The sequence below is a fragment of the Pseudothauera rhizosphaerae genome (genome assembly GCF_004801305.1).
GTDB lineage: Bacteria > Pseudomonadota > Gammaproteobacteria > Burkholderiales > Rhodocyclaceae > Pseudothauera > Pseudothauera rhizosphaerae.
Genome location: NZ_SSOD01000014.1, coordinates 55,524 through 111,529, shown reverse-complemented (window position 1 = coordinate 111,529; position 56,006 = coordinate 55,524). Strand labels below are relative to the sequence as shown.

Below are 56,006 nucleotides of genomic sequence, written 5' to 3'. Positions count from 1 at the left end.
CTCGCGGGAAGGCGCCAGCGTGGCGCCCAGTTCGGCGCGCAGGATCAGCACGTCGCGCCCGCGCACCGGCTGGTAATGCACATAGCGCCCGTACAGGCGCAGGAAGTCCTGGTCGGAGAGCACGGCGCGCGCGCCGCCGCCCACCTGCACCTCGAGCACGTAGCCGGCACGCGGATCGAGCAGATCGTCCACCGCGCGCCGCCGCCAGGTCCAGTTGGCGCTCAGGGTGTTGGCAGAGGTGGATTCGGCGCCGTCGGGATCGCGGCGCTCGTGCTGGTAGCGCAGCGCCACCTGGGTATCGATGTTGCCGCGGCTGGTGGCGCGCGCCACGCCCACCGCCTGCGTGGTCAGGCGCAGGCCCTGCAGGTCGCTGCGTTCGAGCGCCGCGCCGAAGCTGTCCCGGTAGCGCGCGCGCACCGGCGGCAGGAAGACATCGGCGTACAGCGACTGGCGGCGCTGCTCCAGGCGCAGGCCGCTGTAGAGCTCCCAGCCGCGCTTGAACAGATTCACGTCGGAGTAGCTCAGTTCGCCGCGGTAGCCGGTGTTGGTGGAATAGCCCGCGCCCAGCCCGGCCTTGCGTGGCAGCGCCTCGCTCACCTCCACGCGTACCGGTACGCTGTCGGCCAGCGCCGGATCGCGCTCGATGTCCACGATCACCGAACCGAACTGGGGCGCGTTCTGCAAGGTGCTCTGCAGATCGAGCAGGTGGTCGCGGTCGTAGCGGTCGCCCGGCTCCAGCGTGCTGTGGCGCTCCACCAGGTCCGCCGGCAGATGGTGCAGGCCGCTCACCGCCAGCGGCCCGAGGCGGAAAGGCGGGCCGGAATCCACCGTCACCGACAGGGCCACCGTGGCGCTTTCCGGGTCCACCTCTGCGCGCGAGGCGGCCAGGCGCGCCGCGGCATAGTCGCGCGCCGAGACATCGTCCAGCAGTCCGGTCTTGGCCTCGTCCCAGGCACCCTGGCGGAAAGGGGCGCCGGGCTGCAGCGCCCACGCGGCGCGCAGGGCCTCGCGGCGCGCCGGGCGCTCGCCCTCCTCGCCCGCCAGATCGCCTTCGAAATCCACGCGCACGCTGGCCACATGCGCCCGCTCGCCGGGTTCGACGACCAGCTTCCACGGCCCCGCGCCCGCGCGGCGTAGTTCGATGCGGGGGGAGAAATAGCCTTCGGTGGCGAGCAGATCGGCCACCTCGCGCCGGGTGCGGCGCGCCACCGCGCTGCGGTCGGCGGCGACTTCGGGCAGCACGGCATCCGCCTGCAAAATGCGCACGTGGCGCTGCAACAGCTCGCGCACGGCCTCCGGCGCTTCCAGTTCCGCCCGGGCAGCGGCCGCGGCCGACCACAGCAGGCCGGCGGCCGCCAGCGCCGCGACGGCGCAGCGGCACGCCGGGCGCGACTCAGGCCTCGCGGTGGTAGGCGACAACCCGCTCGACCTCGTTCAGCGAACCGAGGACCACCGGCACCCGCTGGTGCAGTTTCTGCGGCTGCAGGTCGAGGATGCGTTCGCGCCCGGTGGAGGCCGCGCCGCCGGCCTGCTCGATGATCATCGCCATCGGGTTGGCCTCGTACATCAGGCGCAGCTTGCCGCCCTTGCTGCGGCACTTTTCGTCCAGCGGATACATGAAGATGCCGCCGCGGATGAGGATGCGATGCACGTCGGCCACCATGGAGGCCACCCAGCGCATGTTGAAGTCGCGCCCGCGCGGCCCTTCCTTGCCCTGCCGCAGTTCGGCCACGTAGCGCTGCACGGGCGCTTCCCAGAAACGCTCATTGGAGGCGTTGATGGCGAACTCGCCGGTCTCCACCGGCACGGTCATGTAGGGATGGGTGTAGATGAAGCTGCCCATCTCCCGGTCCAGCGTGAAGCCGTGCACACCCTTGCCCACGGTGAGGACCAGCATCGTGGACGGTCCGTACAGGGCGTAGCCGGCCGCCACCTGCTCGCGCCCGGGCTGCAGGAAGCTCTGTTCGGTGGGGTCGGCGCCTTCGGTGGGCGAACGCAGCACCGAGAAGATCGTGCCCACGGAGATGTTCACGTCGATGTTGGACGAGCCGTCCAGCGGGTCGAACAGCAGCAGGTAGCCGCCTTTCGGGTAGTCGAAGGGGATCTGGTGCACCTCCTCGACCTCCTCCGAGGCCATCGCGGCCAGGTGGCCGCCCCATTCGTTGGCCTGCAGCAGGATCTCGTTGGCGATCACGTCGAGCTTCTTCTGCGCTTCGCCCTGCACGTTGTCGGTACCGGCCTCGCCCAGCACGCCCGCCAGCGCGCCCTTGGAGACGTTGACGGAAATGGCCTTCACGGCGCGGGCCACCACCTCGATCAGCAGGCGCAGATCGGCCGAAATGCGCCCGGCGCGCTGCTGTTCGATGAGAAACTGGGTCAAAGTGACGCGACGCATGCCTGGTTAACCTCTGGATCAATGTGCGAACGGGAGATTATCCCGTTTCCCGGCCGCATACGCACCACCGGCTCACACCTTGGTACTAATCCGGACGCCGACCGCGCCCGCCAGCGGGTATCATCGGCGCTCCCGTCACGCATCCCGCAAGCTGAACGTCATGCACGTCATGGTTCTCGGCGCCGGCGTCACCGGCATCACCACCGCCTGGTACCTGCGCAAGGCCGGCTTCGACGTCTCCGTGGTGGATCGCCAGCCGGCCGCTGGGCTGGAGACCAGCTATGCCAACGGCGGGCAGATCTCGGTCAGTCATCCCGAACCGTGGGCCAACCCGGCCGCCCCCCTGATCGCCCTGCGCTGGCTGGGACGCAGCGATGCGCCGCTGCGCTTCGTGCCGAGCCGCGATCCGGCCCAGTGGCGCTGGGCGCTCGCCTTCCTGTACGAATGCCTGCCGGCGCGCGCGCGCCGCAACACCGAAGCCATCGCTTCACTCGCCCTCTACAGCGCCACGCGCCTGCGCAGCCTGCGCGAGGAACTCGGCCTGGGCTACGAATTCCTCGGCCGCGGCATCCTGCATCTCTTCTTCGGCGAACAAGAGTTCCGCAAGGCCGCCGAGCGAGTGAAACTGCTCGCCGGCCACGGCATCCGCGCGCGGGTGGCGGGCCGCGAGGAAATGCTCGCCCTGGAACCCGCGCTGGCCGGCATGGCGGCGCGGCTGGCCGGCGGCCTCTACGCGCCGGACGACGAATCGGGCGACGCCTTCCGTTTCACCCAGGCGCTGGCGCAGAAATGCGCCGAGGCCGGCGTGCGCTTCTACTACGACACGCCCATCCGCCGCCTCGCCCACACCGGCGGGCTCGTGGAAGGCATCGAGGTGGAGGATGCGGCCGGGCGCAGCGGCCTGCTCAGCGCCGGCGCCTACGTGGTGTGCCTGGGCAGCTACGGCCCGGCGCTGGTGGCGCCGCTCGGCGAGCGCCTGCCGATCTATCCGGTCAAGGGCTATTCGATCACCGCGCCGGTGGCCGACCCGGCGCGCGCGCCCATGGTCAGCCTGACCGACGAATCGGCGCGCATCGTCTGTTCACGCCTGGGCAACCGCCTGCGGGTGGCCGGCACGGCCGAGCTGAACGGCTTCGACACCGCGCCGGACCCCGTGCGCGGCCAGGGCATCCTGCGCTGGCTGGAAGACCGCCTGCCCGGCGCGGTGGATCCGGCCAAGGCGCAATTGTGGGCCGGCCTGCGCCCGGCCACGCCCGGCAACGTGCCCGTCATCGGCAAGGGCGGCGGCGTGAATCTCTGGTACAACACCGGCCACGGCACCCTGGGCTGGACACTGGCCTGCGGATCGGCCGCCGCGCTCGCCGCGCTGATGAGCGGCGAGCGCCCGCCGGTACGCTTTCCCTTCCGGCCGGGCCGCTGAACTGGATGCCTACGCCGCCTCTTCCCGGCCGAGCGTGGCGCAGGCGCAGCCGCCGCCTTCCTGCTTGCTGCAGCCGCCCGTGGCCTCGCCGGGGAAGGTTTCGCTGTCCACGTCGAAACCCACCGTCTGCAGGTGGAAGGCGAGCGCCGCATCCATGCCGCTGGCGTGGTTCTCGAACCACGCCGGCAACTCCTCCACCAGGCGCCGGCCGAGAAAGGTGTCGCCGCGCGCGGCGCGCTCGCGCACGTCGCGCAGCACCATCATCACGCGGTCGTGCTCGGCCCGGTGGCAGCCGGGGAAGTTCACCGCCTCCATCCAGCGGTTTTCCTGCCCGAAGTGGCCTTCCGTGTGCTCGATGAAGGCGTCCAGCCGCGCGATGAAGTCCTCCGGCGCAGCAGCTTCCAGGGCGTTGTAGAGTTCGACGAACTCCCGGTGCGTGTCGTCCATGCGCGCCAGACCCAGCTCCAGCTTCTCGCTCCACTCCATTGCAGGCATCGTGATTCTCCGACTGCTCGTCAATATGTCCGATCCGGCCGCGGCCAGCGGCCGCACCCGGAAGAAAACGGCTTATAAGCCAAAAACCGCGCTGCCGGTCTGACCCGGATCAAACCCCAGGCACGCGCGCTGCAACGAAACGGTCACGCCCGTACCCTAGATTGCAGGGCTTGAACAACGGTCGGCCGGGCCATGCACATCCTGATGATCTCGGACGTGTTCTTCCCGCGTATCAACGGGGTGAGCACGTCCATCGAAAATTTTCGCCAGGCGCTCGCCGCCGCAGGCATCCGCAGCACGCTGATCGCACCGGCCTATCCCGGCGCCGCCGCCGACGACGACCCCGACATCCTGCGCATCCCCTCGCGCTACCTGCCGATGGACCCGGAGGACCGCCTGATGCGCCGCAGTGCGATCCGCGCGCTGCTGCCGGAACTGCGCCGGCGCGAGTTCACGCTGGTGCACATCCACACCCCCTTCGCCGCGCACTATGCCGGCCTCGATCTGGCGCGCGAACTGGGGCTGCCCTGCGTGGCCACCTACCATACCTTCTTCGAAGAGTATCTGTTCCACTACATCCCCTTCCTGCCGCAGGTCTGGCTACGCAGCGCCGCACGCCGCTTTTCATGCCGCCAGTGCAACGCGCTCGACGCGGTGATCGTGCCGTCCACGGCGATGGCCGACACGCTGCGCCGCTACGGCGTGACCCGCCCGCTGCACGTGCTGCCCACCGGCCTGCCGGAAAGCCGGTTCGCCGGCGGCGACGGCGGCTACTTCCGCAGCCGCTACGAGATCGCCGGGGAGCGCCCCCTGCTGCTCTTCGTCGGCCGGGTGGCCCACGAGAAGAACATCGGCTTCCTGCTCGGCGTCATCGACCGCGTGCGCCGCACCCATCCTTCGGCACTGCTGCTCGTCACCGGCGAAGGGCCGGCGCTGGCAGGCCTCGCCGCGACGGTGCAGGAACGCGGCTTGAACGAGCACGTGCGCTTTCTCGGCTACCTCGACCGCCACAGCGAACTGCACGACTGCTACCGCGCGGCCGACCTGTTCGTGTTCGCCTCGCGCACCGAAACCCAGGGGCTGGTGCTGCTGGAAGCGATGGCACTGGGCACGCCGGTGGTGGCGCTGGCGGAGATGGGCACGCGCGACATCCTCGGGCCACAGCGCGGCTGCCGCATCGCCCCGGACGACGAGGACGGCTTCGCCGAACTCGTCACCGGGCTACTCGACGAACCGGCGCGCCTGCAGGCCCTGGGCGTCGAGGCACGCCGCTATGCGCGGGAGTGGCAGGCCGACGAGATGGCGCGGCGGCTGGCGGCACTCTACCGTGGCTGGGCCCGCCCGGAAACGCGCCTACTTGATGACCTTCAGGTGGGCGCCACGTCCGCCGCCAGGGCGCCCTCCGCCGGGGCCCGTTGAATCGCCGTCGGGCGTACCGTCGGCAGCAGCGGGGGCTGTTCCCTCCTCCGCCGCCGGTTGCGGCGCTTCGGCATCGCCCGCCACCTCCGCAGCCTCGACCTCGAAGGCCATGCCCTGCCCGTTCTCGCGTGCATACACGGCCACGACGTTGCCGATCGGGATGGCGACCGAATGCACCACGCCGCCGAAGCGCGCCTGGAAGGTGATCACCTCGTTGCCGAGGACGAGATCGTGGGTGGCGTCGTAACCGACGTTGAGCACGATCTGCCCGTCACGTGCGCTGCCGGGCGGCACCAGCGTATTGGCATCGACCACGGCGGCCAGATAGGGCGTCAGCCCCTGGTCCACGCACCATTCGTGGATGGCGCGGATCAGGTAGGGCTTGGTGGAAACGGTGGTCATGGCGTGCAGCTCCGCCGTCAGCGGCGCATGACCTTTTCCGACGGCGTCAGCGCATCGATGAAGCCCTGGCGGCTGAAGATGCGCTCGGCGTACTTCATCAGCGGCGCGGCGGTCTTGGGCAGTTCGATGCCGTAGTGCTCCAGGCGCCACAGCAGCGGCGCGATCGCCACGTCCAGCATGGAGAATTCCTCACCCAGCATGAACTTCTGCTTGGAGAAGATGGGTGCCAGTTGCACCAGTTGGTCGCGCACGTGGGCGCGGCTCTTGTCGGCGCCCTTCTGGTTCTTCTCCAGCGCGTCGATGTGCGAGAACAGCTCCAGCTCGAAGGTGTGCAGCAACTGGCGGGCGCGGGCGCGCATGATCGGGTCGGGCGGCATCAACTGCGGATGCGGGAAGCGCTCGTCGATGTACTCGTTGATGATGTTGGGCTCGTACAGCACGAGGTCGCGATCCACCAGCACCGGCACGCGGTTGTATGGGTTGATGACGGCGATGTCCTCCGGCTTGTTGTAGAGGTCGACGTCGATCACCTCGAAGTCCATGCCCTTCTCGTAAAGCACGATCCGGCAACGGTGGCTGAACGGATCGGTGGTGCCGGAATAAAGGTTCATCATGATGCGTAAAGCTCCGGATACAAAAGCAAAGCGCACCACGCGGCGATTCGCGTGGTGCGTCTGGAAGGGCGGGGGCGAACTAGGCCTTGCGGCCGCTCACCCTTGCGCTCAATGAATGTCCTTCCAGTAGTTCTTCTTCAGCGCATAGCTCAGCACGAACAGGCCGGCCAGGAACAGCAGCACGAAGGCGCCGATGAGCTGGCGCTTCTCGGCCACCGGCTCGCCCATCCACACCAGGAAGGACACCAGATCGGCGACGGCCTTGTCGTAGTCCTCGGCGCTCAGTTTGCCCGGCTTGGCCAGCGACAGTTCGATGTGCTTGGTGCCGTCGGGGTTCTCGGACACCGCGGCCACCTGTTCGCCCTGCAGTTCCCACAGCACGTGCGGCATGCCCACGTTCTCGAACACCACGTTGTTCCAGCCGGTCGGACGGTTGTCGTCGCGGTAGAACTGGCGCAGATAGGTGTACAGCCAGTCGGCGCCGCTGCCGAACTCGGACGCGCGCTGGCGCGCGATCAGGGTCAGGTCCGGCGGCGTGGCGCCGAACCAGGCCTTGGACTCGGCCGGGCGCATGGCGACCTTCATCAGGTCGCCGATCTTTTCACCGGTAAACAAAAGATTGTCACGGATGAGCTGCTCGGACAGGCCGATGTTCTGCAACTGGTTGTAGCGCGTGAAGCTGGCGCTGTGGCAGTTCAAACAGTAGTTCACGAACAGCTTGGCGCCGTGCTGCAGCGCAGCCGGATCCTTGCTGACCGGGGCCTGGTCGAGATGCAGTTGCGCACCGGCGGCGAGGGCGAGCGCGGGGGCGAACAGCAGCGCCGCCGCAGCGCGCCTGATCAGATTGATTACACGCGTCTTCATTTGAAATTGACCCTTTCCGGTTCCGGTTTGCACTTGTCGATCTTGCTGTACCACGGCATCAGGAGGAAGAAGGCGAAGTACAGTACCGAGCAGATCTGCGCCACGGGTGCGCCCGGGATAACGCCGAAGAAGGCGTACTCGGGCGGCTTCACGCCGAGGAAGCCGAGCAGGGCGAAGGCGATGACGAAGATCGCGACCGCAATCTTGAACACCGGCCCCTTGTAGCGGATCGACTTCACCGGGCTGCGGTCCAGCCACGGCAGGAAGGCGATGATCACCACCGACGCGCCCATGGCCACCACGCCCCAGAACTTCGCATCCAGGCCGAACAGCGGATAGGTGACCGCGCGCAGGATGGAGTAGAAGGGGGTGAAGTACCACACTGGCGCGATGTGCGGCGGAGTCTTCAGCGGGTCGGCCGGGATGAAGTTGTTGTATTCCAGGAAGTAGCCGCCGGCTTCCGGCGCGAAGAACACCACCGCGCTGAAGAAGAACAGGAAGGCCACCACGCCGGCGATGTCCTTGACCGTGTAGTACGGGTGGAAGGGGATGCCGTCCAGCGGGATGCCGTTGGCGTCCTTCTTCTTCTTGATCTCGACGCCGTCCGGGTTGTTGGAGCCGACTTCGTGCAGCGCGATGATGTGCGCGGCGACGAGGCCGATCAGCACCAGCGGCACGGCGATGACGTGGAAGGAGAAGAAGCGGTTCAGCGTGGCGTCGGAGATGACGTAGTCGCCGCGGATGACCAGGGACAGGTCGGGACCGATCACCGGGATCGCGGAGAACAGGTTGATGATCACCTGCGCGCCCCAGTAGGACATCTGGCCCCAGGGCAGCAGGTAGCCCATGAAGGCTTCGGCCATCAGCGCCAGGAAGATCAGCGTGCCGAAGATCCAGATCAGTTCGCGCGGCTTGCGGTAGGAACCGTAGAGCAGGCCGCGGAACATGTGCAGATAGACGACGATGAAGAAGGCCGAGGCACCGGTGGAGTGCAGGTAGCGGATCAGCCAGCCGCCCGGCACTTCGCGCATGATGTACTCCACGCTGGCGAAGGCGACCGGGATGCCTGAGGCGTTCAGCGTGCCGTCCGGCTTGTAGTGCATCACCAGGAAGATGCCGGTGACGATCTGGATCACCAGCACCAGCAGCGCCAGCGAGCCGAAGAAGTACCAGAAGTTGAAGTTCTTGGGCGCGTAGTATTCCGACAGGTGCGCCTTCCAGGTGGACGTGAGCGGGAAGCGCTCGTCGATCCAGTTCAGCAAAGCCTGAGATTTGGTCGTCATCGCTTAGGCCTTTCCGTCGTCGCCGATGATGAGAAGGGTGTCCGCCAGGTACTGGTGGGGCGGCACTTCGAGGTTGTCCGGTGCAGGCATGCTGCTATAGACGCGACCGGCCAGATCGAACTTGGAGCCGTGGCAGGGGCACAGGAAGCCACCGGGCCAGTCGGCGCCCAGGCCGCTTTCGGCACCGGTCTTCAGGCGCTCCGACGGAGAACAGCCGAGGTGGGTACAGATGCCGACGGTCACCAGGTATTCCGGCTTGATGGAACGGTACTGGTTCTTGGCGTACTCCGGCTGCATCGGCCGGTCGGACGCCGGGTCGGACACCAGACCCTCGGTCTTTTCCAGCGACGCCAGCATCTCTTCGGTGCGGCGCAGGATCCACACCGGCTTGCCGCGCCACTCCACCGTCATCATCTCGCCCGGCGCGAGCTTGCTCACGTCGGCCTCGACCGGCGCACCCGCCGCCTTCGCGCGCTCGGACGGCGTCAGACTGGCGACAAACGGCACCGCCGTCGCCACAGCGGCCACACCGCCCGCGGCCGACGTCGCCAACAGCAGGTTGCGGCGGCCACTGTCCATCTTTTGATCAACGCTCATGACCTCTTCCCTGAAAGGAAACCAAAGACCCGGATTCAAAAAAACCGGGGAATTATAGCCAAAAGCCCGCAGCAGAAAAAGCGCATATGGCGGATTCCCGCGCAAATCAAGGCTTTGCGCGGCGGATTGCCGCACCCCGGACGGATGGCCGCAGGCAGAAATGCCGCGGCGCAACAGGGAGTTGCAGGAGGCTCAGAGCGCGCGGCGCTCGACCAGGGCCTGGGCGATGGTGCCGGAGTCGGTGTGCTCCAGCTCGCCGCCCACCGGCACGCCGCGCGACAGGCGGCTCACCCTGAGGCCGCGGGTGCGCAGCAGTTCGGCCACGGTGTGGGCGGTGGCCTCGCCCTCATTGGTGAAGTTGGTGGCCAGGATGACCTCGCCGACCTCGCCGTCGGTGGCGCGCGCAATTAGTCTGTCCAGCCCCAGTTCCCGCGGGCCGATGCCGTCCAGGGGCGACAACCGCCCCATCAGCACGTAGTAGAGGCCGTTGTAGGCGTGGGTCTGCTCCATCATCGCAAGGTCGGCGGGCATCTCCACCACGCACAGCAGGCTGCGGTCGCGCTGCGGGCTGGCGCAGCGCGCACAGACGTCGGTCTCGGAGAAGTTGTTGCAGCGCTCGCAGTGGCGCAGCACGTCCAGCGCATAGGCAAGCGCATGGGCCAGACGGGCGGCGCCGCGCTGATCGCGCTGCAGCAGATGGTAGGCCATGCGCTGGGCCGAACGCGGGCCCACGCCGGGCAGGCAGCGCAGGGCGTCGATCAGTTCGTCGAGGGTGGAGGGGGACATGGGAATATCTGCTGCGAATCAGGCCGCCGGAAGGTACATCGTAGGGTTCCTCCCCCTTCAAGGGGGAGGACAGGAGGGGGATGGGTTTCCGTCAGGATTGTCTGGCGTCCTTGCGAACCTGGGCCGAAACCCATCCCCCTCCCCGCCCCTCCCCCTTGAAGGGGGAGGGAGTGGTCAGCGCCCTGCGGGCGGCCGTTAGAACGGCAGCTTCATGCCCGGCGGCAGGTTGAGCCCGGCGGTGAAGCCGGCCATCTTCTCCTGGGTGGTCGTCTCGACCTTGCGCACCGCGTCGTTGAGCGCGGCGGCCACCAGGTCTTCGAGCATTTCCTTGTCGTCCATCACCGAGTCGTCGATGGTGACCCGGCGCACGTCGTGCTTGCAGGTCATCAGCACCTTGACCATGCCGGCGCCGGCCTGGCCCTCGACCTCGATGGAGCCGAGCTGGTCCTGCATCTTCTTCATGTTTTCCTGCATCTGCTGGGCCTGCTTCATCAGGCCAGCAATACCGCCTTTCATCATGGTGGGTTGCTCCGCAAGTGGGTATGTGGGGTAGGCTCAAAGCGGCCTGACGGAAGCTTCGAGCAGCGTGGCGTCGAAGCGTTCGATCAGCTCGCGCACGAAGGGGTCGGCTTCCAGCGCCGCCACCGCCTGGGCGTGGCGGGCTTCCTTCGCCGCCTGGTCGCGCTGGGCCGGGGTGGCGTCGGCGATCTCGCCGACCTCGATCTTCAGCCGCAGCGGACGGCCGAAATGGGCGCTCAACTGGTCCTGCAGGCGCTCCACGCCGCCCGCGTTCATGTCCAGCAGGTGGCGATGGGCGCTGGACAGGCGCAGGCGGACCTGGCCGTCCTGCTCGGCCAGCCACTCGCAGTGCTGGGCCAGTTCGCGCACCATGCCGCCCAGGCCGAGGGCGCGCAGCAGCGCGTGCCAGTCGTCGGTGCCGGACGGCATGCGGGTCTCGGCGGGCGCGCGCAGCGGGGTCGGTGGCGGGGGCTCGCTTGCCCGCGGTGCCGGAGCGCCCTCGAAGGCTTCCGGCGGCAGTTCTTCCCAGGGCGGCACGCTGGTATCCGCGGACGGCGCTGCGGTACTCGCAGCCGGCGTCTCCGCTGCCGCGGCCCACGCCGGTGCGGGCGCTTCGGCCACGGCCGGCGTGGGAGGCGCGGCGGCAGGTGTTTCACGCTCGGCGGCCGGCGGGGCAGCCGCCGGTTCCGGCGCGGACCGGGGCTGCGCTGCGGCCGGGCGGGCCGGTGCCGCTGGCAGGGCGCGCGCGCGCCCTGCCCCACCGCCGCCGGCCCCGCCCGCGCCGCCGAGCGGCGGCGGCGTTTCGGGACGGAAGGCGTGCAGGCGCAGCAGCGTCATGGTGAACCCGGCCTGCTCGTCGGGCGCCAGCGCCAGTTCGTCGCGCCCGTGGATGGCGATCTGGTAGGCCAGTTGCAGGTATTCGGCGTCGAAGCCGTCCGCGTAGGGCTGCAGGCGCGCTCGCTCGGTGTCGTCGACGATGGCCGCGGGGGCGAACTGCAGCACGGCGATGCGGTGCAGCAGGGAGGCCAGGGACTGCAGCGCGGCCTCGAACGACAGGCTGCGCGCGGCCATGCCGTCGGCCACCGCCAGCAGCGCGTCCACGTCGCCGGCCAGCAGCGCGTCGAACACCGCGTACAGGTGGTCGTCGCCCACCGTGCCCAGCATGTGGGTGACCTGCTCCTCCTCCACCTTGCCGGCGCCATGGGCGATGGCCTGGTCGAGCAGGGACAGGGCGTCGCGCATGGAACCGTGGGCGGCCTTGGCCAGGTGGCGCAGCGCCGGGGCCTCGAAGGGCACTCCCTCGGCCTGCAGGATGCGCGTCAGGTGGTCCACGATGTGGCCCGGCGGCATCTGCTTGAGGTTGAACTGCAGACAGCGCGAGAGCACCGTGACCGGAATCTTCTGCGGATCGGTGGTGGCGAGGATGAACTTGACGTGTTCGGGCGGCTCTTCCAGCGTCTTCAGCATGGCGTTGAAGGCGTGCCCGGTGAGCATGTGCACTTCGTCGATCATGTAGACCTTGTAGCGCCCCTGGGTGGGCGCATACACGGCCTTGTCCAGCAGCGCGGCCATGTCGTCCACGCCCCGGTTGGAGGCGGCGTCCATCTCCACGTAGTCGGGGAAGCGGTCGGCGTCGATGGCCAGACAGGCGGCGCACTGGCCGCAGGGCTCGGCGGTGACCCCGGTCTCGCAGTTGAGCGCCTTGGCGAGGATGCGGCTGATGGTGGTCTTGCCCACCCCGCGCGTGCCGGTGAACAGCCAGGCGTGGTGCAGGCGCCCGGTCGCCAGCGCGTGCGTGAGCGCCCGGACGACGTGCTCCTGGCCGACCAGCGTGCCGAAGGACTTCGGCCGCCACTTGCGCGCGAGAACCTGATAGCTCATGGCGGGCGATTCTAGCAGAGTGGGCTCCGCCGGCCGCGGCCGGATGGGGGCTATGGACGGGCACGAATCGATTGCCAGCCGCAATCGACGTCATACTGCCTATCAATTGGAGCTATCCGAAAACGGCGTCTATTCTTCGTGTGTCGGCCAGCGCCCATGCCGCCTGCAATTATGGCGACGGCGTGCGCTTTGCCCTTGGGCGCAACGCCGCGGGATCGTCTAGTCTGGATGGAACGGCGGGGCACAGAACCCGCCATGACAACGCGACAGAACAGGAGACCCTCGATGGAGCATACCCATTCCGGTTCCTCTTCTTCCCTCCGGGTGCGCCCGGACGGAGCGCAGCAGGCACGGCCGCGCAGCGCGCTGGAGGCCTTCGCCGGCCTGCTCGCCGAAGCCGGCATCGAGGTGGACGGCAAACGGCCCTGGGACATCCAGCTCCACAACCCGCAGACCGCCGAGCGCGTGCTGGCCGGCGGCAGCCTGGGCCTGGGCGAGAGCTATATGGACGGCTGGTGGGACTGCGAGCGGCTGGACGAATTCATCGCCCGCGTGCTGCGCGCCCGCCTGGACGAACGCGTGAGCGGCACCGCCATGCTGGTGCAGGGCCTGCGCGCCAAGCTGATGAACCTGCAGAGCCTCAAGCGCGCCTGGCACGTGGGCCAGGTGCACTACGACACCGGCAACACCTTCTTCGAGGCCATGCTCGACCCCCACATGGCCTACACCTGCGGCTACTGGAAGGACGCGTCCAGCCTGACCCAGGCGCAGGAAGCCAAGCTGGACCTGATCTGCCGCAAGCTCGACCTTCGCCCGGGCATGCGCCTGCTGGACATCGGCTGCGGCTGGGGCAGCCTGATGAAGTTCGCCGCCGAGCGCTACGGCGTGTCCTGCGTGGGGCTCACCATCTCGCGGGAGCAGGCCGAACACGGCGCCGCGCGCTGCGCCGGCCTGCCGGTGGAGTTCCGCCTGGAGGATTACCGGGAGTTCGGCGCCGACGGCCATCAGCGCTTCGACCGCATCGCCTCGGTGGGCATGTTCGAGCACGTGGGCCACAAGAACCACCGCCACTTCTTCAAGGTCGCGCGGCGCTGCCTGGCCGACGACGGGCTGTTCCTGCTGCACACCATCGGCAAGAACCTGCGCCGCACCCCCACCGACCCCTGGATAGACCGCTACATCTTCCCCAACGGCGACCTGCCCTCCCTGGGCCAGGTCGCCGAGGCCACGGAGAACCTCTTCATCACCGAGGACGTGCACAACTTCGGCGCCGACTACGACCGCACGCTGATGGCCTGGCACGCCAACTTCGAGGCCACGTGGCCCCACTTCGCCGCCAGCTACGGCGAACGCTTCCGCCGCATGTGGCGTTACTACCTGCTGGCCTGCGCCGGCACCTTCCGCGCGCGCACCACGCAACTGTGGCAGTTCGTGCTGTCGCCGCAGGGAGTCGTGGGCGGCTACCAGCGGTCTTCCTGACCATCGATTACAAATCTCTATTGAAGAATTCGGATCATTCAATTTGAGCTATACGCAGCCTTGATGGATCATTGACGCAACGGGACGCCTGCGGCGCCCATTGCAAGGACAAGGAGATCGATCATGGCCGCACGCATAGCTCGACTGCACCTCCAACCCCCCAACTCCGCCGGCTTCGCCCGTGCGATGGCCGGCTGGATGATCGCGCTGCTCGGCATCGCCCTCCTCGCCGTGCAAGCCGCAGGCGTCCTGCCCCGTATCGCCGGCACGCTGCACTACGCCATCGCCGGCGGCGCCATGGCGGCGCTGGCCACCGCGCTGGGCGCGCTGCCGGTGCTGGCCACGCGCCGCATCGGCCCCAGCGTGGAAAGCCTGCTGCTCGGCTTCGGCGCCGGCGTGATGCTCGCCGCCAGCGTGTTCTCCCTGCTGCTGCCCGGCTTCGAAGCCGCCCAGGCACTGGGCGCGAGCCGCAGCGACGCGGTCGTCACGGTGGCCATCGCCCTGGTCGGCGGCGCCCTCGCGCTCCTCGCGCTGGACCGGGCGCTCCCCCACGAGCACGTGCCGGACGGCGCGCGTTCGGCCAAGGCCGTGTGGCTGTTCGTGTTCGCCATCGCGGTGCACAACATCCCGGAAGGACTCGCCATCGGCGTGGCCGCCGGCCAGGCGAACGGCAACGCGGTGGCCACGGGCATCTCGCTGCAGAACGTGCCGGAAGGGCTGATCGTCGCCATCGCCCTCGCCGCCGCCGGCTACGGCCGCCTGTTCGCGGTCGCGGTGGCCACCGCCTCGGGCCTGGTGGAACCGGTGGCCGCGCTGGCCGGCTCGGCAGCGGTGGGCCAGTCCGCCGCCCTGCTGCCCTGGGGCCTGGGCGCGGCGGCCGGTGCCATGCTCTTCGTAGTCAGCCACGAGATCATCCCCGAATCCCACCGCCGCGGGCACGAGACCCTCGCCACCGGCGGACTGGTGGCCGGCTTCGTGGGCATGATGCTGATGGACAGCCTGCTCGTCTGAACCCCGCGCAAGGAGCAAGAAAGGCCCCCCACGCTTCACCGCTGCGCGGGTCGCTGCCCCCCCGAGGGGGCGCTTTTTGCCTTGGGGCGGCCCGGCGGCAAAAAAGGGCCGGTGTCAAGCCCTTCGTAAAATGCCTTGAAGGGAAAATCATATACGGGACAAGTGGTTAGCTCTACTTCTGGCCACTTTGCGGGGCTGCGGTATTGTCTTCCAGAACGAGGAACGCGCAGCCTTGGCTGTGCGTTCGAGGGATGGCTGCCAGCGGAACCAGCGTCGTCAACTTGGCTTCGGGACACGGCCTTGATCGCCTGGCGCAGACAGCCGTGCGGCGAGCAAGTCGGCCTGCTCGGCAAACTTCTTCGCATCGGCCTTCTGCAACTGGGCCAGGTTGTGCAACTTCCAGCGGATACCCGGCAGATGTTCGAGGTGCGCGATGCCCAGCAGCGACCACTCCGGCGTGCCAGTTGCCAGCGACAGCAGGAAGCGCCGCTCGTTATCGTCCAGGCCTTGCTGGATTTCGCGCACCATGCGTTCCCGCGCGGCGAGCAGCGCATCGAGCGGCACCGGCTCGGCCGTCATGCCCTGGAAGCTGTGCGCGTAGTCGTGCCGGATGTCTCGCAGCGGAGGGAACAGCACTTCATGGATAGGCCGGTTGCTGCTGGCCAGGTAGACCACGAAGGCACGCCGGATGCCGGGCGTGATGCCTTCGTGCGCAAAGAGCTGCATCACGTCGAACAGGTCGCGCGGATGCTGGCGGTCCAGCGCCGCCGCCAGCTTGCCGCCGTACACATCCTCCAGCGACACCACTGGAATCTCCAGATCAGCCAACAAGGTGTCGCGGGCGGACGGTGTGAGCGAAGCGCGACGCACCGGCTGCACCGTGCCGCGCATGACGAAATTGACTTCGACCTTGACCTGAATCGGGCCACGGCGCACCAGCAGCTTGGTCTCCCCTGCCGCTGCCGCCGCGTGCGTCTGGAAGCCGCGTTTCTTCAGCCGTTCGGCGGCCTGCCGGACAGCCGCGTTGATGCGCGCCAGCGCCTCGTCACGCGGCAGCGTGTGATCGGGAAAGACCAGATCGAGATAGACCGGGTTCATGGCTTGAGCACCAGCAGGCCATCGGCCGATCGGGATACCCAGGGGCGGTCGCTGCCCGTGGGCAACGTGGCCGGGTCGAGTTTGTCCACCCAAGGCAGCGAACCCTCGCGGCCGAGTTGCAGACACAGCCGCACGGTCTTGACGCTCGTGCAGTGCTGCAGCAGCTCGCGCAGCACGTCGGCGCGCAGGCTGTACGCACTTTCGATGAGTTCGCGGGCTTCCTGCAAGGACTGGCGCACGCCGACTTCGCTCAACAGCTCCAACAACGCACGCTCCGGCGCCGACACCTGCGGCGCCCCGCTGCGCTTCTCGAACGGGCCGACGTGCAGCAAGGCATCCGGCTGCTCGTCGAACAGGCGCTTGCGGCGGTACTCGGCCGGGAAGCGTTCGGTGAACCACTCCGGCAGACGGGCAGCCGTCCATCCATACAAGTGCAGTACCGGCTGATGCGACACGTACTGGCGCACGCCGTACCAGTCGAGCGCCGACTTGCCGCCAACGTGCAAGCCCTCGAATCTGCGCTGCAACAGCAGCAGGCTGGGATGCAGGGCCAGCGTGTCGTTTGGACGGGCGTACACCCCACGGGCCAGGCGCGTAAGCCAACCCGCCCGGACGTAATGAACGGCAAGATCGGCGGAGATGTCCAACCCCGCCAGGTCCTCCGAGGTCAGCGGCATTCCCGGTGCCAGTCGGGTGTAGAGCGAATTTAGCTTGCTTGAAGTAGTCGTAGCCATACTGCGATTTCTAAGACTTTTTCAAGGGCAAGCCAATTTGGTATGGTCTCTAGAGTCGTAGTTTGGGTACGATAATGACAACATATCCAAATGCTTACCCCTTCGGTATAGCCGCGCGGGAAGACAGCCGGTTGGCGTCTCTTCTGCCTCGCTTGAATCCCCGATCCCCCGCCATGAACGCTTCGAGCATGTGAAGGAGCCGAGGGAGCCGGGTCGAAGCACCGCGGGCTTGACCGAGCAGGGGTATTCACCGATTCGCCCTCACGCCGACTATCGAAAGCCGAAAAAAAACGCCGGATGCCCCTCAGGGCATCCGGCGTCTTCATGTCCGGGGTGGCGAGCCCGACCCCCGGCACTCACAGGGAACGGCTGTGGCTGCTGCCTTCCGGCCCTGACCAGGTTCACCGCGCTGCGATGCGGGGAGACCCGCCACGGCCGGCATTGTAGCAGCAGGCCGCCTATACTTGTCGCTTTCGTTCCCCCATGGAATCCGGATGAACGCCCGTGCCCAGCAGCTCCTGAACACCCGCTACGGCAGCGACGCCCTGCCCGCCCCGGCCGCTTGGTCGCCGGTCATCGACCACCTGCTCGGCCACCGCTCAGTGCGCCGCTACCTGCCCGACCCGGTCGGCGACGACCAGCTCACGGCCATCGTCGCCGCCGCGCAATCGGCCGCCACCTCGTCCAACCTGCAGGCCTGGAGCGTGGTGGCGGTGCGCAGTGCGGAGACCCGCGCGGCACTGGCCGAAGTCGCCGGCGGGCAGGCTCACGTGCGCGCGGCGCCGCTGCAACTAGTCTGGCTGGCCGACCTCGCCCGCCTCGCCCACGTGGCCGAAGGCGCCGGCCGCCCCCACGGCGCGCTGGATTACCTGGAGATGTTCGTCATCGGCGCGGTGGATGCCGCGCTGGCGGCGCAGAACGCGCTGGCCGCGGCCGAATCCCTGGGCCTGTCGGGCTGCTACATCGGCGGCCTGCGCAACCAGCCCGAGCGGGTGGCGGAACTCCTCGGCCTGCCGCCGCGCGTGTTCGCCGTGTTCGGCATGACCCTGGGCGTGGAAGACCCCGCCGCCCCGCCGGCCGCTGCCAAGCCGCGCCTGCCCCAGTCCGTGGTGCTGCACCGGGAGCGCTACCGGCCCGTGGCCGAGCAGCAGCCCGGCATCGAGGCCTACAACCAGGCCATGGCACGCTTCTACATCGAACAGAAAATGGACGTGCACGGCACCTGGGCGGTGCATTCGGCCAAGCGCATCGCCGGGCCGGAAGCCATGACCGGGCGCGGCCGCCTGGCCGAGGCCCTGCACGGGCTCGGCTTCCCGCTCAAGTAGGACGCCCCAGACTCCCTTCCCACCGGACACGGACACCGACCCGATGCGCACCCGCGACAACAGCCTGACCACCGACCAGAAAGCGCTGCAGATCAACCTGGACAAGTTCAAGTACGGCTCCATCGTGGAGATCGGCGCCGGCCAGGAGGTGGCGCGCCGCTTCTTCCACGTGGGTGCGGCCGCCGGCACCGTCGCCAAGACCATGTCGGCCTACGACATGGCGGTGAGCGACGCCATCTACGGCCAGGCCGACCGCTACGTGAGCCGCAACCGGCTGATGCAGATGCTGGAAAAGGAATTCGCCCAGGTGGTCGAGCGCCTGTCCCACCTGCGCCCGCGCAACACCACCTTCTTCGCCTACGCGGCCACCGTCACCGCGCGCAGCTACAGGCAGCAGAACGAATGCCACGGCTGGATCGGCATCCGCCTGCAACTGCATCCCGGCGCGGCGCCCAGCGACGTGATCCTGCACGTGCGCATGATGGACGCCACCAACGCGCAGCAGTCCGAGGCGCTCGGCATCCTCGGCGTGAACCTGATCCACGGCGCCTTCTTCCACCACGACCGCCCGGAATGGGTCATCGAGGGCCTGGCCGACGGCCTCGGCTCGGACCGCATCGAGGTGGACCTGATCCACTTCGCCGGCCCCTACTTCGAGGACGTGGAAAACCGGGTGATGAATCTGCACCTGATCCGCAGCTGGCTCACCCGCGCGGTGGTGTTCAACCCGGACGGCCAGGTGGTGGTGCCCGGCGAACTGTTCTACCGCAAGCCGGTGCTGGTGATGCGCGGCAGCTTCAAGCCGGTGACCTGCGTCAACGTGGACATGATGCACGCCGCGCAGCGCCGCTTCGCCGGACTGGAGGACGTGGAGCAGGACAAGCTGGTGGCGCTCGCCGAGATCACCATGAACACGCTGGTGAGCGGCGACAACGTGGACGGTGCGGACTTCCTCGCCCGCATCGACCTGCTCGCCTCCCAGGGCTACACGGTGATGATCTCCGACTACCTGCGCTTCTTCCGCCTGCGCGCCTACCTGCGGCGCTACACGCAGAAGCCCATCGGCATCGTGCTGTCCGTACGCGACTTCCAGTTCCTGTTCGACGAGAAATACTACGAGGGCCTGGAAGGCGGCATCCTGGAAGCCTTCGGCAAGCTCTTCCCGGACAACACCCACGTCTACGTCTACCCCTCGCGCCCGGCCACCGACGCGCCCCTGATCACGCTGGACAACGTTCAGGTGCCCGACCGGCAGCGCCACCTGCTCGCCTACCTGGTCGAGAACGACAAGCTCATCGCCGTGGACCCGGTGGACGACAGCCATCTGCACATCGACGGCGCTGCCGTGCTGGCCGACCTGCGCCGCGGCACGGGCGACTGGGAGCGCGAGGTGCCCGAGGCGGCCGCCCGCCTGATCGCCGAACGCCGGCTGCTGGGCTACGACAGCGAGTGATCGGAGGCGCGAGCGAGATCGCCGCCGTGGCGCGGTAGTTTCCTGCCCCCTTCCCCCCTCGTGGGGGAAGGGTCGGGGATGAGGGGGAGCGCCCGTCAGGGCGCATCGGCGGAAGGTGCTGCCACGGCCATGTCCCCCTCTCCCCCGGCCCCTCTCCCGCAAGGGGAGAGGGGAGGCGGGCCGGCCGCCAGCCTGCGCAGTTCCGGCAGGCAGGAGCCGCAGGCGGTGCCGCACTTGAGCCTGGCCTGCAACTGCGCCAGATCGGCGCCTGCTGTCAGCGCGTCCCGGATCTGCGCCTCGCTCACGCCGTGGCAGTTGCACACCGTCCGGCTCGCCGCAGCCAGCCCTTGCGGTGCCCCGGCGAGGGGGGCGAACAGCCAGGCACGCAAGCGTTCTGCCGGCTCCCCGGCGGCGATCGCCGCCACCAGCCAGTCGGCCGCGGCGGTCTCGCCCGCCAGGCGGATCGCCGCCAGCCGGCCCTCCTCCACCCACGCGCGCTTGGCGATGCCGCGGCGCCGGTCGGCGTAGGCCAGTGTGGCCTGCGGGGCGGCGCAGCCGAACAGGGCGTCGATGGGGTCGAGCAGGGCCTCGTCCGGCGCCGCGGCGTCCGCCACCCGCAGCACCAACACCGGCCGGCTACCGCCGGCCAGGGACTGGGCGGCGTAGGCGAAGCGCCCCAGGACGGGCTGCAATGCGGCCATGGGCGCGGCGGCATCCTCCACCGCCATGGCCCACACGGCGCGCCAGGGCAATTCCGCCGGTGCGATGCTCACCGCCGCCTGTTTGAGCGCCGGCTGTTTGGAGAGCGGATCGGTAGCCGGCGAAGTCAGCCCGTTGGCGCCCGGCCGGGCCAGGGTGGCCGCGCCCCAATGCATGGGTATCCATACTTGGCCGGGCGCCACCGTGGCATCGGCGGCCAGCGGCAGCACCACTTCGCCGCGCCGCCCGGCAACGCGCACCAGTTGCCCCGCGCGCAGGCCGCGGCGGGTGATGTCCACCGGGTTCAGGCCAGCCACCGCCTGGGGGGTGTGGCCCCACAGCCCGGCCACCTTGCCGGTGCGGCTCATGCCGTGCCAGTGGTCGCGCAGGCGGCCGCTGAGCAGCACGAAGGGGTGGCGTGCGTCGGTGGGTTCGGGCAGCAGGGCGTGGCGCCGAGGGAAGCCGGCCGGGTCAAAGCGGGCGCGGCCGTCCGGCGTGGGGAAGCGGCCGTCGGTGAAGAGGCGCGCGGTGCCGGTGGCAGCGCCCCGGGGGAAGGGCCACTGCTGCGGGCCTTGCGCGTCGAGCAGGGCGTGGGACAGGCCGCTCAGGTCGCAGTCGCGCCCGGCGGAGAGGGCCGCGTGTTCGGCGAACACCGCGGCTTCGTCGGCCCAGGCGAAGCCGTCCGCGGGCCGGCCCAGGCGCCGCGCCAGGCGGCGGGCGAAGTCGGCGGCGATGGCCCAGTCGGGGCGGGCCTCGCCCGGGGCGGGCACGGCGGCGCGCACGCGGCTGACGCGGCGTTCGGAGTTGGTCACGGTGCCGGACTTCTCGCCCCAGCTCGCGGCCGGCAGCAGCAGGTCGGCGAAGGGGGCGGTCTCGGTGCCGGCGAAGGCCTCCTGCAGCACGACGAACTCCGCCTTCTCCAGCGCCGCGCGCACGCGGGCCTGGTCGGGCAGGGAGTGGGCGGGGTTGGTGCAGGCGATCCACACCGCCTTCACCCTGCCGTCGGCCAGCGCGTCGAAGAGCTGCACGGCGGCCAGCCCCGGCGTTTCGGGCAATGCCGGCACACCCCACAGCCGCGCCAGTTCGGCCCGGTCGGCGGCGTCGGCCGGGTCGCGGTGGGCGGGCAGGATCGTGGCCATGGCACCGACTTCGCGACCGCCCATGGCGTTGGGCTGGCCGGTCAGGGAAAACGGCCCGGCGCCGGGGCGGCCGATCTGCCCGGTGGCGAGATGCAGGTGGATCAGCGCGGCGTTGCTGGCCGTGCCGTGGTGGGACTGGTTGAGGCCCATGCACCACAGGGACAGGGCCGCCCGCGCGCGGCCGAAGCGGTGCGCGGCCTCGACGATGCGCTCCGCCGGCAGGCCGCAGGCGGCGGCCACGTTGCCGGGGGAGCATTCGGCGAGTTGGGCGCGTAGCGCGTCGAAGCCGCTGGTGTGCTCGCGGATGAAGTCCCGGTCCACGAGGTCTTCCCACAGCAGCACGTGCAGCATGGCGTTGTAGAGCAGCACGTCGCTGCCGGGGGCGATCTGCAAATGCAGGTCGGCGAACTCGGCGGTTTCGGTGCGCCGGGGGTCCACCACGGTGATGGTCAGTTCCGGGTTGGCCCGCTTCGCGTCCTCGATGCGGCGGAACACGATGGGATGGGCCCAGGCCGGGTTGGCACCGGCGATGAGCAGGTGCGCGGCGACCGCGATGTCCTCGTAGCAGGCAGGCACGCTGTCCGCCCCCAGGGTGCCCTTGTAGCCGGCCACCGCGCTGGACATGCACAGGCGGGAGTTGGAATCGATGTTGTTGGTGCCCACCAGTGCGCGGGCGAGCTTGTTGAAGACGTGGTAGTCCTCGGTGAGCAACTGGCCGGAGACGTAGAAGGCCACTGCGTCCGGGCCGTGCTCGGCAATGATGGCGGCAAAGCGCTCGGCGGCGGCTTCCAGCGCGGTGTCCCAATCCACCTCGCGGCGCGGCTCGGTGCGGGTATTGCGCAGTTCCGGGAACAGGGCCCGCCCGCCGGGGGCAGCGGCCAGATGCAGGGTGGAACCCTTGGTGCACAGGCGGCCGAAGTTGGCCGGATGCACCGGGTCGCCGCGCACCGCGGTGATGCGGCGGCCATCGTGCTCGGCAATCACGCCGCAGCCGGTGCCGCAGTAGCAGCACACGGTGCGCACTTCCTGCGCGGCGGCGGGGCCGGTGTCGGCCAGGTTCATGTTTGGCTCCACACTCTTTCCAATCTCGTTCGGTCAAACCCGGCAAAGCCCCTCTCCCCTTGCGGGAGAGGGGTTGGGGAGAGGGGGCGGAGCAAGGCTCCGTGACATCCGGTTCCCGCTTGCGCCCCTGCGGGGCGCCCCCTCTCCCCAGCCCTCCCCCGCAAGGGGGGAGGGCGCAGGGTCATCCACCCGGCCTGACCGGGTCGGATTGTTCCTGGACCTCCAGCCACACCGCGCCGTCCTCGACCCGGACGGCGTGGCGCCGCGTGCAGCCCGCGTCCGGCGCGCAGGCGCTGCCGGTGGCGAGTTCCACATTCCAGCCGTGCAGCGGACAGGTCACCCGTGCCGACTCGCCGCTGCCATGCACGATGCCCTGGGACAGCGGACCGCCCTTGTGGGGGCAGGCATCCCGCAGGGCGAAGACGTGGTCGCCGTCGGCGCGGAATACCGCGATGGCGCCGCCCTCGTGGGCCACCACGCGGGCACCGAGCAGCGGGATGTCCTCAAGCGGACAGACTTTCTGCCAGGCCATGGCGGTCTCCTTGCGGTTCGGCTTTCAGTTCGATGGTCTTGTACTGGCGGGCGAGCGGCGCGGCCTGCTGCTCGGCCCAGGGGTCGGGGGCGTCCTTCAGCGCGTAGAGCAGGCGCTCGTACAGGGCGCGGCGGCTGGCGGCGTCCACCACCACCTGCCGCTTCACGTGCTCCAGGCCCACGCGCTCCACGTAGTGGCAGGTGCGCTCCAGGTAGAACCCCTCTTCCCGGTAGATCTGCAGGAAGGCGCCGGTGTATTCCATGACTTCCTCGTCGCCGCCCACCTTGCACAGGAACTGGGCCACCTCGGTCTTGATGCCGCCGTTGCCGGCCACGTAGATCTCGTAGCCGGAATCCACGCCGATCACGCCCACGTCCTTGATGCCGGCCTCGGCGCAGTTGCGCGGGCAGCCGGAGACGGCCAGCTTGACCTTGTGGGGCGACCACATGCCGAACAGCATCTTCTCCAGCTTCACCCCCATGTCCATCGCCATCTGGGTGCCGAAGCGGCAGTGCTCCATGCCGACGCAGGTCTTCACCGTGCGCAGGCTCTTGCCGTAGGCGTGGCCGGAGACCATGCCGGCGGCGTTGAGGTCCGCCCAGATCGCCGGCAGGTCGTCCTTCCTCACGCCCAGCAGGTCGATGCGCTGGCCGCCGGTGACCTTGACCGTGGGCACCTTGTACTTCTCCGCGGCATCGGCGATGGCGCGCAGCTCGGCCGGCGTGGTGAGCCCGCCCCACATGCGCGGCACCACGGAATAGCTGCCGTCCTTCTGGATGTTGGCGTGGGCGCGCTCGTTGATGAAGCGGCTCTGGGGGTCGTCCCGGACCTCGTGGGGCCAGGTGGAGATCAGGTAGTAGTTCAGCGCCGGGCGGCAGGTGGCGCAGCCGTTGGGCGTCTGCCAGTCCAGCGCCCGCAGGGTGTCCGGGATGGAAGTCAGGTGCTGCTCGCGGATGGCCGCGCGCACCTGGGCGTGGGTGTGATCGGTGCAGCCGCACACCGGCTTGGCGTGCTTGTCCACGGCCTGGTAGGCGCCGCCCAGCGTGGAGGCGAGGATCTGCTCCACCAGCCCGGTGCAGGAGCCGCAGGAGCTGGACGCCTTGGTGTGCTTGCGTACCTCGTCCAGCGTGAACAGGCCCTGCTCGCGGATGGCCTTGACGATGCTGCCCTTGCACACGCCGTTGCAGCCGCACACTTCGGCCGTGTCCGGCAGCAGCGCGGCCTGGTTCTGCCCCTGGTGGCCCGTGTCGCCGAGCTGCGACTGGGCGAAGCCCTGGCCGAACATCAGGTGGTCGCGCAGTCCGGCGACGTTCTTCCCCTCCCGAAGCAACTGGAAGTACCAGGCGCCGTCGGCCGTGTCGCCCACCATCACGGCGCCGGCCAGCCTGTCGTCCTTCAGCACCAGCTTCTTGTAGATGCCGCCGGCGCGGTCGTGGAGCACGATCTCGTCGCAGTCCTCGCCGCCCAGGAAGTCGCCGGCGGAGAACACGTCCACGCCGGTGACCTTGAGCTTGGTGGAGGTCACCGAGCCCTGGTAGCGGCCGATGCCGTGGCCGGCCAGGTGGTTGGCGCACACCCGGGCCTGCTCGAAGAGCGGCGCCACCAGGCCGTAGGCCACGCCCCGGTGGCTCACGCATTCGCCCACCGCGTAGATGCGCGGGTCGGTCACGGTCTGCAGGGTGTCGCTGACGACGATGCCGCGGGCGCAGTGCAGCCTGGCGGATTCGGCGAGCCCGGTGTTGGGGCGGATGCCGGCGGCCATGACGACCAGGTCGGCGGGAATCTCGCTGCCGTCCTTGAAGCACAGCGCCGCGACGCGGCCGCGCTCGCCGACGACCAGTGCGGCGGTGTGCGCTTCGAGGCGGAACGTCAGCCCCTTGGCTTCCAGCGACGCCTGCAGCAGTTCGGCGGCGGGCCGGTCGAGCTGGCGGTCCATGATCCACGCGCCGATGTGCACCACGGTCACGTCCATGCCGCGCAGGGCGAGGCCGTTGGCCGCTTCCAGGCCGAGGAGGCCCGCGCCGACGACCACCGCGTGGCGATGCTCGCGGGCGGCGGCGATCATGGCCTCGGTGTCGGCGATGTCCCGGTAGGCCAGCACGCCGGGCAGGTCCGCGCCACGCAGCGGCGGCATGAAGGGCAGCGAGCCGGTGGCGAGCAGCAGGCGGTCGTAGGGGGCCGCGCTGCCGTCGTCTGCGCGCACGAGGCGCCGGCTGCGGTCGATCTCCACCACCTTGCGCCCGGCGTGCAGGGTGATGCCCTTGTCCCGGTACCAGTCCAGGTCGTTGAGCATGATGTCCGGCAGGCCCATCTCCCCGGCCAGCACCGGCGACAGCAGGATGCGGTTGTAGTTGCCGTGGGGTTCGGCGCCGAACACGGTGATGTCGTAGCGCTCGGGGGCGTGCTTGAGCAGTTCTTCCAGGGTCTTGACCCCGGCCATGCCGTTGCCGACCACGACGAGCTTCTGTTTGCGCATGACGTTCTCCTTCAGGCGGCCAGCGCGCGGCCGGCCGGCAGGTCCAGCGATTCGACGCGGGCAAGAGCGGCCACCTCGCCGACCACGACGATGGCGGGCGAGGCCAGCCCTTCTGCCGCGACCAGGGCCGGCAGGTCCGCGAGCCGACCCTTGACCTGGCGCTGGGCGGCCAGGGTGCCGGAGGCGATGGCCGCGGCCGGCGTGTCCGGCGGCAGGCCGGCGGCGATCAGGCGGGCGACGATGTTGAGCAGGCGGGCGAGTCCCATGTAGATCACCAGCGTGGTGCCGCTCTGCGCCAGCGCCGCCCAGTTGGGCTCGCCGCAGCCGTCGCCGGCGGTGCCGGTGACCAGCGTGACGCCGTGGGTGTAAGCCCGGTGGGTGACCGGGATGCCGGCCGCCGCGGGCACCGCGATGCCGGCGGTGAGCCCCGGCACCACTTCGGCCTCCAGGCCGGCGGCGGCCAGGGCTTCCACCTCCTCGCCGCCGCGGCCGAACACGCAGGGATCGCCCCCCTTGAGCCGCACCACGGTGCGCCCGCGCCGGGCGTAGCGCACCATCAGGCGGTGGATGAAGTCCTGCGGGGTGTGGGGCCGGCCCGGCGCCTTGCCGCCGCGCTTGCCCACCTTCAGCACGCGGGCCGCGGGGCGCACCAGGGCGAGGATTTCGGCGGAAACCAGGTCGTCGGCCAGCACGATTTCGGCCTCGTCGGCGAGGATCTTCGCCGCGCGCAGGGTGAGCAGGTCCGCGGCGCCCGGTCCGGCGCCGATCAGATAGATCTTGGACATGGGGTTCTCCGGAGGCTAAGCCGCTACGCGCAACTGCTTCTGGTAGAGGAATTCCATGAGCGCGGCGCGGCATTCGCCGAACTGCGGGTCATGGGCCAGGGCCAGGCGGTCGCGGGGGCGCTCCAGCCCGACCTCCAGGATTTCGCCGATGGTGGCCGCCGGGCCGTTGGTGAGCATCACCACCCGGTCGGACAGCAGCACCGCCTCGTCCACGTCGTGGGTCACCATGACCATCGTCGCCCTGGTGGCGGCGAGGATCTTCATCAGCTCGTCCTGCAGGTTGGCGCGGGTGAGCGCGTCCAGGGCGCCGAAGGGCTCGTCCATGAGCAGGATGCGCGGCTGCATGGAGAGCGCCCGGGCGATGCCCACGCGCTGCTTCATGCCGCCGGAGATTTCGTGGGGGTACTTGCCTTCCGCGTGGGAGAGGCCCACCAGGGCCAGCGCGTCGCGGGTGCGCTGGCGCAGTTGCGCCCGCCCTTCGGTGGCGGCGAACACCCGCTCCACCGCCAGGTGGACATTGTCGAAGCAGGTCAGCCAGGGCAGCAGGGAGTGGTTCTGGAACACCACCGCCCGCTCCGGGCCGGGGCCGGCGATCTCGCGGCCGTTGCACAGCATGACCCCGGAAGTGGGCCGGGTCAGGCCGGCGATCAGGTTCAGCAGCGTGGACTTGCCGCAGCCGGAGTGGCCGATGAGGCTCACGCTCTCACCCTCGTGGATGTCCAGGCTGATGTCCCGCAGCGCGGTGAAGCGGCCTTTCTTTCGATTTTGGGTGACCTCGAAGGTCTGGCCGACGTTCTCGATCTGTACGATCTTCTTCATGGTCGTCTCCTCAACGGTTCTCGTAGCTGAAGCGGCGGGCGACCAGCATCAGCATCTGTTCCAGGATCAGGCCGACGATGCCGATCACGAAGATGGCGATGATGATGTGCTCCACCTTGAGGTTGTTCCATTCGTCCCACACCCAGAAGCCGATGCCGACGCCGCCGGTGAGCATTTCCGCGGCCACGATCACCAGCCAGGCGGTGCCGATGGAGAGCCGGATGCCGGTGAGCATGTAGGGCAGCACGGCCGGGAACAGGATCTTGGTGAAAACCTTCCACTCCGACAGGTTCAGCACGCGGGCCACGTTCAGGTAGTCCTGCGGCACGCGGGTCACGCCCTGGGCGGTGTTGAGGATCATCGGCCAGATGGAGCAGATGAAGATGGTCCAGGTGGCGGCCGGGTCGGCGCGCTGGAACACCAGCAGGCCGATGGGCAGCCAGGCCAGCGGCGAGACCGGGCGCAGCAGGCTGATGACCGGGTTCATCATCCGCGCCAGCAGCGCGAAGCGCCCCAGCAGGAAGCCGGCCGGGATGCCGATCAGCGCGGCGATGCCGAAGCCGATGCCCACCCGCTTGAGGGATTCCAGCACGTTCCAGCCTATGCCCTGGTCGTTGGGCCCTTCCCGGTAGAAGGGGTCGGAGAACAGCACCACCGCCGCGTCCCAGGTCTTGCCGGGACTGGGGATGCCGCCGCCGCCCAGAGTGGCCACGTGCCACACCCCGATCAGCAGCGCCACCCCGAGCAGGGGCGGCAGCACGGCGCGCACCAGCGCGCGCAGCCATTCGCCGGCGCGCCCGCCGCCATCGCTGCCGCCGGCCACGCTCACCGGCGCCCCGGCGGCCTTCTCCGGCTTCTTCGCTTCCATCGGCACCACGGTCGGCGCCTCGTCGGCCCCGGCGCTGCCGGAGCGGTTCATCGTCGCTGCCACGCTCATCGTCCCGTCCTCCCGCACGCTCACGCCCGGACCTTGAAGCCGCCGGCATACTTCGCCGGCTCGGAGCCGTCCCACACCACGCCGTCGATCAGCTTCGACGCGCGCATTTCACCCGCCGGCAGCGCCACGCCGGCCGCGGCCGCCGCCTGCCTGTAGATGTCGATGCGGTTGATCGCCCGCGCCACGCCCAGGTAGTCCGGTTCCTTGTCCAGCAGCCCCCAGCGGCGGTGCTGGGTGAGGAACCACATGCCGTCCGACAGCCAGGGGAAATTCACCGCCCCGTCATTGAAGAACTTCATGCTGTGGGCGTCCTGCCAGCTCTTGCCCAGGCCGTTCTCGTACTTGCCCAGCATGCGCCCCTCGATCACATCCACGTCGGTATTCACGTAGGAACGCGCGGCGATCACCTTCGCGGTCTCCCTGCGGTTGGCGTCCGAGGCGTCGATCCAGCGCGAGGCGTCCAGCACCGCGGCGGTCAGCGCGCGGGCCGCGTTGGGATTCTTCGCGACCCAGTCGGCACTGGTGCCGAGCACCTTCTCCGGGTGGTCGGTCCACACGTCCTGGCTGGTGGCCACCGAGAAGCCCACCCCGTCGATGATGGCGCGCTGGTTCCACGGCTCGCCGACGCAGTAGCCGTGCATGTTGCCCACGCGGGCGTTGGCCACCATCTGCGGCGGCGGCACGACGATGGACTTGACGTCGCGGAAGGGGTCGATGTCGTTGGCCGCCAGCCAGTAATACAGCCACATGGCGTGGGTGCCGGTGGGGAAGGTCTGGGCGAAGGTGTAGGTGCCCGGCGCGCTGGCGGCCACCACCTTCTTCAGCGAGGGACCGTCGATGGCGCCCTTGTCCTTCATCTGCGACGACAGCGTGATGCCCTGGCCGTTGTTGTTGAGCGTCATCAGCACGGCCATGTCCTTCTTCGGCCCGCTGACGCCCAGGTGCACGCCGTACACCAGGCCGTACAGCACGTGGGCGGCGTCCAGTTCGCCGGACACCAGCTTGTCGCGCACCGCGGCCCAGCTCGCCTCCTTGCTGGGGATGATCTTGATGCCGTACTTCTCGTCGAACTTCTTCACCGCGGCCATGACCACCGAGGCACAGTCGGTCAGGGGGATGAAGCCGACCCGGATCTCTTTCTTCTCCGGCGCGTCGGAACCGGCCGCCCAGGCCATGCCGGGCGCCAGCCCGCCCAGCATCGACGCGCCGCCCAGGGCCGCGCCGGCCTTGATGAAGCCGCGCCGCGACAGGCCGGGAAAGTCCTTGCTCTGCTTGCTCATGTTGAACTCCTGCAAAAGCGGTTCGGAAAAACAAAAAGGCGTCCATCTCCGCCCCCGCGTGATCGCAGGAGGGAAATGGACGCCGTTGTCCTTGATGTTCGGGTACTGCCGTGCTGCCTCGAACGCCGAACCGCCGTTGGTCCAGCCTCGCCCATCGTTTAGCAGGGGGCGTGCCAGAAATCAGGAATCCTTGTTTTGTGGGCCTTTACGGGAATTTCGAGGGCAGCGGACAGGCTGCGAGACATCCCTGGAATGCACTATTGCAGTGCAGCACGGAGCGTTCGCGCACGGTGGCGGTGCGGAGGGCCGCACCTCCCCTCTCCCCTCGCGGGAGAGGGGCCGGGGGAGAGGGGGCACGGCCGTGGCAACACCCGCCGCCGCTGCGCCCTGACGGGCGCCCCCCTCATCCCCAACCCTTCCCCCGCGAGGGGGGGAAGGGGGCAGGAAACCGCTGCGCCGCGGCAAACTGCCCGGCCGTTTCCCGGATTCCAGGCCGGGCTATTGCCCCGGCGGCAGAAAATCCGCCAGTGCCAGCGTGGCCTCGGCCACCTCCACCAGGCGGCGGTTCTGGTTCATGGCGGTCTGGCGCAGCAGCTTGTAGGCCTGGTCCTCCGTCAGCCCGCGGCGGGCCATCAGCAGGCCCTTGGCGCGCTCGATCAGCTTGCGCTCGTCGAGCGCGCCGCGCACCGTGTTCAGTTCGTCGCTCATGGCCTGCAGGCGCCGGGCCTGGGCCTGCAGCATGTCCAGCACGGAACGCCCGAGCTGGGGGCCGAGGCCGTCCGCGGCCAACACCTGGGCGCCGCCGGCCGGCTCCGGCGTGCGCTCGAAGAACACCGCCAGCGGCGCCGGCGCGCCGCGCAGGGCGTCCACCCGCAGCGCGTGGTCCTGCAGGTCGGCGCGCGCCTCGGCGATCTTGCGCTCGCACAACTGCTGCAGGCCGGCGGCGAGCATGTCCTCCATCTCGCGCATCTCGTCCAGGCGGCGGGTACAGCAGTCGAACCAGGCGTCGCTCAGGTCCGCATCCACCGCACCGTCGGGCGGCGCGGTGCACAGCACCCGGCGCAGGCGCTCCAGCTCGGCTACTACCGCGGCGCCCTGGGCCGCCCGCCAGCGCGCCAGCACCGGCACTTCGGCGAAACCGGCGAAGACCTGGAAGCAGCGCTCCTGCGCCTCGATCAGGTGCAGCAGGCGCTGCTGGGCCTCGGCACCGGCCCGCCCGGAGCCGAAGGCCGCGGCGCCGGTGGCGCGCTCCTGCCCGGCCAGCTCCTTGCCCTGCATGAAGTTGAACAGCGCCACCAGGGCGCGGGTGACCGCCGGATCGCCGGCCGTGTCGGCGGCCTCGAACACCACCGCGAGCAGCCCGCCGATCAGCTCGGAATACGCCGCGGTGGCCCGGGCGGGTTCGAAGGCCCGCGCGGCGATGCGTTCGCGCAGGGCCGGCAGCGCGTCCAGCCCGTGCAGCACCCAGGCGATGCGAGAGAACAGCCGCGCGCCGCCGGCCAGGGGGGCGGCCTCCGTATCGAAGCGGCCGAAGTGCTCCCGCACCTCGGCCTCGGCCGCCGCGCATTCGGCGACGATGCGCTCGCGCTGCTCCGCGAAGCGGGTGCCGCCGGAGGCCAGGTAGATGTTGGAAGCGCCGCGCTCCTTCTGCAGCAGATGCACCAGGCGGCCGATGCGGCCCACCAGTTCGGCGGTCAACGCGAGCTGTTCCAGGCCGTGGATCTCGCAGCGCTTGGCGGCGAGCAGGAAACCCGGCGCTGATTTCATGGCTTTCCTCCGTTTGCTCTCGGGCATGTCCGCGCCGGACCCGTGCCCGGCGCGTCACGGAGGTACGCAAATTCCGTGCACGGGCACGTTCAGCAGCGTTCCACGACCAGCGCGATGCCCTGGCCGACGCCGATGCACAGGCTGGCCACCGCGTAGCGCCCGCCCCGCCGGTGCAGTTCGCGCACCGCGGCGAAGGCGATGCGCGCGCCGGACGCGCCGAGGGGGTGGCCGACCGCGATGGCGCCGCCGTTGGGGTTGACGCGCGCGTCGTCGAAAGCCAAGCCGAGCAGCTTCAGGCAGCCGAGCACCTGCGGCGCGAAGGCCTCGTTGATCTCGATGACGTCCATCTCGGCCAGCGACAAACCCGCCCGTTGCAGTGCCTTCGGGATGGCGAAGGCCGGACCGATGCCCATGATGCGCGGCTCCACGCCGGCCACCGCGCCGGCCAGGATGCGTGCCATCGGCTTCGCCCCGGCGCGCTCGCCGGCCGCCGCGCTGCCCACCAGTACCGCCGCCGCGCCGTCGTTGATGCCCGATGCGTTGCCGGCGGTGACCACGCCGCCGAACAGCGGCTTCAACGCGGTGAGCGCGGCGAAGTCGGTGCCCGGGCGCGGGTGTTCGTCCGCGGCGACGACCAGCGGCGGCGTCTTGCGCCCGGTGGGTACGGCGACCGGCAGGATCTCGTCGGCGAAACGGCCCTGCACGCGCGCCGCCTCGTAGCGCGCCTGGGAGGCGGCGGCGAAGCGGTCGGCGTCCTCGCGCGTGATTTCCAGTTCGCGCGCGACGTTGTCGGCGGTCTCCGGCATGCTGTCGTTGCCGTAGCGGCCCACCAGTTCGGGGTTGGGAAAACGCGCGCCGATGGTGGTGTCGAACACCTTGAACTCGCGGCTCCACGCCGCTTCCGCCTTGGCGACGACGAAGGGCGCGCGGCTCATGCTCTCGACGCCGCCCGCCACGTACAGTTCGCCTTCGCCGCAACGGACCGCCCGCGCGCAGTCGAGGATGGCCGCCAAGCCGCTGCCGCACAGGCGGTTCACCGTCTGCCCCGGCACGGTGGGCGGCAGGCCGGCCAGCAGCGCCGCGTGGCGGGCCACGTTGCGGCCGTCCTCGCCGGACTGGGCGGCGCAGCCGAGCACCACATCCTCGATGGCCGCGGCGTCGAAGGCGGACTTCTCCACCAGGTGCCGGATCACCAGGGCGGCCAGGTCGTCGGGGCGCACGCCGGCCAGGGCGCCGCCATGGCGGCCGAAGGGCGAACGCAGTCCGGCATAGAGATAAGCGTCAAGCATGGAAAAACCTCCTGTCTATGTGTTCGTCACCCCGGCTCAGGGCTCGGGGGTCAGCAGCGACACGCCCAGGCGCGCGCGGCGGGTCAGCCACGGGCTGGGGCGATAGCGCGGGTCGCGGTAGAAGCCGTGCAGCGCATCGAGGATGGCGAGCACCGTGGCGCCGCCCAGCGCATCGCCCATGGCCAGCGGCCCCAGCGGATAGCCCAGGCCCAGGGTGACCGCGCGGTCGATGTCCTGCGGCGTGGCGATGCGCTGCTGGGCGATGTCGCAGCCGATGTTGACGATCATCGCCACCACGCGCTGGGCCACGAAGCCGGCGCTGTCGCGGATCACGGTGACCTCCGTGCCGCCGCCGGCCAGCGCCGCCCACACCGCGTCACGCGCCGATGCCGTGGTCAGCGGCGTGCCCATCAGCGTCGCGTACAGGTCGAGGAAGAGCGGATCGACGGCCACCGTGCGCGCGGGGTCAAGGCCCTCGTCGAGGGCCGCGGTGCTGGCGTCGCGGCCCACCGGCAGCACGATGCATACCGACTCGGGCGCCGGCCGGGTGCCGCGGTCCAGGCGCGCGCCGCCGGCTTCCAGGCGGCGCAGCAGCCCTTCGCGCGCGCCGCATCCCGGCGTGCCGACCCACAGCGGCAGCATGCTTGCCGGCGGGACCGGCGGCACCGCGGGGAACTGTGCGCGGCCGTCGGCATAGGCGTAGAAGCCCCGCCCGCTCTTGCGCCCGAGCAGGCCGGCCGCCAGGCGCTGGCGCAGCAGCGGCGACGGCCGGTAGCGCGGCTCCTCGTAATACTGGTGGTAGATCGTCTCCATGACCGGGCAGGAGACGTCCAGCCCGGTCAGGTCGAGCAGTTCGAAGGGGCCGAGGCGAAAGCCGGCCGCGCCGCGCAGGATGCGGTCGATCCGCGCGTGGTCGGCGATGCCTTCGCCGAGCACGCGCAGGGCCTCGGTGAGATAGCCCCGCCCGGCATGGTTGACGATGAAGCCCGGCGTGTCCTGCGCGCGCACCGGCGCATGCCCCATGCGCCGTGCCAGCGCCGTCAGCGCATCGCCGGCGGCCAGCGCGGTGAGCGCGCCGTCCACGACCTCCACGACCTTCATCAGCGGCACCGGGCTGAAGAAGTGGAAGCCCGCCACCCGCTGCGGCGCGCGGCAGGCCGCGGCGATGGCGGTGACCGACAGGGACGAGGTATTGGTGGCGAGCAGGCAGTCGTCGGCCACCACCGCTTCGAGCTGCCTGAACAGCTCGCGCTTGGCTTCCAGGCTCTCGACGATGGCCTCGACCACCACGTGGCAGCCGGCGAGTCCGTCCAGGCCGGCCGCGGCGCCGATGCGCGCGAGCGCCGCGCCGGCCGCCGCCTCGGTGATCTTCCCTTTCTGCGCCAGCATCGACAGGGTCCGCCCGAGTTCGTCGCGGGCCTCCGCGGCCGCTTCGGCGCGGCTGTCGAAAAGCAGCACCCTCACCCCGCCGAGGGCGGCGACCTGGGCGATGCCCCGGCCCATCAGCCCGGCGCCGACGATGCCGAGCAGGAAATCGTCACGATTCGCGTCCAGCATGTTCAGGCCCCCTTGAACGTGGCCGTGCGCTTGTCGAGGAAGGCCTGCATCCCTTCCTTCTTGTCCGCACTGGCGAGCAGCACCTGGAAGGCCTTGCGCTCCAGCATCAGCGCGGCCTCCAGCGGGGCATCCTGGCCCGCGAGCAGCACCTCCTTGATCTGGGCCGCGGCCAGCGGCGGCAGGGCGGCGATCTCCGCGGCCAGTTCCAGCGCCCGCGCCTGCACCCGGTCGTCGGCCACCACCTCGCTCGCCAGCCCCATGTCGAAGGCCTCCCGCCCGCTCACCGGCTGGCCGGTGAGCAGCATCCTGAACGCCTTGAACTTGCCCACCGCGCGCGCCAGGCGCTGGGTGCCGCCCGCGCCCGGGATGATGCCGACCCGGATCTCCGGCTGGCCGAACCGGGCCCCTTCCCCGGCGACGATGATGTCCGCGTGCATCGCCAGTTCGCAGCCGCCGCCCAGGGCGTAGCCGTTGACCGCGGCGATCACCGGCTTGGGGCAGGACGAGATCGCCTGCCACATGCGCTGGTTGTTGAGCAGCAGGGCTTCGATGGGGCCGCTGTCCACCAGGGCGCGCAGGTCGGCGCCCGCGGCGAAGACCTGCGCGCCGCCGGTCAGCACGATGCAGCGCACCGCGTCGTCCTGCCCCAGGGCGCCGAAATGCTCCGCCAGTTGCGCGCGCAGCGCCTGGCCGAGTGCGTTGCGCGCCTGGGGACGGTTCAGCCTGACCACGGCGATGTACGGCGCCGGGCGTTCGACGATCACTTCTTCCATGCTTGTTCTTCCGTTGTGAAAAAGGTCCGGCGCAATGCCCGTGCATCGCGCCGGACAAGACACCGACGACAACCAGAGGGAGAGGGAGACGGAGTCATCGCCGGGATCACGGCCAGCCTGCCGGCAGACGGGCAGGCAGCCGGAATCGATCGTCAGCCGAGCGCACCGGCCAGTTCCGGCACCACCTCGAACAGATCGCCCACCAGGCCGTAGTCGGCCACCTGGAAGATGGGCGCCTCCGGGTCCTTGTTGATCGCCACGATCACCCTGGAATCCTTCATGCCGGCCAGGTGCTGGATGGCACCCGAGATACCGATGGCGACGTAGAGCTGCGGCGCGACGATCTTGCCGGTCTGGCCCACCTGGTAGTCGTTGGGCACGTAGCCCGCATCCACCGCGGCACGGGAGGCGCCCAGCGCCGCGTCCAGCTTGTCGGCCAGCGGTTCGAGCAGCGCGCGGTAGTTCTCCCCGCTGCCCAGCCCGCGGCCGCCGGAGACGATGATCTTCGCGGCACCGAGTTCGGGACGCGCGCTCCGGGTGATCTCGCGGCCCACCAGGCTGGACTGGCCGGCATCCGTACCCGTCGCCACCGCTTCGACGGCAGCGCTGCCGCCTTCCGCCGCAGCGGCCTCGAAGGCGGTGGTGCGCACCGTGACGACCTTGATCGGGTCTACGCTCTTCACGGTCGCCAGCGCATTGCCGGCGTAGATCGGGCGCACGAAGGTGTCCGCGCTGTCCACGGCGACGATGTCGCTGATCTGCGCCACGTCGAGCAGCGCGGCGACGCGCGGCAGCACGTTCTTGCCCGCGGACGTCGCGGGGGCGAACACATGGCTGTAGTTCGGAGCCAGTTCCTTCACCAGCGCGGCGACGTTCTCGGCAAGCTGCGCGTCCAGGTGCGGGGCATCGGCCACCAGCACCCTGGCAACGCCCGCCACCCTGGCCGCGGCCTGCGCCACGGCAGCGGCGTTGCTGCCGGCGACGAGCACGTGGATGTCGCCGCCGATCCTGGCAGCGGCAGAGACGGTGTTGAGCGTTGCCGCCCTGAGGGTCTGGTTGTCGTGTTCGGCCAGGACAAGGGTCGCCATCACAGCACCTTCGCTTCGTTCTTGAGTTTGTCGACCAACTGGGCCACGTCGGCCACCCGCACCCCCGCGCTGCGCGCGGGCGGCTCGGCGACCTTGAGCGTGGCCAGCCGCGGCGCCACGTCCACGCCGAGCTCCGCCGGCTTCACCGTGTCGAGCGGCTTCTTCTTGGCCTTCATGATGTTGGGCAGCGTGGCGTAGCGCGGCTCGTTGAGGCGCAGGTCGGTGGTCACCACCGCCGGCAGGCTGATGGCGATGGTTTCCAGGCCGCCGTCGATCTCGCGGGTCACGGTGGCCCTCGGTTGCCCACCCTCGTCCGCGAGGGCGACCTTGGAAGCGAAGGTCGCCTGCGGCCAGCCCTTGAGCGCGGCCAGCATCTGGCCGGTCTGGTTGGCATCGTCGTCGATGGCCTGCTTGCCCAGGATCACCAGCGCGGGCGCTTCCCGGTCGGCCACGGCCTTCAGCAGCTTGGCCACCGCCAGCGGCTGCAGTTCCACGTCGGTTTCCACCAGGATGCCCCGGTCGGCGCCGATCGCCATGGCCGTGCGCAGCGTCTCCTGGCATGCCGCGACCCCGCAGCTCACCGCCACCACTTCGGTGGCCACGCCGGCTTCCTTCAGACGCACCGCCTCTTCAACGGCGATCTCGTCGAAGGGGTTCATGCTCATCTTCACGTTGGCCAGATCGACCCCGCTGCCGTCCGCCTTCACGCGGGCCTTCACGTTGTAGTCGATCACCCGTTTGACGGGCACCAGTATCTTCATGCTTTCGTCTCCGCTGGTTTCAGGAATGCTTCACCACGAACTCGTCGAGCGCCGCGCGCTCGCTGACCAGGCCGTTCTCCGCCGCGTCCGGGTCCGCATGGCCCAGCGCGATGCCGCACACCACCTGCTCGTGCGCCGGCAGCGCGAGCGTCTCTTCGATGATGCGGTGGTAGTCGATCCACGCCGCCTGGGCGCAGGTCGCCAAACCGCGCGCCTCGGCGGCCAGCATCAGGGTCTGCAGGAACATGCCGTAGTCCAGCCAGCTCCCCTGCGCCAAACGGCGGTCGATGGTGAACATCAGGCCCACGGGCGCGCCGAAGAAGTCGAAGTTGCGCCGCACCTGGGCCCGCATCCTTTCCGTGTCGCCCCGGGCTATGCCGAGCAGGCGGTACAGCTCCCAGCCCAGCTTGCGGCGGCGGCCGAGGTAGGGTTCGAAGAATTCGGCGGGGTAGTAGGCGTATTCGGGCCGGTGGCTGCCGTCGGCCCCATTGCCGTCGGCTCCATCGAAGGCGGCGCAGACGGCCTCCACCAGTCTCCGCAGGGTATCGCCGCGCAGCACGTGCACCCGCCAGGGCTGGATGTCGTTGCCCGAGGGCGCGCGCGCCGCCACGCGCAGGATGTCGTCCAGCACGCGCTCGTCCACCTCGCGCGGCAGGAAGGCGCGGATCGAGCGGCGCCCCGCGGCGATCCGGTCGAAGACCTCGGCATCGGTGAAACGGTCGGTGGCATTCATGCGGGATTCCTCGTGGGGGATGCTCTCGGTTCAGCGCGTCTTCACGCCTGTCATGCGGCGGTACAGGGCCACGGCCTCGCCGACGATGCCGCGGCGGAAGGCGAGCACGCAGAAGATGAAGATCAGCCCCATGACGACCGTCACCAGCGAGCCGGCCTTGTCCGCCAGTTCGGTCTGCAGCAGCACGATCACCGAGGCGCCGGCCACCGGCCCGAACACCGTGCCCATGCCGCCGAGCAGCGTCATCAGCACCACCTCGCCGGAGGTGTGCCAATGCACGTCGGTGAGGGTGGCGAAGCCGAACAGCAGGGTCTTGAGCGCGCCCGCCAGCCCGGCCAGGCCGGCGGACAGCACGAAGGCGAGCAGCTTGTAGCGGTCCACGTCGTAGCCCAGCGACAGCGCCCGCGCCTCGTTCTCGCGGATCGCCCGCAGGGTCTGGCCGAAGGGCGAATGGATGGTCCGCCGGATCAGCCAGAACGCGCAGACGAACACGGCGACGAAGGGGTAGTAGAGCGTGTGGTCGTCGGCCAGATCGAGGCCGAACAGGGTGCCGCGCGGCACGCCCTGCAGGCCGTTCTCGCCGCCGGTGAAAGGTGCGCGCAGGCAGATGAAGTACAGCAGTTGCGCCAGCGCCAGCGTGATCATGGCGAAGTAGATGCCCTGCCGGCGGATCGCCAGCGCGCCCACCGCCCAGCCCAGCGCGGCGGCGGCCAGCGTGCCGGCGGCGAGGCCGAGCAGCGGCGGCAGCGCCCACACCTTGATCGCGTGGCCGGCCACGAAGGCCGCCGCGCCGAAGAAGGCGGCGTGGCCGAAGGACAACAGGCCGGTGTAGCCCAGCAGCAGGTTGTAGGCGCAGGCGAAGAGCGCGAAGCACAGCACCTTCATGATCAGCACCGGATAGATCAGCGCGGGGGCGGCGAGCAGCGCGGCGAGCGCGAGCAGGTAGCCGATGCGGACGGGCGTGTTCTTCATCCTCACTTCTCCTTGCCGAACAGGCCGGCCGGGCGTAGCGCCAGAACGATGGCCATGACGACGAAGACCACGGTGGAACTGGCCTCCGCATAGACCACCTTGGTCAGCCCCTCGATCAGGCCCAGCCCCAGGCCGGTGAGCACGGCGCCGAGGATGGAGCCCATGCCGCCGATCACCACCACCGCGAACACGGTGATGATCATGTTGGAACTCATCAGCGGGCTGACCTGGGTGGTGGGCGCGGCCAGCACGCCGGCGAGCGCGGCCAGCGCCGCGCCGCAGCCGAAGGTCAGCATCACCATGATGGGCACGTTGATGCCGAAGGCCTGGGTCAGCTTCGGATTCTCGGTAGCCGCGCGCAGGTAGGCGCCCAGCCGCGTCTTCTCGATCACGTACCAGCTCGCCAGGCACACCGCCAGCGAGACGGCGATGACCCAGGCACGGTACTTGGGCAGGAACATGAAGCCGAGGTCGATGGCGCCCGCCAGTTGCGGCGGGATCGCGTAGGGCTGGCCGCCCGCGCCGAAGGCGTGGCGGAAGGCGCCGCCGGTCACCAGCGCCAGACCGAAGGTGAGCAGCAGGCCGTACAGCGGATCGAGCCGGTAGATGCGCCGCAGCAGCGTGCGCTCGACGGCGACGGCGAACGCCCCGACCAGCGGCGGCACCAGCACCAGCGCCTGCCAGTAGCCGAGGCCGAAATAGTGCAGCGCCATCCAGGCCAGCATCGCACCCATCATGTAGAGCGCGCCGTGGGCGAAGTTGATGATGTGCAGCATGCCGAAGATGATCGCCAGCCCGAGGCTGAGCAGCGCGTAGAAGGAGCCGTTGACCAGGCCCAGCACGAGCTGGCCGAGCAGCGCGGCGAGCGGGATGCCGAAGAGTTCGTTCATGGGTGGGAATCCTCGATGTGCGGGGACTGCGGGCGAGCGGACCGCATGGCCGTCACAGCCCCAGCAGTTCCTGCAGGTAGGGCATGCGCGCGGCCAGCTCGTGCTGGGCGATTTCGGCGGCGATCTGGCCGTGTTCGACGACGAACATGCGGTCGGCCAGCGGCGCGGCGAAGCGGAAGTTCTGCTCCACCAGCACGATGGTGTAGTCGCGCCGCTTCAGCTCGGCGATCACCTCGGCCAGGCGGGCGACGATCACCGGCGCCAGCCCCTCGGAGATTTCGTCCAGCAGCAGCAGGCGCGCGCCGGTGCGCAGGATGCGCGCCAGCGCCAGCATCTGCTGCTCGCCGCCCGACAGCCGCGTGCCCTGGCTGTGGCGGCGCTCGGCGAGATTGGGGAACATCTCGTAGAGCGCTGCCACGCTCATGCCGCCGCTGCCCACCTGCGGCAGCAGCAGCAGGTTCTCCTCGGCGCTGAGGCTGGCGTAGATGCCGCGCTCCTCCGGGCAGTAGCCGACGCCGAGCTGGGCGATGCGGTGCGGCGCCATGGCGATGGCCTCGCGGCCGTTGATCATGATCGAGCCGGTGCGCCGGCCGGTCAGCCCCATCAGCGCGCGCAGCGTGGTGGTGCGCCCGGCGCCGTTGCGCCCCAGCAGGGCCACGCACTCGCCGCGCCGCACGGTGAAGTCGATGCCGTGCAGGACGTGGGATTCGCCGTAGAAGGCGTGCAGGTCGGAGACCCGCAGGTACTCGGTGGCGGTCATGCGGGTGCCCCCGCCAGCGCTGCGCCCGAGCTGCCCATGTAGGCTTCGATCACCGCCTCGTTGGCCGATACCGCGGCGTAGTCGCCCTCGGCCAGCACCGCGCCGCGCGCGAGCACGGTGATGGCGTCGCAGATGCCGGACACCACCTTCATGTTGTGCTCCACCATCAGCACGGTGCGATCGGCCGCGACCTTGCGGATCAACTGCATCACCCGGTCCACGTCCTCGTGCCCCATGCCCTGGGTCGGCTCGTCCAGCAGCATCAGCTCGGGATCGAGCGCCAGCGTGGTGGCGATCTCCAGCGCGCGTTTGCGGCCGTAGGGCATCTCCACCGCCACCATGCCGGCATGCTCCGCCAGCCCGACTTCGGCCAGCAGCGCCAGCGCGCGTTCGTCGAGCGCGGCCAGGCTGCGTTCCGATTTCCAGAAGTGGAAGGTGGTGCCCAGCGCCCGCTGCAGGGCGATGCGCACGTTCTCCAGCACGGTGAGATGCGGGAACACCGCCGAGATCTGGAACGAGCGCACCAACCCCAAGCGGGCGATGCGCTGGGGCGCCTCGCGGGTGATGTCGCGGCCGTTGAAGCGGATGCTGCCGCGGGTGGGCTGCAGGAACTTGGTGAGCAGGTTGAAGCAGGTCGTCTTGCCGGCGCCGTTGGGGCCGATCAGGGCGTGGATGCTGCCGCGGCGGACCTTCAGATCCACCCCATCCACCGCCACGAAGCCGCGGAATTCCTTCATCAGCCCCGAGGTTTCGAGGATGTAGGGTGAAGGCTGGCCCGCGTCCGAAGCGCGCTGTGCCATGTGTCTCCTCCTTTGTTCTCGTGCGGCGGGGTCGTGTGGCGCCCCGCTCGTCGGCGGCGTCAGGCCGAAAAGGCCTGGATCGCCGTCTGGGCCCGGCCCAGGATCAGGGCGTGGATGTCGTGGGTGCCCTCGTAGGTATTCACCACCTCCAGGTTCACCACGTGGCGGATCACGCCGTACTCGTCGGAGATGCCGTTGCCGCCCAGCATGTCGCGCGCCGTGCGGGCGATCTCCAGCGCCTTGCCGCAACTGTTGCGCTTGATCAGCGAGGTGACCTCCACCGGGGCGATGCCCTCGTCCTTCATGCGGCCCACCCGCAGGCAGGCCTGCAGGCCCAGGGTGATTTCCGTCTGCATGTCGGCGAGTTTCTTCTGGACCAACTGGTTGGCGGCGAGCGGGCGGCCGAACTGGGCACGGTCGAGCACGTACTGGCGCGCGCGCGCCCAGCAGTCCTCGGCCGCGCCGAGCGCACCCCAGGCGATGCCGTAGCGGGCGGAATTGAGGCAGGTGAACGGGCCGCGCAGGCCGCTGACCTGCGGGAATTCGTTTTCGTCCGGCACGAACACGTCGTCCAGCACGATCTCGCCGGTGATCGAGGCGCGCAGGCCCACCTTGCCGTGAATGGCGGGCGCGGACAGGCCCTTCATCCCCTTTTCCAGGATGAAGCCGCGGATGGCGCCTTCATCATTCTTGGCCCAGACGACGAAGACGTCGGCGATGGGGCTGTTGGTGATCCACATCTTCGCGCCGGACAGCGAATAGCCGCCGGGGACCTTGCGGGCGCGGGTGATCATGGAGCCGGGGTCCGAGCCGTGGTTGGGCTCGGTGAGGCCGAAGCAGCCCACCCATTCGCCGGTCGCCAGCCTGGGCAGATACTTCCGCTTCTGCGCCTCGGTGCCGAACTCGAAGATGGGCACCATCACCAGCGAGGACTGCACGCTCATCATCGAGCGGTAGCCGGAATCGACCCGCTCCACTTCGCGCGCGATCAGGCCGTAGCTCACGTAGCTGAGGCCGGCACCGCCGTATTCCGACGGGATGGTCGGCCCGAGCAGCCCCATCTCACCCATTTCGCGGAAGATGGCCGGGTCGGTGCGCTCGCTGCGGAAGGCTTCCAGCACGCGCGGCGCCAACCTGCCCTGGCAGTAGTCGTGGGCGGCGTCGCGCAGCGCGCGCTCGTCGTCGGTGAGCTGGCGGTCGAGCAGCAGGGGGTCATTCCATACGAATTCCATCGCGGTCTCTCCATTCTTATGTAGTCGGGGCGCCTTCAGGCCGTCTCGGCGCGGATCATGTTGCGGGCGATCACCAGTTGCTGGATCTGGGTGGTGCCCTCGAAGATGCGGAACAGGCGCACGTCGCGGTAGAAGCGCTCGATGCCGTACTCGGCGAGGTAGCCGGCGCCGCCGAAGATCTGCACCGCGCGGTCGGCGACGCGGCCGCACATCTCGGAAGCGAACATCTTGGCGCAGGCCGCCTCGGTGCCCACGTCGCGGCCTTCGTCGCGGCGGCGCGCGGCGTCGATCACCATCGAACGCGCGGCGTAGATCTCCGCCTTGCTGTCGGCCAGCATGGCCTGGATCAACTGGAACTCGGCGATGGGCTTGCCGAACTGCCTGCGCTCGCAGGCATAGCGCAGCGCGTCGGCGAGCATGCGCTCGGCCACGCCGACGGAAATGGCGGCGATGTTGATGCGGCCCTTGTCCAGCACCTTCATCGCGGTCTTGAAGCCCACGCCTTCCTTGCCGCCGATCAGGTTGGCGGCGGGCACGCGGCAGTCCTCGAAGATCACGTCGCAGGTGTGCGAGCCCTTGTGGCCCATCTTCCCGTCCGGCGTGCCCAGGGACAGGCCCGGCGTGCCGCGCTCGACGATGAAGGCCGAGATGCCGTCGGCGCCCTTCTTCGCCGGGTCGGTGCGCGCCATCACGGTGAACACGCCCGCTTCCGGCGCGTTGGTGATGTAGCGCTTGGTGCCGTTGAGCACGTAGTGGTCGCCGTCTCCGCTGTTGTCACGAATCGCGCTGGTGCGCAGGCTGGCGGCGTCCGAACCGCTGTCCGGCTCGGTCAGCGCGAAGGAGCCGATGACCTCGCCGCTCACCAGCCGCGGCAGCCAGCGCGCCTTCTGCTCGGGCGTGCCGTCGATGACGATGCCCTGGCCGCCGATGCCGTTGTTGGTGGCGAAGAACGAACGGAAGGCCGGCGAGGTGCGGCCGATCTCGAAGGTGGCGAGCACCTCCTCCTCCATCGTCAGGCCCATGCCGCCGTGCTCTTCCGGGATGGACAGGCCGAACAGGCCGAGTTCGCGCATCTCGGCGACGATCTTGTCCGGGATGCGGTCGGTCTCGGCGACGGCCGCCTCGCTGGGCACGAGGCGCTCGCGCACGAAGCGCGAAAGGGTGTCGAGCAGGATGTTCAGCGTTTCCTGGTCTCTGATCATGGCTGCCTCCGGGCAGGAAAAATGGGTCGCCGCGGGCGCGGCCTGCGCACCCGCCGCCGCGCTTACTTCACGTACTTGAAGAACTCGGGCTTGCGCTTCTCGCGGAAGGCGTTGCCGCCCTCGGCCGACTCGGCGGTCTCGTAGTAGAGCTTGAGCGCGTGCATGGCCAGCCCGCCCATGCCGCGGATCATCTCGGTATCCACGTTGAAGGACTTCTTCGCCAGCGCGATCGCGGTGGGGCTTTTCTCGACGATCTCCTCGCACCACTTGCGCACCTCGGCGTCGAGCTGGTCCTGCGGCACCACGGCGTTGACCAGGCCCATCTCCAGCGCCTGCTGCGCGGTGTAGCGGCGGCACAGGTACCAGATCTCGCGCGCCTTCTTCTCGCCCACCACGCGCGCCAGCAGCGCGGTGCCGAAGCCGGGGTCCACCGAGCCGACGCGCGGGCCGGCCTGGCCGAGCTGGGCGTTGTCGGAGGCGATCGCCAGGTCGCAGATCGTCACCAGCACGTTGCCGCCGCCGATGGCGTAGCCATTCACGCGCGCGATGACCGGCTTGGAAAGGTCGCGGATGGCGCTCTGCACCTCCTCGATGGGCAGGCCGATCACGCCGCGCCCGCCGTAGCCGCCGTCCTGCGTGCCCTGGTCGCCGCCGGTGCAGAAAGCCTTTTCGCCGGCGCCGGTGAGCACCACCACGCCGATGTTCCTGTCCGCATCCGCGTCCTTGAAGGCGTGGATCAGTTCCTCGCAGGTCCGGGCGCGGAAGGCGTTGAACTGCTTGGGCCGGTTGATCGTGATGGTGGCGATGCGGTCGGCCTTGGTGTAGAGGATGTCCTGGTATTCCATGTCTGTCGTGCTCCTGTGTCGTGCTTCGCGGGTCAGCCGGCCATGGTCAGGCCGCCGGACACGCTGATGACCTGGCCGGTGATGAAGGACGCCTCGTCGCTGGCGAGGAAGGCGACGATGCCGGGCAGGTCTTCGGGCTGGCCGAGGCGGCCGAAGGGGATGGCCTTGGTCAGCGCGTCCCGCAGCTTCTCGCCCTGCTCGCCCTCGCCGGCGAAGTCGCGGAACAGCGCGGTGTCGGTGGGGCCGGGGCAGACCACGTTGACGTTGATGCGCTTCCTCGCCAGTTCGCGCGCCATGGTCTTGGAGAAGGCCACCAACCCGCCCTTGCAGAAGGCATACACGGCCTCGCCCGAGGAACCGACGCGGGCCGCGTCCGAGGCGACGTTGATGACCCGCCCCGCGCCGCGCGCGGCCATGCCGGCGAGCACGGCGTGGTGCATGTACAGCGCGCCGTACAGATTGACCGCGACGATCTTTTCCCACAGCGCCTTGTCGGTCTTCAGGAACGGCCCGGCCTGGTCCCAGCCGGCGTTGTTCACCAGCACGCCGGCCGGCCCCAGCTGCGCCTCGGCCGCCGCTACCGCGGCGATCACCGATTCCTGGCTGGTGAGATCCACCGCGAAGGCGCCCGCCTTGCCGCCGCCGTCGCGGATGCCCGCGGCCACGCCTTCCGCGGCATCCCTGGCGATGTCGAACACCGCCACCGCCGCGCCGTCCTCGGCGAAGCGCCGGCAGATCGCCGAGCCGATGCCGCCGCCGCCGCCGGTCACGATCACCGTCTTGCCCTTGATTCCCTTCATGCTCTTGCACTCCTTCACGTGTCATGCGCCCGGCCGTGCCGATTGCGTTGCGGCGCGGCTTTGCGCTTCAATGGGGATTCATTCGATCCCGTTCCAGCCAATGAAAGACCTGTCCACCGAAAAGAACCTGGCCTCCATCGAGATCAACAACCGCCTGTTCTTCCGCTTCTTCCAGGCCGCCAACACCCTGCACACCAAGGGCACCCAGGCGCTGGACGCCTTCGGCGTGACGACCCAGCAGTGGTCGGTGCTGGGCGCGCTGTCCCGCCCCAAGGCGGCCGGCGGCATGAGCGTCGGCGAACTCTCGCGCTACCTGCTGGTGAGCCGCCAGAACCTCTACGGCCTGCTCACCCGGCTCGAACGGGACGGCTACGTCGAACACGCCGCCGGCGAGGAAGACCGCCGCTCGCGCAAGGTGCGCCTGACCCCCAAAGGGGAAGCCCTGTGGGCGGCGCTGGCAGACCCGATCCATACCTTCTACGACCAGGCGCTCAAGGGCCTTTCCTTCGACGACCGCCTGGCCTTCATCCACTACATCAACCTGCTGCAGAGAAACATGTCGCAGCTCCAGGGGCCGGCCGACCCCTCCGCTACGGCCGAAACGCCGCCAGCTTCTGGCGGCCGATGATCATCTTCATGATGTTCGCGGTGCCGTCGCCGATCTGCAGGCCCATGACGTCGCGGTAGCGCTGGCCGAAGTCGTAGTCGCCGCCGTAGCCGCCGTGGCCGTGGGTGAGCAGGCACTGGTGGATGATTTCGCAGGCCAGCTTCGGCCCCCACCACTTGCACATCGCCGCCTCGGCGGTGTGCGGCAGATGCCGGTCCTTGAGCCATAGGGTGCGCAGGCACAGCAGCCGGCAGGCCTCGTACATCGTCTCGGCTTCGGCGAGCGGGAAGCTCACGCCCTGGAATTCGGCGATCGGCTTGCCGAAGGCCTCGCGCTCCTGCACGTAGCGCCAGGTCTCGTCGAGCGAGGCGCGCGCCACGCCCATGCACTGCAGGCCGATCAGCGCACGGCTGTAGTCGAAGCCCTGCATCACCTGGACGAAGCCCTGGCCTTCGTCGCCCAGCATCATGTCGCGGCCGATGCGCACGCCGTCGAAGAAGATCGAGCCGCGTCCCACCGGGCGCGTGCCGATGTCGTCGAAGGTGGTGCGGCTGACGCCGGGCAGGTCCATCGGCACCAGGAAGGCGCTGATGCCGCGCGCACCGTCGGCTTCAGAGCCGGTGCGGGCGAACACCACCGCCACGTCGGCCTGGGTCGCCAGCGAGATCGAGGTCTTCTCGCCCGACAGCACGAAGCCGTCGCCGTCCCGCGCCGCCTTGAGCCGCAGGCGTGCCGCGTCGGAACCGGCGCTCGGCTCGGTGAGGGCGATGGCGATGGCCTTGCGGCCGGCGAGCACCTCGGCCAGCCATTCGGCCGCACGGGCAGAGCGGCCGTGGGTCGCGACGATCTGCCCGCACAGGGAGGCCAGCAGGTTCACGTAGGACACGTTGAAGTCCCCGTAGGCGATCTGTTCGAGCAGCAGGCCACTGGTCACGCAGTCCAGCCCGAGGCCGCCGCGCGCCTCCGGCAGTTCGGCGCCGAGGAAGCCCATCCCGCCCATCTCGCGGATCAATTCCGGCTCGATGCGCTCCGCCTTCTCGCGCGCCCGGTAACCGGGCGCCAGACGGTTCTGCGCGAACTTGGCGGCCGTGTCGATCAAGGCCGACTGTTCGGCGCTAAGACTGAAATCCATGTCTCCCACTCCTTGTTCGATGTGAGCCCATTCTACGAAGCCGCTTTTATTTACGTCAAGATATTTACGTAATTAGAGAACGAAGCTCTGACCACATTGATGCAGAGCATACATAGAAACCCTTATTTCTACGTGAAATTTGCCGAATAATGCACGCCGCTTGACTAAGAATCTTCAGATTGTGCATCGCACTATATCAATGTGTTGACTTATATGATTTTGTAACTAGGATGGCGACGGGTGGCAGCAGACCACTCTGGACACGACAAGGAGCGAGACATGAAGATGGACAGGAACCCTGGAAAGGGGCGGCCGATTGCCGCCGCAACGAAGCTCGCCGTGGCCCGCTGCGCGTTCGCAGTAGGCATCCTCGGCACCGCGGCGGCGCAGGCCGCGATCACGGACGACGTCGTCAAGATCGGCGTGCTGACCGACATGTCGGGCACGTACGCCGACTTCACCGGGCAGGGCGCGGTCATCGCCGCCCGCATGGCGATCCAGGATTTCTCCGGGGATAGAACCGTTCTCGGCAAGAAGATCGAGCTGGTCTCGGCCGACCATCAGAACAAGGCCGACGTCGGCGCCGAACGCGCCCGCAGTTGGATCGACCGGGACAAGGTGGACGTGATCACCGAGCTGGTCACCACCAACGTCGCGCTGGCGGTCATGGACGTGGTCGCGCAGAAGGGCAAGGTGGCGCTGATCTCCGGCTCGGCCTCGCTGCCCATCACCAACGAGCGCTGCAACGCCAACACGGTGCACTGGGTGTACGACTCCTACGGCCTGGCGGCCGGCACCGCCAAGGCCGTGGTCGGCAGCGGCAAGAAGAACTGGTACTTCATCGCCGCCGACTACGCCGCCGGCGCCGCGATGATGGACGGCGCGGCCAAGGTCGTTGTCGCCAGCGGCGGCAAGGTGGTCGGTTCCAGCAAACACCCCTTCCCGAGTTCGGACTTCTCCTCCTTCCTGCTGAGCGCCCAGGCCTCGAAGGCCGACGTGATCGCGCTCGCCAACGGCGGGCAGGACACCATCACCGCGATCAAGCAGGCCGCCGAATTCGGCATCATCGGCTCGGCGCAGACCCTGGTGCCCATCGTGCTCTTCATCAACGACGTGCACGCGCTGGGCCTGCAGACCGCCCAGGGCCTGACCCTCACCGAGGGCTTCTACTGGAACCGCGACGACAAGACCCGCGCCTGGTCGCGGCGCTTCTACGAGCATGCGGGGACGATGCCGAGCATGGCCCACGCCGGCGTCTATTCCTCGGTACTGAACTACCTCAGGGCAGTGGAGAAGACCGGCTCGGACGAAGCCGGTGCGGTGATGCAGTACCTGAAGTCGACGCCCATCGACGACGGGCTGTTCAAGGGCGAGATCCGGGCCGACGGCAAGTTCGCCCACGAGATGCTGCTGCTGGAAGTGAAGAAGCCTGCCGAATCCGCCGAGCAGTGGGACTACTACCACGTGCGCGCGGTCATCCCGGCCGCCGATTCCGCCTTGCCGCTGGCGCAGTCCAAGTGCCCGCTGGTCAGGCAGTGAGGAGGACGGCATGAACTTCGATCCGATCCTGCTCGCCCCGCGCATGGCGCCGATGAAAGCCGCCGGCCTGTGGCGCGACCAGACCATCAACACCTTCATGGCGCGCGCCCTGGAAGACTGCCCGGACAAGCCGGCCATCGTCGCCTACCGGCAGGACGCCGAGGCGCCGGAGCGCCTGAGCTACCGGGAACTGGACCGGCGCGTCGAGCGCATCGCCCGCAACCTGGCGGCGCTGGGCGTCGGCCATGCCGACGTGGTGACCTTCCAGTTGCCCAACAGTTGGGAGTTCATCGCGCTGGCGCTGGCCTGCGCCCGCATCGGCGCGGTCGCCAACCCGGTGATGCCGATCTTCCGCCAGCATGAACTGAACTTCATGCTCAACTTCGGCGAATCCAAGGTCTTCATCGTGCCCAAGACCTTCCGCGGCTTCGATTACGAGGCCATGGCGCGCGAGATGCTGCCCGGCCTGCCCCATCTGCGGCGCATGGTCGTGCTCGGCGGCGACGGTGACGACGGCTTCGAACGCGTTCTGATGAAGGATTCCGCCGCTCCCCTGTCCGGTCCCGGCCTCGCCCCGGATGACGTGCTGCTGCTGATGTACACCTCGGGCACCACCGGCGAGCCCAAGGCGGTGATGCACACCTCCAACACGCTGTTCTCCAACCTGCACGCCTACATCGAGATCATGCAACTGGGCGCGCAGGACGTCGTGCTCGGCGCCTCGCCCATGGCCCACCTCACCGGCTACGGCTACCTGGCGATGATCCCGCTGATCCTCAATTCCACCACGGTGCTGCTCGACGTGTGGGATGCCAGACGGGCGCTGCAGATCGCACGGGCCGAATCGGTCACCTTCAGCATGGCCTCCTCCGCCTTCGTGGCGGACATGTGCCTCGCGGTCGAGAACGGCGAGCCCCCCTCGCCCACTTTCACCAAGTTCAACTGCGCGGGCGCGCCGATCCCGCCGGTGCTGATCGAGCGCGCCTGGCGCGCCATGGGCCTGCGCATCAGCTCGGCCTGGGGCATGACCGAGTGCGGCGCGGTGACCGTGACCGAGCCCGCGCGGGCACTGGAGAAATCCGGCGTCTCCGACGGCCGGCCGCTGCCGGGCATCGAGCTGAAAGTGGTGGACGCGAACGGCGCCGAACTGCCCGTGGGCGAAACCGGCGCGCTCAAGATCCGCGGCGCCTCGCTCTTCGGCGGCTATCTCAAGCGCCCCCAGCTCAACGCCACCACCGGGGACGGCTGGTTCGACACCGGCGACCTCGCCTTCATCGACGCCGAAGGCTACCTGCGCATCAACGGCCGCTCCAAGGACCTGGTCATCCGCGGCGGCGAGAACCTGCCGGTGATGGAGATCGAGAACCTGCTCTACGGCCATCCCGCGATCATGGCCTGCGCCGTCGTCGGCTACCCGGACAAGCGGCTGGGCGAGCGCGCCTGCGCCTTCGTGTCGCTCAAGCCGGGGACGCATTTCTCGCTGGAGGAGATGCGCGCCTGGTTCGAGGAACGCCAGGTCGCCAGGCAGTACTGCCCGGAGCGCCTGGAAATCGTCGATGCGCTGCCGGCCACCCCCAGCGGCAAGCTGCAGAAGTTCAAGCTCCGCGAGATCGCGCGCCAGTTCGCCGAGCTGGAGGAAATGGGGCGGGAGCGGCAGGCATGAGCATGTCCGTCCTGACCGAAACCCACGGCCGGGTCGTCCTGATCCGCCTGAACCGGCCCGAGGTGCTCAACGCCCTCGACGACGCACTGATGGACGCGCTCGGCGCCGCGCTCGACCGCTGCGAGGCGGACGAGAACGTCGCCTGCGTCGTCGTCACCGGTACGGAAAGGGCCTTTGCCGCCGGCGCCGACATCACGGCGATGAAGGCGTGGGACTACATGGACGTCTACAAGTCCAACTTCATCACGCGCAACTGGGAGCGCCTGAAGACCTTCCGCAAGCCGGTGGTCGCGGCCGTATCGGGCGTGGCCCTGGGCGGCGGCTGCGAACTGGCGATGATGTGCGACATCGTCATGGCGGCGGAAAATGCCCGCTTCGGCCTGCCCGAGGTGAAGATCGGCACCATTCCCGGCGCGGGCGGCACCCAGCGGCTGCCCCGCGCCGTGGGCAAGGCCAAGGCGATGGACCTGTGCCTGACCGGCCGCTTCATGGATGCCGCGGAAGCCGAACGCTGCGGCCTGGTGTCCCGCGTGCTGCCGGCCGACCGCCTGCTCGACGAAGCCCTGGCCACCGCCCAGGCCATCTCCGCCTATTCCCTGCCCGTGCTGATGATGCTCAAGGAGTCCATCAACCGCGCCTTCGAAGGGCCGCTGAACGAGGGCCTGCTGTTCGAGCGGCGCACCCTGCACGCCTCCTTCTCCCTGGCCGACCAGAAGGAAGGCATGGCGGCCTTCGCAGAGAAACGCAAGCCGGTCTTCCTGCACCGCTGACAGCGCGCGGCGCCAGCCGCTCTCCCCCCGTTTCGACCCTGTCCGCCGCCTGCCCCCGGCAGCGCGGCCGGGTACGGCCGTGCCCGCATTCGCCACCCACGCAAAGGAGGACGTCCACACCACGAACCACGTCATCGAGATGGAACACCGCACCAACCAGGACCTTTGACCAAAGCAACGGATGGAGACATACAAGATGACCCACACACACGAGGCCGCCCGCCGGCCCCGCATGACTGCCGCCGCACTCGCCATCGCCGCCGCGCTGGCTGCCCCCGCGGCCCATGCCGACACGCAGGACGAACTGAAGGTGCTGAAAGCGCAGATCGAAGCGCTGCAGAAAAGCCTTGCCGCCCTGGAGCAGAAACAGAACAGGATCGAGACCCAGGTCTCGCCGGCCAACGTGGTCACGGCCGGCGCCACCAAGGGCTCCTTCAAGCTGCCGGGCTCCGACACGTCCATCAAGATCGGCGGCTACGTCAAGCTCGACGCCATCCACAGCAGCCGCAGCGCCGGCGCCAACAGCCAGGCCGACCTGGTGCTGGTGCCGGGTTCCATCCCCGTGGGCAATGCCGCGGACAACGAAAAGCGCCAGACCAAGCTGCACGCCCGCCAGACCCGCCTGAACCTGGGCACCCACACGCCGACCGCGTGGGGCGATCTGACCACCTTCTTCGAGATCGACTTCTTCGGCGCCGACGGCAACGAGATCGTCAGCAACTCCAACAACGTGCGCCTGCGCCACGCGCTGGCCAGCCTGGGGCCGCTGAGCGTCGGGCAGACCTGGAGCACCTTCATGGACCCGGCCTCGCTGCCCGAGACGCTGGACTTCGGCGGACCGGTCGGCGAGGCCTTCATCCGCCAGGGACTGGTGCGCTGGACGCAGCCGTTCAGCGGCGGTTCCTGGTCGGTGGCGGCGGAAAATCCCGAGTCCTACCTGACCCGGCGCAACCTGGACGGCAGCTACGCCACCCTGGCGCCGGACGACGACCGCGTGCCCGACCTGGTCGCCAAGCTGAACCTGAACACCACGCTGGGCCGCTTCGCCATCGCCGGCATGGCGCGCAACCTGCGCGTCGATACCGCCGCCGTGGCAACTTCCGTGGAAGCGCGCGACAGCAAATGGGGCGGGGCGCTGGGTATCTACGGCGTGATTCCGAGCGTCGGCAAGGACGATTTCAGGTTCTCGCTCATCGGCGGCAACGCGCTCGGACGCTACATCGGCCAGGGCGTCTTCACGGATGCCGACGTGGATGCGGACGGCAGCATCCATCTCAACACCCAGTGGGGCACCATCCTGTCATACCGCCATTTCTGGGCCGACAACCTGCGCTCCACGCTGGCGCTGTCTGCGGCCGGGGCGGACAACCCGCGCGGGGCGGTCAACACCAACAAGGCTTCGCAGACCGCCCACCTGAACCTGCTGTGGAGTCCGGTGCCCCAGGCCACGCTGGGCGTCGAGTACATCTACGGCCGCCTGGAGAAGGAAGATGGACGGGACGGCCGCCTGAACCGCGTCCAGGCTTCCGCGCAATACGCCTTCTGATGCTGCGGGGCGCCGCCGCCGTTTCCCCAACGCGGGGGCGGCGGCGGTTTTTCGTCTGCCGCCGGCTCAGCCGCGCTGGCGGCGCGCCTCGAACAGGCAGATGCCGCTGGCCACCGACACGTTGAGGCTCTCCACGCTGCCGTACATGGGGATCTTCGCCAGTTCGTCGCAGGTCTCGCGGGTCAGGCGGCGCAGGCCGTCGCCTTCGGCGCCCAGCACCCAGGCCAGCGGGACTTTCTGGTCGATCTGGTAGAGGGATTTCTCCGCCTCGCCGGCCGCACCGATGACCCAGATGCCGGCTTCCTGCATCTCCCGCAGGGCGCGCGCGAGGTTGGTCACGGTGACGTAGGGCACGGTATCGGCGGCGCCGCTGGCGACCTTGACGGCGGTGGCGTTGAGGCCCACTGCCCGGTCCTTGGGCGCGACCACCGCGTGGGCGCCGGCGGCGTCGGCCACGCGCAGGCAGGCGCCCAGGTTGTGGGGGTCCTGCACGCCGTCGAGCACCAGGATCAGCGCGTTCTCGTCCAGGCTGTCGAGCACGTCGGCGAGCTTGAGTTCGCGGCGGCGGGCGTCGACGCGCGCCACCACGCCCTGGTGGCGGCGGGTGCCGACCATGCCGTCGAGACGGTCGCCGTCCACCTGGATCAGGCGCACGCCGGCCGTCTCGGCCAGCTTCACCGCGTCCTTCGCACGCACGTCCTGGCGCTGGGCGGAGACGTAGAGTTCGAACACGGATTCGGGATCGCGCCGCAGGCGGGCGAGCACGGCGTGGAAGCCGTAGATCAGTTTGCTGTCGGCACGGCCTTCGCCGGCCGCTGGGGCGTCCTGCCGCTCGCGCGGGGGACGCCGGGGGGGATTAGCCACGTTTTCTGCCTTTCTTGGGAGCGGCCGATGCGCGGGCGGTCTTCGCAGGCTTGGCGGACTTGGCCGCCTTGCCCCGCGCCGCCGTGCCGGCCGTCCTGGTTGTCGTATTGCCCTGCTTCGCCTTGCCGGCCTTCGCGGCGGTTGCCTTCTTCGCACCGCGCTCGGCGGCGGTCTTGCCGACGCGCTCCGTGGGCCGCTCGGGGCCTTCCACCAGGCGGAAGTCGATCTTGTTGGTCTCCAGGTCCGCGCGCATCACCTGCACCTTGACCCGGTCGGAGAGCCGGTAGCGGGTGTTGGTGCGCTCGCCGACCAGCTCGTGGCGGGCGTCGTCGAAGTGGAAGTAGTCGCTGCCCAGGTCGGAGATGTGTACCAGGCCTTCGATGAAGATGTCGTCCAGGGCCACGAAGAGGCCGAAGGGTACCACCGCCGAGATGCAGCCGGCGAATTCCTCGCCCACGCGGTCCTGCATGTAGTAGCACTTGAGCCAGGACACCACGTCGCGGGTGGCTTCGTCGGCGCGGCGCTCGGTCATGGAGCACTGCATGCCGATGGCCTCCCAGTCCCCCGGGCGGTACTGCCCGCCGGCCAGCGCGGCCTTGATGGCGCGATGCACGAGGAGGTCGGGATAGCGCCGGATGGGCGAGGTGAAGTGGGTGTAGGACTCGTAGGCGAGGCCGAAGTGGCCGACGTTCTCCGGGCTGTACACGGCCTGGCGCAGCGAACGCAGCATCACGGTCTGCAGCAGTTGCACGTCCGGACGGCCCTTGAGCTTGTCCAGCAGGCGGGCGTAGTCCCGCGCGTGGGGCTCGTCGCCGCCGGGCAGGTCGAAGCCGAACTCGGCCAGGAAGGCGCGCAGCTTCTCCAGCTTTTCTGGCGTGGGGCCTTCATGCACGCGGTACAGGGCCGGGTGCTTGCGCTTCTGCAGGAAGTCCGAGGCGCACACGTTGGCGGCCAGCATGCATTCCTCGATCAGGCGGTGGGCGTCGTTGCGCACCTCGGGGACGATCTGCGCGATCTTGCCGTTGTCGTCGAAGATCATGCGCGTCTCGGTGGTCTCGAAGTCGATCGCGCCGCGGGTGGCGCGCGCCTTGAGGAGCACGCGGAAGAGCTTGTCCAGGTTCTCCAGGTGGGGCAGCAGCCCGCCGAGTTCGGCGCGGGTTGCCTCGTCGCCGTCGTAGAGCGCCGCGGCCACCTTGGTGTACGTGAGCCGGGCGTGGGAGTACATCACCGCCGGGTAGAAGCGGTAGGCCTTGATCTCGCCACGCATGGAGATGCTCATGTCGGCGACCATGCACAGGCGCTCGACTTCCGGGTTCAGGGAACACAGGCCGTTGGAGAGCTTTTCCGGCAGCATGGGGATGACCCGGCGCGGGAAATACACCGAATTGCCCCGCTCCAGCGCGTCCTTGTCCAGCGCGCCGCCGGCGTCCACGTAATGGGAGACGTCGGCGATGGCCACCACCAGGCGGAAGCCGCGGCCCGCGCGCTCGCAATACACGGCGTCGTCGAAGTCCCTGGCGGTCTCGCCGTCTATGGTGACCAGCGGCAGATGGGTGATGTCCTCGCGCCCGAGCTTGTCCTTCTTGCGCACGGCGGCCGGCAGCTTGCGGGTTTCCGCCTTGGCCTCGGGGGAGAACTCGAAGGGCAGGTCGTGCTTGCGCAGCGCGATCTCGATCTCCATGCCCGGGTCGGCATAGTTGCCCAGCACTTCGACCACGCGGCCGATGGGCTGGGCGAACTTGGTGGGCTGCTCCACCAACTCCACGGTGACCACCTGGCCGGGCTGCGGCTTCTTGCCGCCCGGCGCGACCAGGATGTCCTGCGCCAGCCTGCGGTTCTCCGGCACCACGATGAGCACGCCGTGTTCGTTGAGCACGCGGCCGACGACGCGGGCATTGGCGCGCTCCAGCACTTCCACCAGCTTGCCTTCGGGGCGGCCGCGCCGGTCCACGCCGGCGATGCGCACGATGACGCGGTCGCCGTGCAGCACCTCGCGCATTTCCTTGGGGCCGAGGAAGATGTCCGGCCCGCCGTCGTCGCGCACCAGGAAGCCGAAGCCGTCCGGGTGGCCTTCCACGCGGCCGCGGATCAGGTCCGCCTTGTCCGGCAGCAGATAGGCGCCGCGGCGGTTGCGCATCACCTGGCCGTCGCGCTCCATGGCGCGCAGCCGGCGGTGGAAGTGCTCGAATTCGTGGGGCTGGATGTCCAGCGCGGCGGCCAGCGCGTCCAGCGTCAGGGGCACGCCCTGCTCGGCCAGCGTCTGGGTGACGTATTCGCGGCTGGGCAGCGGGTAGTCGTAGCTGGCCGATTCGCGTTCGAAGTAGGGGTCGGCGCGGCGTACGGCCGAGATCTTGGGGCCCTTCGCGGCCCCGGTTTTTCTTGTCTTGGCAGTCATTGACTTTAGTTTCTGCGTCCTTATAATGCGCGGCTCTTGCCCAGATGGCGGAATTGGTAGACGCGCTAGTTTCAGGTACTAGTGCCGCGAGGCGTGGAGGTTCGAGTCCTCTTCTGGGCACCAGTTTCAAGGAAGAGCCGGTCGAAAGACCGGCTTTTTCCGTTTACCGCCGTCCGCCGGGAGGGGTTTGACAAGCGGTCGGGCGGCGCTATAATCGCGCCTCTTGCCCAGATGGCGGAATTGGTAGACGCGCTAGTTTCAGGTACTAGTACCGCGAGGTGTGGAGGTTCGAGTCCTCTTCTGGGCACCAGATCGAATTGCAGAGACATCTGCTGGAGTTTATAGGTTGTTGAACAAGCCCGCGAAAGCGGGCTTTTTCGTTTCTGCGGATGCCCCGGGGCGGCGTCCGGATTCGGCCCAGGACGGAAAATCTTCCGTCTGCCGGCGAAGAACGCGGCGCAGTGTATCACGGGCGCGCCGGACTGCCCGCCATCCCCGGCCGGCGGACGGCAGGTCA

The 56,006-nt window shown here is 69.3% G+C and carries 50 protein-coding genes, 2 tRNA genes and 1 other RNA gene (1 of these 53 only partly in view); 13 read left to right on the top strand and 40 right to left on the bottom strand.

Features of this window, described 5'->3' with window-relative positions; all coding sequences use genetic code 11:
• Together E6O51_RS16395 and E6O51_RS16390 are read right to left on the bottom strand one after the other, a co-directional pair.
• A protein-coding gene (locus tag E6O51_RS16395; protein ID WP_408003420.1) for an autotransporter assembly complex protein TamA crosses the window boundary here: on the bottom strand, positions 1–1,419 show its 5' portion. The gene continues 342 nt to the left of window position 1, outside the view; the window shows 1,419 of its 1,761 coding nt (coding positions 1–1,419); it begins with the start codon at positions 1,417–1,419; the stop codon falls past the left edge of the window.
• Positions 1,394–2,395 carry a class 1 fructose-bisphosphatase gene (locus tag E6O51_RS16390; protein WP_136386081.1) on the bottom strand — a complete coding sequence of 334 codons (1,002 nt, stop codon included), beginning with the start codon at positions 2,393–2,395 and terminating at the stop codon, positions 1,394–1,396. Before E6O51_RS16390 ends, E6O51_RS16395 begins: the two co-directional genes overlap by 26 nt.
• Positions 2,396–2,555: 160 nt before the next feature.
• Between E6O51_RS16390 and E6O51_RS16385 the strand changes: the two genes are divergently transcribed.
• Positions 2,556–3,815 carry a D-amino acid dehydrogenase gene (locus E6O51_RS16385; protein WP_136386080.1) on the top strand — a complete coding sequence of 420 codons (1,260 nt, stop codon included), beginning with the start codon at positions 2,556–2,558 and terminating at the stop codon, positions 3,813–3,815.
• Between the two features lie 9 nt (positions 3,816–3,824).
• Here the strand turns inward: E6O51_RS16385 and E6O51_RS16380 are convergent, their stop codons facing one another.
• Complete coding sequence (locus tag E6O51_RS16380) at positions 3,825–4,310, bottom strand: bacteriohemerythrin (RefSeq protein WP_136386079.1); 486 nt, start codon at positions 4,308–4,310, stop codon at positions 3,825–3,827.
• A gap of 192 nt (positions 4,311–4,502) precedes the next feature.
• On the opposite strand from E6O51_RS16380, the gene E6O51_RS16375 reads away from it, so the two are divergent.
• The gene (locus E6O51_RS16375; protein ID WP_136386078.1) at positions 4,503–5,729 is read left to right on the top strand and encodes a glycosyltransferase; all 1,227 of its coding nucleotides are present in this window, start codon (positions 4,503–4,505) and stop codon (positions 5,727–5,729) included.
• On the opposite strand, the gene E6O51_RS16370 is transcribed toward E6O51_RS16375, so the two are convergent.
• The 8 genes from E6O51_RS16370 to dnaX all read right to left on the bottom strand — a co-directional run bounded on the left by E6O51_RS16370 (position 5,664) and on the right by dnaX (position 12,675).
• Positions 5,664–6,131 (bottom strand): ClpXP protease specificity-enhancing factor, encoded by a 468-nt coding sequence (locus E6O51_RS16370; protein ID WP_136386077.1) that lies wholly within the window; start codon positions 6,129–6,131, stop codon positions 5,664–5,666. The two genes, E6O51_RS16375 and E6O51_RS16370, sit on opposite strands and share 66 nt — an antisense overlap.
• A gap of 17 nt (positions 6,132–6,148) precedes the next feature.
• Positions 6,149–6,745, bottom strand: coding sequence for a glutathione S-transferase N-terminal domain-containing protein (locus E6O51_RS16365; RefSeq protein WP_136386076.1), 597 nt, complete (start codon positions 6,743–6,745; stop codon positions 6,149–6,151).
• A gap of 108 nt (positions 6,746–6,853) precedes the next feature.
• Positions 6,854–7,609 carry a cytochrome c1 gene (locus tag E6O51_RS16360; RefSeq protein ID WP_136386075.1) on the bottom strand — a complete coding sequence of 252 codons (756 nt, stop codon included), beginning with the start codon at positions 7,607–7,609 and terminating at the stop codon, positions 6,854–6,856.
• Positions 7,606–8,892, bottom strand: coding sequence for a cytochrome b (locus tag E6O51_RS16355; protein WP_136386074.1), 1,287 nt, complete (start codon positions 8,890–8,892; stop codon positions 7,606–7,608). Before E6O51_RS16355 ends, E6O51_RS16360 begins: the two co-directional genes overlap by 4 nt.
• A 3-nt stretch (positions 8,893–8,895) precedes the next feature.
• Complete coding sequence (gene petA, locus E6O51_RS16350) at positions 8,896–9,489, bottom strand: ubiquinol-cytochrome c reductase iron-sulfur subunit (protein ID WP_136386073.1); 594 nt, start codon at positions 9,487–9,489, stop codon at positions 8,896–8,898.
• A gap of 192 nt (positions 9,490–9,681) precedes the next feature.
• On the bottom strand, positions 9,682–10,275 hold the full coding sequence (recR, locus tag E6O51_RS16345) for a recombination mediator RecR (RefSeq protein ID WP_136386072.1): 594 nt from the start codon (positions 10,273–10,275) through the stop codon (positions 9,682–9,684).
• A 195-nt stretch (positions 10,276–10,470) separates the two neighbouring features.
• Positions 10,471–10,794: a YbaB/EbfC family nucleoid-associated protein gene (locus E6O51_RS16340; RefSeq protein ID WP_136386071.1), complete on the bottom strand. Its 324-nt coding sequence runs from the start codon at positions 10,792–10,794 to the stop codon at positions 10,471–10,473.
• Positions 10,795–10,830: 36 nt separating this feature from the next.
• Positions 10,831–12,675 (bottom strand): DNA polymerase III subunit gamma/tau, encoded by a 1,845-nt coding sequence (gene dnaX / locus E6O51_RS16335; RefSeq protein WP_136386070.1) that lies wholly within the window; start codon positions 12,673–12,675, stop codon positions 10,831–10,833.
• A gap of 285 nt (positions 12,676–12,960) precedes the next feature.
• Between dnaX and cfa the strand changes: the two genes are divergently transcribed.
• Together cfa and E6O51_RS16325 are read left to right on the top strand one after the other, a co-directional pair.
• Positions 12,961–14,154 carry a cyclopropane fatty acyl phospholipid synthase gene (gene cfa, locus E6O51_RS16330; protein WP_136386069.1) on the top strand — a complete coding sequence of 398 codons (1,194 nt, stop codon included), beginning with the start codon at positions 12,961–12,963 and terminating at the stop codon, positions 14,152–14,154.
• Positions 14,155–14,277: 123 nt separating this feature from the next.
• Positions 14,278–15,165 (top strand): ZIP family metal transporter, encoded by an 888-nt coding sequence (locus tag E6O51_RS16325; protein WP_136386068.1) that lies wholly within the window; start codon positions 14,278–14,280, stop codon positions 15,163–15,165.
• 276 nt (positions 15,166–15,441) lie between these two features.
• On the opposite strand, the gene E6O51_RS16320 is transcribed toward E6O51_RS16325, so the two are convergent.
• From E6O51_RS16320 to ffs, 4 genes are all read right to left on the bottom strand, one after another.
• Positions 15,442–16,263 carry a nucleotidyl transferase AbiEii/AbiGii toxin family protein gene (locus E6O51_RS16320; RefSeq protein WP_211091439.1) on the bottom strand — a complete coding sequence of 274 codons (822 nt, stop codon included), beginning with the start codon at positions 16,261–16,263 and terminating at the stop codon, positions 15,442–15,444.
• Complete coding sequence (locus tag E6O51_RS16315; protein WP_136386067.1) at positions 16,260–16,997, bottom strand: type IV toxin-antitoxin system AbiEi family antitoxin; 738 nt, start codon at positions 16,995–16,997, stop codon at positions 16,260–16,262. Before E6O51_RS16315 ends, E6O51_RS16320 begins: the two co-directional genes overlap by 4 nt.
• A gap of 94 nt (positions 16,998–17,091) precedes the next feature.
• Complete coding sequence (locus tag E6O51_RS22400; RefSeq protein WP_269140106.1) at positions 17,092–17,238, bottom strand: DUF2274 domain-containing protein; 147 nt, start codon at positions 17,236–17,238, stop codon at positions 17,092–17,094.
• A gap of 91 nt (positions 17,239–17,329) precedes the next feature.
• Positions 17,330–17,428, bottom strand: an RNA gene (gene ffs / locus E6O51_RS16305) — signal recognition particle sRNA small type.
• Positions 17,429–17,491: 63 nt separating this feature from the next.
• Between ffs and E6O51_RS16300 the strand changes: the two genes are divergently transcribed.
• On the top strand, positions 17,492–18,322 hold the full coding sequence (locus tag E6O51_RS16300) for a nitroreductase family protein (protein ID WP_136386066.1): 831 nt from the start codon (positions 17,492–17,494) through the stop codon (positions 18,320–18,322).
• A 43-nt stretch (positions 18,323–18,365) separates the two neighbouring features.
• Positions 18,366–19,775, top strand: coding sequence for a TonB-dependent receptor (locus E6O51_RS16295; RefSeq protein WP_136386065.1), 1,410 nt, complete (start codon positions 18,366–18,368; stop codon positions 19,773–19,775).
• Positions 19,776–19,870: 95 nt separating this feature from the next.
• On the opposite strand, the gene E6O51_RS16290 is transcribed toward E6O51_RS16295, so the two are convergent.
• The 22 genes from E6O51_RS16290 to badH all read right to left on the bottom strand — a co-directional run bounded on the left by E6O51_RS16290 (position 19,871) and on the right by badH (position 44,973).
• Positions 19,871–22,675, bottom strand: a complete 2,805-nt coding sequence (locus tag E6O51_RS16290) for a nitrate reductase (protein ID WP_136386064.1) — start codon at positions 22,673–22,675, stop codon at positions 19,871–19,873.
• A 181-nt stretch (positions 22,676–22,856) separates the two neighbouring features.
• On the bottom strand, positions 22,857–23,207 hold the full coding sequence (gene nirD / locus E6O51_RS16285; RefSeq protein ID WP_136386063.1) for a nitrite reductase small subunit NirD: 351 nt from the start codon (positions 23,205–23,207) through the stop codon (positions 22,857–22,859).
• The gene (gene nirB / locus E6O51_RS16280; RefSeq protein ID WP_136386062.1) at positions 23,179–25,683 is read right to left on the bottom strand and encodes a nitrite reductase large subunit NirB; all 2,505 of its coding nucleotides are present in this window, start codon (positions 25,681–25,683) and stop codon (positions 23,179–23,181) included. Before nirB ends, nirD begins: the two co-directional genes overlap by 29 nt.
• 11 nt (positions 25,684–25,694) lie before the next feature.
• On the bottom strand, positions 25,695–26,468 hold the full coding sequence (cobA, locus tag E6O51_RS16275) for a uroporphyrinogen-III C-methyltransferase (RefSeq protein ID WP_136386061.1): 774 nt from the start codon (positions 26,466–26,468) through the stop codon (positions 25,695–25,697).
• A 15-nt stretch (positions 26,469–26,483) separates the two neighbouring features.
• On the bottom strand, positions 26,484–27,287 hold the full coding sequence (locus tag E6O51_RS16270; protein ID WP_136386060.1) for an ABC transporter ATP-binding protein: 804 nt from the start codon (positions 27,285–27,287) through the stop codon (positions 26,484–26,486).
• Between the two features lie 10 nt (positions 27,288–27,297).
• On the bottom strand, positions 27,298–28,224 hold the full coding sequence (gene ntrB / locus E6O51_RS16265) for a nitrate ABC transporter permease (protein ID WP_136386059.1): 927 nt from the start codon (positions 28,222–28,224) through the stop codon (positions 27,298–27,300).
• A 20-nt stretch (positions 28,225–28,244) separates the two neighbouring features.
• Complete coding sequence (locus E6O51_RS16260) at positions 28,245–29,504, bottom strand: CmpA/NrtA family ABC transporter substrate-binding protein (RefSeq protein WP_136386058.1); 1,260 nt, start codon at positions 29,502–29,504, stop codon at positions 28,245–28,247.
• Positions 29,505–30,002: 498 nt separating this feature from the next.
• Entirely contained in the window at positions 30,003–31,271 is a 1,269-nt protein-coding gene (locus tag E6O51_RS16255) for a nitrate regulatory protein (RefSeq protein ID WP_136386057.1), read from the bottom strand.
• Positions 31,272–31,360: 89 nt separating this feature from the next.
• Complete coding sequence (locus E6O51_RS16250) at positions 31,361–32,560, bottom strand: 3-oxoadipyl-CoA thiolase (RefSeq protein WP_136386056.1); 1,200 nt, start codon at positions 32,558–32,560, stop codon at positions 31,361–31,363.
• Positions 32,561–32,596: 36 nt separating this feature from the next.
• Positions 32,597–34,117 (bottom strand): 3-hydroxyacyl-CoA dehydrogenase, encoded by a 1,521-nt coding sequence (locus E6O51_RS16245; RefSeq protein ID WP_136386055.1) that lies wholly within the window; start codon positions 34,115–34,117, stop codon positions 32,597–32,599.
• Between the two features lie 2 nt (positions 34,118–34,119).
• Positions 34,120–34,890: an enoyl-CoA hydratase-related protein gene (locus E6O51_RS16240; protein ID WP_136386054.1), complete on the bottom strand. Its 771-nt coding sequence runs from the start codon at positions 34,888–34,890 to the stop codon at positions 34,120–34,122.
• A 152-nt stretch (positions 34,891–35,042) separates the two neighbouring features.
• On the bottom strand, positions 35,043–35,978 hold the full coding sequence (locus tag E6O51_RS16235; RefSeq protein ID WP_136386053.1) for an electron transfer flavoprotein subunit alpha/FixB family protein: 936 nt from the start codon (positions 35,976–35,978) through the stop codon (positions 35,043–35,045).
• Positions 35,978–36,739, bottom strand: coding sequence for an electron transfer flavoprotein subunit beta/FixA family protein (locus E6O51_RS16230; RefSeq protein WP_136386052.1), 762 nt, complete (start codon positions 36,737–36,739; stop codon positions 35,978–35,980). Before E6O51_RS16230 ends, E6O51_RS16235 begins: the two co-directional genes overlap by 1 nt.
• A 19-nt stretch (positions 36,740–36,758) precedes the next feature.
• Positions 36,759–37,472, bottom strand: coding sequence for a nitroreductase (locus E6O51_RS16225; RefSeq protein ID WP_136386051.1), 714 nt, complete (start codon positions 37,470–37,472; stop codon positions 36,759–36,761).
• A 30-nt stretch (positions 37,473–37,502) separates the two neighbouring features.
• On the bottom strand, positions 37,503–38,444 hold the full coding sequence (locus E6O51_RS16220; RefSeq protein ID WP_136386050.1) for a branched-chain amino acid ABC transporter permease: 942 nt from the start codon (positions 38,442–38,444) through the stop codon (positions 37,503–37,505).
• Positions 38,445–38,446: 2 nt separating this feature from the next.
• On the bottom strand, positions 38,447–39,334 hold the full coding sequence (locus E6O51_RS16215) for a branched-chain amino acid ABC transporter permease (RefSeq protein ID WP_136386049.1): 888 nt from the start codon (positions 39,332–39,334) through the stop codon (positions 38,447–38,449).
• Between the two features lie 52 nt (positions 39,335–39,386).
• Positions 39,387–40,094 (bottom strand): ABC transporter ATP-binding protein, encoded by a 708-nt coding sequence (locus E6O51_RS16210; protein ID WP_136386048.1) that lies wholly within the window; start codon positions 40,092–40,094, stop codon positions 39,387–39,389.
• Complete coding sequence (locus E6O51_RS16205; RefSeq protein ID WP_136386047.1) at positions 40,091–40,894, bottom strand: ABC transporter ATP-binding protein; 804 nt, start codon at positions 40,892–40,894, stop codon at positions 40,091–40,093. Before E6O51_RS16205 ends, E6O51_RS16210 begins: the two co-directional genes overlap by 4 nt.
• Before the next feature lie 59 nt (positions 40,895–40,953).
• The gene (locus tag E6O51_RS16200; protein WP_136386046.1) at positions 40,954–42,126 is read right to left on the bottom strand and encodes an acyl-CoA dehydrogenase; all 1,173 of its coding nucleotides are present in this window, start codon (positions 42,124–42,126) and stop codon (positions 40,954–40,956) included.
• A gap of 35 nt (positions 42,127–42,161) precedes the next feature.
• Complete coding sequence (locus E6O51_RS16195) at positions 42,162–43,328, bottom strand: acyl-CoA dehydrogenase family protein (RefSeq protein WP_136386045.1); 1,167 nt, start codon at positions 43,326–43,328, stop codon at positions 42,162–42,164.
• A 62-nt stretch (positions 43,329–43,390) separates the two neighbouring features.
• Positions 43,391–44,173: a 2-ketocyclohexanecarboxyl-CoA hydrolase gene (gene badI, locus E6O51_RS16190; protein ID WP_136386044.1), complete on the bottom strand. Its 783-nt coding sequence runs from the start codon at positions 44,171–44,173 to the stop codon at positions 43,391–43,393.
• Between the two features lie 32 nt (positions 44,174–44,205).
• Positions 44,206–44,973, bottom strand: coding sequence for a 2-hydroxycyclohexanecarboxyl-CoA dehydrogenase (gene badH, locus E6O51_RS16185; protein WP_136386043.1), 768 nt, complete (start codon positions 44,971–44,973; stop codon positions 44,206–44,208).
• Between the two features lie 100 nt (positions 44,974–45,073).
• On the opposite strand from badH, the gene E6O51_RS16180 reads away from it, so the two are divergent.
• Positions 45,074–45,601 (top strand): MarR family winged helix-turn-helix transcriptional regulator, encoded by a 528-nt coding sequence (locus E6O51_RS16180; protein ID WP_136386042.1) that lies wholly within the window; start codon positions 45,074–45,076, stop codon positions 45,599–45,601.
• Here the strand turns inward: E6O51_RS16180 and aliB are convergent.
• Positions 45,564–46,712 carry a cyclohexanecarboxyl-CoA dehydrogenase gene (gene aliB / locus E6O51_RS16175; protein ID WP_136386041.1) on the bottom strand — a complete coding sequence of 383 codons (1,149 nt, stop codon included), beginning with the start codon at positions 46,710–46,712 and terminating at the stop codon, positions 45,564–45,566. The two genes, E6O51_RS16180 and aliB, sit on opposite strands and share 38 nt — an antisense overlap.
• Before the next feature lie 279 nt (positions 46,713–46,991).
• Between aliB and E6O51_RS16170 the strand changes: the two genes are divergently transcribed.
• The 4 genes from E6O51_RS16170 (at position 46,992) to E6O51_RS16155 (ending at position 52,230) form a co-directional block, all read left to right on the top strand.
• Complete coding sequence (locus E6O51_RS16170; protein ID WP_230976816.1) at positions 46,992–48,251, top strand: ABC transporter substrate-binding protein; 1,260 nt, start codon at positions 46,992–46,994, stop codon at positions 48,249–48,251.
• Between the two features lie 10 nt (positions 48,252–48,261).
• Complete coding sequence (gene aliA / locus E6O51_RS16165; RefSeq protein ID WP_136386040.1) at positions 48,262–49,914, top strand: cyclohexanecarboxylate-CoA ligase; 1,653 nt, start codon at positions 48,262–48,264, stop codon at positions 49,912–49,914.
• Positions 49,911–50,684 carry an enoyl-CoA hydratase gene (locus E6O51_RS16160; protein ID WP_136386039.1) on the top strand — a complete coding sequence of 258 codons (774 nt, stop codon included), beginning with the start codon at positions 49,911–49,913 and terminating at the stop codon, positions 50,682–50,684. The genes aliA and E6O51_RS16160 overlap by 4 nt, the downstream gene beginning before the upstream one ends.
• Before the next feature lie 196 nt (positions 50,685–50,880).
• Positions 50,881–52,230, top strand: coding sequence for a DcaP family trimeric outer membrane transporter (locus E6O51_RS16155; RefSeq protein WP_211091438.1), 1,350 nt, complete (start codon positions 50,881–50,883; stop codon positions 52,228–52,230).
• A 66-nt stretch (positions 52,231–52,296) separates the two neighbouring features.
• On the opposite strand, the gene rlmB is transcribed toward E6O51_RS16155, so the two are convergent.
• Positions 52,297–53,016 (bottom strand): 23S rRNA (guanosine(2251)-2'-O)-methyltransferase RlmB, encoded by a 720-nt coding sequence (rlmB, locus tag E6O51_RS16150; RefSeq protein WP_230976820.1) that lies wholly within the window; start codon positions 53,014–53,016, stop codon positions 52,297–52,299.
• 70 nt (positions 53,017–53,086) lie between these two features.
• Positions 53,087–55,489 carry a ribonuclease R gene (rnr, locus tag E6O51_RS16145; RefSeq protein ID WP_136386037.1) on the bottom strand — a complete coding sequence of 801 codons (2,403 nt, stop codon included), beginning with the start codon at positions 55,487–55,489 and terminating at the stop codon, positions 53,087–53,089.
• 38 nt (positions 55,490–55,527) lie between these two features.
• On the opposite strand from rnr, the gene E6O51_RS16140 reads away from it, so the two are divergent.
• A tRNA-Leu gene (locus E6O51_RS16140) sits at positions 55,528–55,612 on the top strand.
• A gap of 102 nt (positions 55,613–55,714) precedes the next feature.
• Positions 55,715–55,799, top strand: a tRNA-Leu gene (locus E6O51_RS16135).
• The last annotated feature ends 207 nt before the right edge of the window (positions 55,800–56,006 follow it).

Coding starts and splice junctions, on each gene's coding strand:
- E6O51_RS16390 (WP_136386081.1), bottom strand. CDS start 2,395: ATGCGTCGCGTCACTTTGACCCAGTTTCTCATCGAACAGCAGCGCGCC.
- E6O51_RS16385 (WP_136386080.1), top strand. CDS start 2,556: ATGCACGTCATGGTTCTCGGCGCCGGCGTCACCGGCATCACCACCGCC.
- E6O51_RS16380 (WP_136386079.1), bottom strand. CDS start 4,310: ATGCCTGCAATGGAGTGGAGCGAGAAGCTGGAGCTGGGTCTGGCGCGC.
- E6O51_RS16375 (WP_136386078.1), top strand. CDS start 4,503: ATGCACATCCTGATGATCTCGGACGTGTTCTTCCCGCGTATCAACGGG.
- E6O51_RS16370 (WP_136386077.1), bottom strand. CDS start 6,131: ATGACCACCGTTTCCACCAAGCCCTACCTGATCCGCGCCATCCACGAA.
- E6O51_RS16365 (WP_136386076.1), bottom strand. CDS start 6,745: ATGATGAACCTTTATTCCGGCACCACCGATCCGTTCAGCCACCGTTGC.
- E6O51_RS16360 (WP_136386075.1), bottom strand. CDS start 7,609: ATGAAGACGCGTGTAATCAATCTGATCAGGCGCGCTGCGGCGGCGCTG.
- E6O51_RS16355 (WP_136386074.1), bottom strand. CDS start 8,892: ATGACGACCAAATCTCAGGCTTTGCTGAACTGGATCGACGAGCGCTTC.
- petA (WP_136386073.1), bottom strand. CDS start 9,489: ATGAGCGTTGATCAAAAGATGGACAGTGGCCGCCGCAACCTGCTGTTG.
- recR (WP_136386072.1), bottom strand. CDS start 10,275: ATGTCCCCCTCCACCCTCGACGAACTGATCGACGCCCTGCGCTGCCTG.
- E6O51_RS16340 (WP_136386071.1), bottom strand. CDS start 10,794: ATGATGAAAGGCGGTATTGCTGGCCTGATGAAGCAGGCCCAGCAGATG.
- dnaX (WP_136386070.1), bottom strand. CDS start 12,675: ATGAGCTATCAGGTTCTCGCGCGCAAGTGGCGGCCGAAGTCCTTCGGC.
- cfa (WP_136386069.1), top strand. CDS start 12,961: ATGGAGCATACCCATTCCGGTTCCTCTTCTTCCCTCCGGGTGCGCCCG.
- E6O51_RS16325 (WP_136386068.1), top strand. CDS start 14,278: ATGGCCGCACGCATAGCTCGACTGCACCTCCAACCCCCCAACTCCGCC.
- E6O51_RS16320 (WP_211091439.1), bottom strand. CDS start 16,263: ATGAACCCGGTCTATCTCGATCTGGTCTTTCCCGATCACACGCTGCCG.
- E6O51_RS16315 (WP_136386067.1), bottom strand. CDS start 16,997: ATGGCTACGACTACTTCAAGCAAGCTAAATTCGCTCTACACCCGACTG.
- E6O51_RS16300 (WP_136386066.1), top strand. CDS start 17,492: ATGAACGCCCGTGCCCAGCAGCTCCTGAACACCCGCTACGGCAGCGAC.
- E6O51_RS16295 (WP_136386065.1), top strand. CDS start 18,366: ATGCGCACCCGCGACAACAGCCTGACCACCGACCAGAAAGCGCTGCAG.
- E6O51_RS16290 (WP_136386064.1), bottom strand. CDS start 22,675: ATGAACCTGGCCGACACCGGCCCCGCCGCCGCGCAGGAAGTGCGCACC.
- nirD (WP_136386063.1), bottom strand. CDS start 23,207: ATGGCCTGGCAGAAAGTCTGTCCGCTTGAGGACATCCCGCTGCTCGGT.
- nirB (WP_136386062.1), bottom strand. CDS start 25,683: ATGCGCAAACAGAAGCTCGTCGTGGTCGGCAACGGCATGGCCGGGGTC.
- cobA (WP_136386061.1), bottom strand. CDS start 26,468: ATGTCCAAGATCTATCTGATCGGCGCCGGACCGGGCGCCGCGGACCTG.
- E6O51_RS16270 (WP_136386060.1), bottom strand. CDS start 27,287: ATGAAGAAGATCGTACAGATCGAGAACGTCGGCCAGACCTTCGAGGTC.
- ntrB (WP_136386059.1), bottom strand. CDS start 28,224: ATGAGCGTGGCAGCGACGATGAACCGCTCCGGCAGCGCCGGGGCCGAC.
- E6O51_RS16260 (WP_136386058.1), bottom strand. CDS start 29,504: ATGAGCAAGCAGAGCAAGGACTTTCCCGGCCTGTCGCGGCGCGGCTTC.
- E6O51_RS16255 (WP_136386057.1), bottom strand. CDS start 31,271: ATGAAATCAGCGCCGGGTTTCCTGCTCGCCGCCAAGCGCTGCGAGATC.
- E6O51_RS16250 (WP_136386056.1), bottom strand. CDS start 32,560: ATGCTTGACGCTTATCTCTATGCCGGACTGCGTTCGCCCTTCGGCCGC.
- E6O51_RS16245 (WP_136386055.1), bottom strand. CDS start 34,117: ATGCTGGACGCGAATCGTGACGATTTCCTGCTCGGCATCGTCGGCGCC.
- E6O51_RS16240 (WP_136386054.1), bottom strand. CDS start 34,890: ATGGAAGAAGTGATCGTCGAACGCCCGGCGCCGTACATCGCCGTGGTC.
- E6O51_RS16235 (WP_136386053.1), bottom strand. CDS start 35,978: ATGGCGACCCTTGTCCTGGCCGAACACGACAACCAGACCCTCAGGGCG.
- E6O51_RS16230 (WP_136386052.1), bottom strand. CDS start 36,739: ATGAAGATACTGGTGCCCGTCAAACGGGTGATCGACTACAACGTGAAG.
- E6O51_RS16225 (WP_136386051.1), bottom strand. CDS start 37,472: ATGAATGCCACCGACCGTTTCACCGATGCCGAGGTCTTCGACCGGATC.
- E6O51_RS16220 (WP_136386050.1), bottom strand. CDS start 38,444: ATGAAGAACACGCCCGTCCGCATCGGCTACCTGCTCGCGCTCGCCGCG.
- E6O51_RS16215 (WP_136386049.1), bottom strand. CDS start 39,334: ATGAACGAACTCTTCGGCATCCCGCTCGCCGCGCTGCTCGGCCAGCTC.
- E6O51_RS16210 (WP_136386048.1), bottom strand. CDS start 40,094: ATGACCGCCACCGAGTACCTGCGGGTCTCCGACCTGCACGCCTTCTAC.
- E6O51_RS16205 (WP_136386047.1), bottom strand. CDS start 40,894: ATGGCACAGCGCGCTTCGGACGCGGGCCAGCCTTCACCCTACATCCTC.
- E6O51_RS16200 (WP_136386046.1), bottom strand. CDS start 42,126: ATGGAATTCGTATGGAATGACCCCCTGCTGCTCGACCGCCAGCTCACC.
- E6O51_RS16195 (WP_136386045.1), bottom strand. CDS start 43,328: ATGATCAGAGACCAGGAAACGCTGAACATCCTGCTCGACACCCTTTCG.
- badI (WP_136386044.1), bottom strand. CDS start 44,173: ATGGAATACCAGGACATCCTCTACACCAAGGCCGACCGCATCGCCACC.
- badH (WP_136386043.1), bottom strand. CDS start 44,973: ATGAAGGGAATCAAGGGCAAGACGGTGATCGTGACCGGCGGCGGCGGC.
- E6O51_RS16180 (WP_136386042.1), top strand. CDS start 45,074: ATGAAAGACCTGTCCACCGAAAAGAACCTGGCCTCCATCGAGATCAAC.
- aliB (WP_136386041.1), bottom strand. CDS start 46,712: ATGGATTTCAGTCTTAGCGCCGAACAGTCGGCCTTGATCGACACGGCC.
- E6O51_RS16170 (WP_230976816.1), top strand. CDS start 46,992: ATGAAGATGGACAGGAACCCTGGAAAGGGGCGGCCGATTGCCGCCGCA.
- aliA (WP_136386040.1), top strand. CDS start 48,262: ATGAACTTCGATCCGATCCTGCTCGCCCCGCGCATGGCGCCGATGAAA.
- E6O51_RS16160 (WP_136386039.1), top strand. CDS start 49,911: ATGAGCATGTCCGTCCTGACCGAAACCCACGGCCGGGTCGTCCTGATC.
- E6O51_RS16155 (WP_211091438.1), top strand. CDS start 50,881: ATGACCCACACACACGAGGCCGCCCGCCGGCCCCGCATGACTGCCGCC.
- rnr (WP_136386037.1), bottom strand. CDS start 55,489: ATGACTGCCAAGACAAGAAAAACCGGGGCCGCGAAGGGCCCCAAGATC.